The following is a 57,671-nucleotide window of genomic DNA, read 5'->3' as shown; positions in this document are numbered from 1 at the left end:
GACCGCGTGTGACCGCTACTTCAACTGTCGATCCTACAGGGGGACTTCTGCGTGACCCGGTTCAACCGCCAGCGGACCAAGACCGAAGCCAGGGCAGAGATCCAGAGCGAACTACCGGGCTTGACCGCAGGCGGCGCGACCTCCCCGCTCTCGGTGTACGGGCAGTGGGCGCCCCCGGCGGTGCGTGGCTACCCGCGGCCGGTCGTCGCCCGGCCCTGGATGGTCAACCACCAGGGCGGGGCCGGGTACGTCCGGGAGCCGAAGTCCGAGCTCTTCCTGCTCGCGGTCGCGAACATGGTCGGACAGTGCACCTTCTACGAGGGCGCCGCCTCCCGCGACGCGCGCTACGCCGAGCTGGTGCGCCAACTCGCGGTCAGCGACCCGCAATGGACCCTCGGCCTGCTGCGCTGGCTGCGCACCGAGGCGCGGATGCGGACCGCCTCACTGGTGGGCGCGGCCGAGTTCGCGCACGCCCGGCTGACGGCCCGCGCCGCCGGGTTCTCCCGGCAGGCCGTCGACGCCGTCCTCCAACGCCCGGACGAGCCAGGTGAGTTGCTGGCTTACTGGACCTCCCGCTACGGCCGCCGGCTGCCCCAGCCGGTGAAGCGCGGGGTCGCGGATGCCGTCCGGCGGCTCTACACCAGCCGCGCGCTGCTCAAGTACGACACCGCCTCCCGCCGCTACCGCTTCGGCGATGTCCTGGAGCTGACCCACCCGGCACCGGCCGAGGACCGGCCGTGGCAGGGCGAGCTGTTCCGCTACGCGCTGGACCGGCGGCACCGCCCAGACCATGCCGTTCCGCCGAGCGATGACCAACTCCTCACCGCTCACCATGAGTTGATGTCAGTCCCGATCTCCGAACGGTACTCGCTGGTCACCGCGCCCGACGGGGGCGAGCGACTGGCGGCGGCCGGGATGACCTGGGAGGCGCTGGCGGGCTGGCTGCAGGGGCCGCTGGACGCCGCGGCCTGGGAGGCGGTGATCCCCTCCATGGGGTCGATGGCCCTGGTCCGCAACCTGCGCAACTTCGACCTCAACGGGGTCGGCGACCGCGTGGCCGCCGAGGTGGCCGCGCGGCTGGCCGACCCGGCTGAGGTGGCCCGCTCCCGCCAGTTCCCGTTCCGCTACCTGGCCGCTCACCGCGCCGCGCCCTCGCCGCGCTGGCAGCAAGGCCTGGAGACGGCCCTCGGCCACTCGCTCGCCAACGTGCCCGCACTGTCCGGGCGGACCCTGGTCCTGGTGGACCGCTCGGGCTCGATGTTCGACACGCCAGGCGGGACGATCGAGCTCAACCGGGCCGACTCCGCCGCGATCTTCGGCACCGCGCTGGCGCTGCGCTCCGAGCAGGCCGACCTGGTCGAGTTCGGCACCGGCAGCAGCGCCGTGCAGCTCACCGCGGGCGAGTCCGTCCTGCGGACCGTGGACCGGTTCCACAACCTCGGCGGCACCAACACCGCCCAGGCGGTCGCCCGGCACTACCGCGAGCACGACCGGGTGGTCATCGTCACCGACGAGCAGGCGCAGTGGAGTTACGGCGGCGACCCGCTGCACGTCGTGCCGCAGCGGGTCCCGGTCTACACCTGGAACCTGGCCGGCTACGCCACCGGTCACGCCCCGACCGGGCCGCACCGCCACACCTTCGGCGGGCTGAGCGACGCCGCCTTCCGACTCATCCCACTCCTGGAGGAGTCCGGCCGGGCAGGCTGGCCCTGGGAGCAGTAACGACGTTTCCATCCCATCCCGTTCCCATCCCGTCACGGAGAACCATGTACCCGAGCATTCGCACGATCACCTTCGACTGCACCGGCGACCCGTACGATCTCGGGCTGTTCTGGAGCCGGTTGCTGGGCCGGTCGCTGAACGACGACGACAAGCCGGGCGACCCGGAGGCGGTGGTCCAGGATCCCGGTGGCGGCCCCACGCTTCTTTTCGTCCGGGTCCCGGAGGGCAAGTCGGCCAAGAACCGGATCCACCTCGACCTGGAGCCCCACGGCCGCAGCCGGGCCGAGGAGTTGGAGCGCGCGCTGGCCCTCGGGGCGCGTCTCGTCGAGGACCGCGGCCGCCCGGACGGCAGTGGCTGGGTGGTGCTGGCCGACCCGGAGGGCAACGAGTTCTGCATCGAGCGCGGTGAGCTGCGATGACGAGTCGATAGCCGGGACCGGGACCGGGCGCGGGCTCAGTCCGAGGGCAGCCCCGCGGCCGTGACCGAGCGCCAGTCCAGCTGGGTGGAGAGCACCATGGTGCTGGACGGCTGCCCGTAGGAGGCGAGTCGGTCGATCAGGGCCTCGAACGCCTCCATCGACTCGGCCTCCACCTTGAGGATGCTGCACGCGTCGCCGGTGACCCGGTGGATCTCGCGGATGCCGGGCCAGTTCATCACCTCGGCGTCCCGCAGCAGGCAGGTCGGGCCGTAGCAGGTCATCCGGATGAAGGCGGGCACCGACCAGCCGGCCCGCGCCGACTCCACATGCGCGTGGTAGCCGGTGATCACGCCCGACTCCTCCAGCCTGCGCACCCGCTCGGTGACGGCGGGCGGTGAGAGGTGGACCCGACGCGAGAGCTCGCTGTAGGAGAGCCGCGCGTCGCTCTGGAGCTCCCGCAGGATCGCCCAGTCCATGTCGTCCACGGCGGACCTTCCTTTCCACAAGTGATCATGGCGATTCCGTCGCGAACTCACCGCAGCGGCGCTGCATCGCCGTGGATTCACTATTCCACCAACCCGGCCTCCGGCGCCATCATGAACGGGCCTGCCAGAGAAGGGTCAGACCCATGGAAGAGAGCACGCAGACAGCGGTGCTGAGACCGGCGACCGCCCAGGAGCGCGCCGATCGCGCACTGGCCACCGGTGGGGCCCCGACCCTGGAGTTCCACGACCGGGTCCCGTACGACGCCTATGTCCGCACCGAGGAACTGCACCGTCTGCAGTACCCGGTGAGCGACGACTCCGGCGAGATGTCCTTCCTGGTGATCAGTCAGGTGATGGAACTCTACTTCGGGCTCACCCGGTTCGAGCTGCGCGAGGTGCAGCAGCGGCTGCGGGACGACGACGTGTGGGGTTCGCTGCTGCCGCTGCGCCGCGCGGCCCTCCACCTGGAGGGGCTCAACGCCAGCTGGCAGACCCTGCGGTGGATGACCCCGGCCGACTTCAACCGGTTCCGCAACCTGCTCGGCGAGGGCTCCGGGTTCCAGTCCGCGATGTACCGGCACCTGGAGTTCCTGCTCGACCTGAAGACCGCCTCACTGATCCGGCCGTTCAAGCAGCAGCCCGACGTCTACGCCGAGTTGGCCGAAACGCTGAACTCCCCCAGTGTCTGGGACGACGTCATCGCGCTGCTCGCCCGGCGCGGCCACGCCATCGCGCCGGAGCTGCTCTCCCGCGACTTCTCCGCCGATCGGGCGAGCGACGACACGGTCGAGGCGGCCTGGGTGGAGGTCTACCGCGACAGCGGTCCGGACAACCACCTGCGCCTGCTGGGTGAGGCGTTGGCCGAGGTGGCCGAGCAGTTCGGTCAGTGGCGCTACCGGCATCTCAACACGGTGCGCCGTACGATGGGCGCCAAGCCCGGCAGCGGCGGCTCCAGTGGCCTGGCCTGGCTGCAGAAGAGCATGGCGCGCGAGGTCTTCCCCGAGCTCTGGTCCGCCCGAACCCTGATGTGACGCCTACGGCACCCACGATGACGTCCGCCACCCCACGGTGAAGGGAGACAGCTGTGAGCACCCCCGAGCAGACCGCCCGCGCCCTCGACGCGGCCGACCCGGGCCACCGGGACCTGTTCCACCTACCGCCCGCCGACGGCGGACGCTACGCCGAGGCCGCCTACCTCGCCGGAAACTCCCTCGGCCTGCAACCCAAGGCCACCCGCGAGGAGTTGCTGCAGGATCTGGCCGACTGGCAACGCCTGGGCGTGGAGGGCCACTTGGAGGCCGGTCGGCCCTGGCTGCCGTACCACGAGCTGCTCACCGGGCCGGCCGCGCGCCTGGTCGGCGCCCTCCCGGCCGAGACCGTCGTGATGAACTCCCTGACGGTCAACCTGCACCTGCTGATGGTCTCCTTCTACCGCCCGAGCGGCGAGCGCCGCCGCCTGGTGATCGAGGACAGCGCGTTCCCCTCCGACAGCTACGCGGTGCGCAGCCAGGCGCGTCTGCACGGTCTCGACCCGGACCAGGACGTGCTGCGGCTGCGGCCCCGGGCCGGTGAGGACGTGCTGCGCACCGAGGACGTCGTGGAGTTCCTGGCCCGCGAGGGCCACACCGTCGCCCTGCTGCTGCTGGGCGGCGTCAACTACCTGACCGGCGAGCTGCTGGACATCCCCGCGATCACCGCAGCCGGGCAGGCGGCCGGCGCGCTGGTCGGCTGGGACCTGGCGCACGCCGTCGGCAATGTCCCGCTCCAACTGCACGACTGGGGCATGGACTTCGCCGCCTGGTGCTCCTACAAGTACCTCAACTCCGGTCCGGGTGCGGTCGCCGCCGCCTTCGTCCACGAGCGGCATCTCGCCGACCCCTCCGTGCAGCGCCTGGAGGGCTGGTGGAGCACCGAGCCGCAGACCCGGTTCCGGATGGACCCGGTGAGCCGGCCGCCCGCCAGCGCCGACGCCTGGCAGGTCTCCAACCCGCCGATCCTGGCGATGGGTCCGGTGCGCACCTCGCTGGAGCTGTTCGACAAGGTGGGCATGCCCGCGCTGCGCGAGCGCAGCCTGCGGCTGACCGGCTACCTGGAGGGGCTGCTCGACGAGCTCACCGCGACCCGTCCGCTGAGCGTGGTCACCCCGCGCGACCCGGAGCGCCGCGGCTGCCAGCTCTCGCTGCGGATCGGCCACGGCAGCGCGGCGGAGCTGGCCCGCCGACTGCGCCACGAGCACGGCGTGATCACCGACGCGCGCGAGCCGGACATCGTCCGGCTGGCTCCCACCCCGCTCTACTCGACGTTCCATGACTGCTGGCGCGCCGCCGACGCCCTGGCCCAGGCCGTGGCGGTGACCGGATGACGCACCAGCACACCCAAGCACCGCACACCGAAGCCACCGAAGCCGACGAGACCGTCGCCGTGGTCGGCGCGGGCCTGGTCGGCTGCCTGCTCGCCTGCTACCTGGCGCGCCGCGGCTACCGCGTGGACGTGTACGAGCGCCGCCCGGACCCGCGCACCAGCACCGCCGAGCGCGGCCGCTCCATCAACCTGGCGCTGTCCGAGCGCGGGCTGGACGCGCTGCGCCGGATCGACCTGGAGAAGCGGGTGATGGCCGACGCGCTGCCGATGCGCGGTCGGATGATCCACCCGGTGAGCGGCCCGCTGGACTACCAGCAGTACAGCCACGACGGCGAGCGCGCCATCAACTCGATCAGCCGCGGCGCGCTCAACAACGCGCTGCTCGACGCGGCCGAGGCGGCCCCCGGCGTGCGGGTGCTCTTCCGCCACCAGCTGACCGGCCTGGACCCGCGCACCGGCACGATGACGTACGCGGCGCCCGAGGGCGAGGTGCGGGTGAGCGCCGCGATCGTGCTGGGCGCGGACGGCGCCGGCTCCGTGGTGCGCGAGCACCTGGTCGCCCGCCGCGACACCACGGAGCGCGTGGACTTCCTGGACTACGGCTACAAGGAGTTGACCGTCCCGGCGGTGGACGGTGAGTTCGCCCTCGACCCCGGCGCGCTGCACATCTGGCCGCGCGGCAGCTCGATGATGATCGCCCTGCCCAACCCGGACCGGTCGTTCACCTGCACGATGTTCTGGCCGAACAACGGCTCGTCCAGCTTCGCGGCGCTGACCACCCCGGCCGCCGTCGAGGACCACTTCCGCGCCCAGTACCCGGACGTGCTGGCGCTCGCGCCGGACCTGCTGGACGACTACCGGCACAACCCGGTCGGCCGGCTCGGCACCGTCCGCTGCGCGCCCTGGCAGGCCCACGGGCGGGTCGCGCTGGTCGGCGACGCCGCGCACGCGATCGTGCCCTTCTACGGCCAGGGCGCCAACTGCGGGTTCGAGGACGTGGTCGAGCTGGACCGCTGCCTGACCGACACAGGCGGCGACTGGCCGAGCGCGCTGGCGCTGTTCGAGCAGCGGCGCAAGGCGAACGCCGACGCGATCGCCGAGATGGCGCTCGCCAACTTCGTGGAGATGCGCGACAAGGTCGGCTCGCGGACCTTCCGGTACGTCAAGAGCGTGGAACACGCGCTGGAACGGGCGCTGCCCGGCCGCTACGTCTCGCGCTACGAGCTGGTGTCGTTCAGCACCGTGCCGTACGCCCAGGTGCGCCGGCGCGTGCGGCGTCAGCAGCGTCTGCTCGGCGGCGCGGCCGCCGTGCTGGTGGGAGTGGTGGCCGGCGGCCTGTACCTGATCGGGAGGAACGCGTGAAGAGCGAACTGTGGCATCCGGGGCTGCTGGCCGGGCGGTCGCAGAGCCCGCCCCGACTGCTGCGCAACTACGTGGACGGCGAGTTCACCGGCTCCACGCCGACCTTCCAGAAGTCCAGCCCGGTGACTGGTGAGACGCTCTTCGAGGTCGTCGAGGCCGACGCCGCCACCGTGGACGCCGCGGTCGGCGCGGCCCGGGCGGCGCTGCGCGGACCGTGGGGTCGGATGAGCGACCAGGAGCGGGCGGCGGTGCTGCGCCGGGTCTCCGACGAGCTGGAGCGCCGCTTCGAGGACGTCGTGGCGGCCGAGATCGGCGACACCGGCAAGTCGATCAGCCAGGCCCGCACGCTGGACGTGCCGCGCGGGGCCGCCAACTTCCGTGCCTTCGCGGACATCGCGGTCACCACCCCGACGGAGTCCTTCACCACCGCGACCGCGGGCGGCGGTCGGGCGCTCAACTACGCGCTGCGCAAGCCCGTTGGCGTGGTGGCGGTGATCGTGCCGTGGAACCTCCCGCTGCTGCTGCTGACTTGGAAGGTCGCCCCGGCGCTGGCCTGCGGCAACACCGTGGTGGTCAAGCCCTCGGAGGAGACGCCGTCCTCGGCGACCCTGCTCGCCGAGGTGATGGCCGCGGCCGGGGTGCCGGACGGCGTGTTCAACCTGGTGCACGGTTTCGGACCCGACTCGGCCGGCGAGTTCCTCACCCGGCACCCCGGGGTCGACGCCATCACCTTCACCGGCGAGTCCTCTACCGGCAGCGCCATCGCCAAGGCCGCCGCGGACGGCGTCAAGGCCGTCTCCTTCGAACTGGGCGGCAAGAACGCCGGGTTGGTCTTCGCGGACGCCGATCTGGACGCGGCCGTCGAGGGTTCGGTGCGCTCCTCGTTCACCAACGGCGGTCAGGTCTGCCTGTGCACCGAGCGGCTCTATGTGCAGCGCCCGGTCTTCGAGGAGTTCACCGAGCGCCTCGCCCGGCGGGCGGCGGAACTGGCCTTCGGCTGGCCGGCCGACGAAGCGACCGCCAACACGCCGTTGATCTCCGAGCAGCACCGCAAGAAGGTGCTGGGCCACTACGACCTGGCCCGGGCGGAGGGCGCCACCGTCGTAACCGGCGGCGGCGTACCCGAGTTCGGCGACGCGCGGGACGGCGGCTGGTATGTGCAGCCCACCGTCCTGACGGGCCTGGGCCCCGACGCGCGCACCAACCGCGAGGAGATCTTCGGCCCGGTCTGCCATGTCGCGCCGTTCGACGACGAGGACGAGGCGTTCGCGCTCGCCAACGACAGCGCCTACGGCCTCGCGGCCGCGGTGTGGACCAGGGACGTCGGCCGCGCCCACCGCTCGGGCGCGGCGCTGGACGTGGGCCTGGTCTGGGTCAACACCTGGTTCCTGCGCGACCTGCGCACCCCGTTCGGCGGCATGAAGGCCTCCGGGGTGGGCCGCGAGGGCGGCACCCACTCGCTCGACTTCTACACCGAACTGACCAACGTCTGCTTGGAGTTGTGATGGCCAACGCGGTGCAGCAGGCGGCCCGGATGCTGTCCGGCGCCTACCGCAGCAAGCTCCCCTGCCCACCGCTGCGCGGCAGCACGCTGCCCGAGGACGACGTCGAGGCGGCGTACGCGGTGCAGCGGGCGCAGGTGGAGGAGTGGACGGCGCAGGGCCGGCGGCCGGTCGGAGCAAAGGTCGGCCTGACCTCACCGGCGGTGCAGCAGGCCTTTGGCGTCTTCCAGCCGGACTTCGGCGTCCTGTTCGCCGACATGGCCGTGCCCGACGGCGCCGAGGTCGACCTCGCCCGGCTGATCCAGCCCCGGGTGGAGGCGGAGGTCGCGTTCGTGCTCGGCGCGGATCTGCCGTACGAGCAGGCGACGGTCGCCGACGTGATCGGTGCGACGCGCTACCTGCTGCCGGCGATCGAGATCGTCGACTCGCGGGTGGCCGACTGGGACATCGGCATCGTCGACACGGTCGCCGACAACGGGTCCAGCGGGCTGTTCGTGCTGGGCACCTCGCCGCGCGCGCTCGCGGAGGTGGACCTGCGGCTGTGCGGGATGGTGCTGGAGCAGGCGGGTGAGCCGGTCTCGGTCGGCGCGGGCGCCGCCTGCCTGGGCAATCCGCTGCACGCGGTGGCCTGGCTGGCCGGGCGCCTGGCGCAGTCCGGGCAGCCGCTGCGGGCCGGCGACGTGGTGCTGTCAGGGGCGCTCGGCCCGATGGTGCCGGTCACCCCGGGTGCGGTGTACGAGGCACGGATCTCCGGCCTGGGCTCGGTCCGGGTCGGCTTCACGGAGCGGGAGGCGGCATGAAGACCGGTGTGGCCATGGAGAGCGGCGTGGCGGTCGATAGCGATGCGACGGTCGATACCGATGCGACGGTGAAGACCGGTGTGGCGGTGATCGGTTCGGGCAATATCGGCACCGATCTGATGATCAAGGTGCGGCAACTGTCGCCCTCGCTGCGGATGCTGGCGATGGCCGGCATCGACCCGGGCTCCGACGGCCTGGCGCGGGCGGCCCGGCTCGGGGTGGCCACCACCGCCGAGGGGGTCGAAGGGCTGGTGAAGATGCCGGAGTTCGCGGATGTGCGGCTGGTCTTCGACGCCACCTCGGCTGCCGCGCACCACCACAACGACGCGGTGCTGCACGAGCACGGCCGGCTGGTCGTCGACCTGACCCCGGCCGCGATCGGCCCGTACGTGGTGCCGCCGGTCAATCTCGACCAGCACCTCGCGGAGCGCAACGTCAACCTGGTCACCTGCGGCGGGCAGGCCACCGTGCCGATCGTCGCGGCCGTGGGTCAGGTGACGCCGGTGGCGTACGGCGAGATCGTCGCCTCGATCGCCTCGCGCTCGGCCGGGCCCGGCACCCGGGCCAATATCGACGAGTTCACCGAGACCACCTCCCGTGCGATCGAGGTCGTCGGCGGCGCCGCGCGCGGCAAGGCGATCATCGTGCTCAACCCGGCGGAGCCGCCACTGCTGATGCGCGACACCGTCTACTGCCTGTGCCCGGACGCCGGCGCGGACCGCGCCGCGATCGCCGCCTCGGTGGCGCGGATGGTGGCCGCCGTGCAGGAGTACGTGCCCGGCTACCTGCTCAAGCAGGAGGTGCAGTTCGACCGGGTGGACACCTATGTCCCTTCGCTGGGGCGGGAGTTCAGCGGTCTTCAGGTCTCGGTCTTCCTTCAGGTCTCCGGCGCCGGGCACTACCTGCCCAGCTACGCCGGAAACCTCGACATCATGACCTCCGCGGCGCTGCGCACCGCCGAGCGGATGGTCACCCTCGGCGCGGTACGGAAGGAGGCGTGATGGACCGGCTGTACATCCAGGACGTGACCCTGCGCGACGGCATGCACGCCATCGCCCACCGCTACACCACCGGCCAGGTCCGCGAGATCGCCGCGGCGCTCGACGCGGCGGGCGTGGACGCGATCGAGGTCGCGCACGGCGACGGCCTGGCGGGCTCCAGCGTCAACTACGGCCATGGCGCGGCCAGCGACCGGGACTGGATCGCGGCGGCGGCCGAGGTGCTCACCCGGGCCCGGCTGACCACCCTGCTGCTGCCCGGGATCGGCACCATCGCGGACCTGCGCGCCGCCCGCGACCTCGGCGTCACCAGCGTGCGGATCGCCACCCACTGCACCGAGGCCGACATCTCCGCCCAGCACATCGGCTGGGCCCGGGAGAACGGCATGGACGTCGCCGGGTTCCTGATGATGTCGCATATGAGCGAGCCGGCCGCGCTCGCGGCGCAGGCCAAGCTGATGGAGTCCTACGGCGCGCACTGCGTGTACGTCACCGACTCGGGCGGCCGGCTGACCATGCGCGACACGGCCGAACGGGTCGACGCCTACCGGCAGTTGCTGGAGCCGCAGACGCAGATCGGGATCCACGCGCACCACAACCTGTCACTGGGCGTCGCCAACAGCGTCACCGCCGTCGAGCACGGCGCCATCCGGGTGGACGCCTCACTGGCGGGCCAGGGCGCGGGCGCCGGCAACGCGCCGCTGGAGGTGTTCGCGGCGGTCGCCGAGCTGACGGGCTGGCAACACGGCTGCGACGTCTACGCGTTGATGGATGCGGCCGACGACCTGGTGCGGCCGCTGCAGGACCGCCCGGTGCAGGTCGATCGGGAGACGCTCTCGCTCGGCTACGCCGGGGTGTACTCCAGCTTCCTGCGGCACGCCGAGCGGGCCTCGGCCAAGCACGGGGTCGACGTCCGCTCGATCCTGGTCGAGCTCGGGCGGCGCCGGATGGTCGGCGGCCAGGAGGACATGATCGTCGACGTGGCGCTCGACCTGGCCCGCGAAGCCGCGGGCGCGGCAGCAGCAGCATCGTCACCGGCAGCGGCAGCGGCACCGGCACCGGCACCGGCACCGGAAGGAACCTGAGATGGGCTTGCGGCAGGACGAGGTGGACCGCCTGGCGGCGCTGCTCGACGACGCGGCGCGGCGCGCCGAAGCCGTCCCGCAGGTCGTCGCGGCGGCCGGCGCGGGCAGCGACGAGGCCTACGCCGTGCAGAGCGCACTGGTGGAGCGCCGGCTGGAGCGCGGCGAGCGTCTGGTGGGCCTGAAGATGGGCCTCACCAGCCGCGCCAAGATGGCCCAGATGGGCGTGGCGGAGGTGATCTGGGGCCGGCTCACGGACGCGATGCGGATCCCCGACGGGGGCTCGGTCGAGGTCGGGGGCTTCATCCACCCGAGGGTGGAGCCCGAGGTCGCCTTCCTGATCGGGCGCGACGTGCGGCCGGGCGACGACTTCGCGTCCGTGGTCGAAGCGGTGGCGCCCGCAGTGGAGTTGATCGACTCCCGATACGCCGACTTCCGATTCTCGCTGCCGGACGTGATCGCCGACAACACCTCGGCGGCCGGCTACGTGATCGGGCCGTGGCAGCCGCCACCGGCCGGGCTGGCCAACCTCGGGGTGCTGCTGGAGGTCGACGGACGGGTGGTGCAGACCGGCTCGACCGCCGCGATCCTGGGCGATCCGCGCCGGGCCTTCGACGAGGCGGTGCGGCTCGCCGGGCGCCAGGGCGTGCAGCTGCGCGAGGGCTGGGTGCTGCTCGCCGGAGCCGCCACCGCCGCCGTGCCGCTGCCGCCCGGCGCCCATGTGCGCGCCATGGTGGAGGGGTTGGGCACCGCCTCACTGCGCTCGTCGGGCCGGGGAGCCGGACATGGCTGAGGCGAGGGTGGTGGCGGGCAAGGCGACCCCGCGCGGGCGCTTCCCGCACGTCAAGGTGGCCGGCGGGCTGGTCTACGTCTCGGGGACGAGCAGCCGCCGCGCGGACAACACGATCGCGGGCGCCCGGGTCGACCCGCTGGGCACCACCGAGTTGGACATCCGGGTGCAGACCCGCGCGGTCATCGAGAACATCCGCGACCTGCTGCGCGAGGTCGGCGCCGACCTCCGCGACCTGGTCCAGGTCACCGGCTACCTGGTCAGCATGAACGACTTCGGCGGCTACAACGAGGTGTACGCCGAGTACTTCGACGAGACCGGCCCCACCCGCACCACCGTGGCCGTCCACCAACTCCCCCATCCCCACCTGCTGATCGAGATCCAGGCGGTCGCCGCGCTGCCGGCTGCGACCCGCACTCCCGCCCAGGAAGGCTGAGAACGATGAGCGAGATCACCGACCCAGTGGATTTTCCCGGCTGGATCGAGGAAAACCAGCACCTGCTCAAGCCCCCGGTGAACAACCGTCAGATGTTCCCCACCGGAGCCGACTTCATCGTCCAGGTGGTCGGCGGCCCCAACCAGCGCACCGACTTCCACGTCGACCCGTACGAGGAGTTCTTCTACCAGGTCAAGGGCGACATGCACGTCGACGTCATGACGACCGACGGCCCGCGCACGGTGCACATCCGCGAGGGCCAGATGTGGGTGCTGCCAGGCGAGTTGCCGCACTCGCCGCAGCGGCCCGACCCCGGGTCGATCGGTGTGGTCATCGAACGGGTGCGCACCGAAGGCACGTTGGAGCGCTTCCAGTGGTACTGCCTGGAGTGCAGCGCCCTGGTGCACTCGGTGGAACTCCAGGTACGCGACATCGTCGCCGACCTCCCGCCGGTCTTCCATGCCTTCTACGAGGACAACAAGGCGCGCACCTGCGGCAGTTGCGGCGCACTGCACCCGGGCAAGGGCCGATGAACGGTCCCGTCGTCGACGTCCACACCCATCTGGTGCCCAAGGGCTGGCCCGAGCTGTCCGCGGCCTGCGGCGGCACGGACTGGCCGTGGCTGCGGATCGAGTCCGAGCGGCAGGCCATGATCATGGTCGGCGAGAGCGAGTTCCGCCCGGTCGGCGCCCAGTGCTGGGACCCGGCCGTCCGTCTTGCCGATATGGACGAGGACGGCGTCGACCTCCAAGTCGTCTCCCCCACACCGGTGTTCTTCAGCTACGACCGGCCGGCCGAGCAAGCGGTCAGGGTCGCCCGGATCTTCAACGACCTGACTCTGGAGCTCACCGCAGCCGGCGGCGAGCGGCTGATCCCGTTCTGCCAGGTGCCGTTGCAGGACCCGGACGCCGCGTGCGCCGAGCTGGACCGCTGCCTGGCCGCCGGGCACGTCGGCGTGGAGATCGGCAACCACGTCGGTGACCGCGATCTGGACGACGCGGGCATCACCAGCTTCCTGCAGCACTGCGCCGAGGTGGGCGCGCCGGTCTTCGTCCACCCCTGGGACATGGCGGGCGGGCCCCGCCTTGACCGCTGGATGGCGCGCTGGCTCACCGGCATGCCCGCCGAGACCCACCTGTCGGTGCTGGCGATGATCCTCGGCGGCGTCTTCGACCGGGTGCCGCCCACCCTGCGGCTCTGCTTCGCGCACGGCGGGGGCAGCTTCCCGTTCTGGCTCGGACGCGCCGACAACGCCTGGCACCGGCGCGGCAACCTGGTGCGCGGCAGTTCCGAGCATCCGCCCAGCCACTACACCGACCGCTTCTTCGTCGACTCGGTGGTCTTCGAGCCGGCCGCGCTGCGCCTGCTGGTGGACACCCTCGGAGAGGACCAGGTGCTGCTCGGCAGCGACTACCCCTATCCGCTGGGCGAGCGCCCGGTGGGTCAAGTGGTCCACGAGGCAGCCTTCCTGACCGAGAAGCAGCGCGACAAGCTGCTCTCGCACAACGCCCTGCGCTACCTCGGGAAGGCCTGACGCAAGGCCTGACGCAGGCCTGACGCAGGCCTGAACGGAGAGGACGACGCACCATGGAGGACCGCTCGGTTCTGACCCGCCCCGCCCCCGCTCCCGACCTGACCCTGCGCTACGGGCCTGCGGCCGACCAGGTCGCGGACGCCTGGCCCGGGGACGGGCGCGCGGCGCACCGCCCGCTCGCCGTGCTGGTGCACGGTGGCTTCTGGCGTCCCGACTACGACCGTACGCACGCACGGCCGATGGCTGGCGCACTGCGCGACGCGGGCTGGACGGTGCTCTCGGTCGAGTACCGCCGCTGCCCCGGGCAGCCCGACCTGATGACGGCCGACGTCGCCGCCGCCCTGGCCGCACTGCCCGCCCTGCTGACTCCGCATAACGGGTCGGTGGTGCTGCTCGGCCACTCCGCGGGCGGCCACCTGGCGCTGTGGTCCGCAGCGGCGGCGCCGACTCCCGCGCTGGCGGGCGTCATCGCCCTCGCCCCGGTGGCGGACCTGGCGCTCGCCGACCAGCTGCGGCTGGACAACGGCGCGGTGGCCGACTTCCTGGGCGGCCCGGCCGAGGAGCGGCCCGACCTCGATCCGGTGCGGCTGGACACCCCGTCCGTGCCGGTGGTGATCGTGCACGGCAGCGAGGACGAGGTGGTACCCCCCAAGCTCGCCGACTCCTACCTCGCGGCGCACCCCGCCACCCGCCTGGAGCGAGTGGCGGGCGCGGGGCACTTCGCGCTGATCGACCCCCTCAGCGCCGCCTGGCCGGTCCTGCTCGCCACCCTGGCGACCTTCGGCGATTAACCCCGAGCGACGGCCTACCGTGGAAGGGATGCTGCGATCCCGTCGAGCCCGCAGCCGAGGCAGGCAGCCCATGACGAACCCCGCCGACGCACCGACCACCCAGGCAGCCGACCCCCGGCGTGCGCGCGGCGCCCGGTGGTCGGCGGCCGCCGTGGCCTTCGCCTTCTGGACCACGATGGCCGGCACGACCGCGCCGACGCCGCTGTACCCGATCTACGGGCAGGCCTTCGGGTTCTCGCCGTTCACCGTCACGGTGGTCTTCGCCGTCTACGCCATCGGCGTGGTGGTCGGTCTGCTGCTCCTCGGCCGGCTCTCCGACCAGATCGGCCGCCGTCCCGTCCTGATCGGCGCGACGCTGACGGCGATGTGCGCCGCCACCGTCCTGCTGCTCACCCAGAACCTCGCGGTGATGCTGGTCGGCCGCGTGCTGTCGGGATTCGCCGCCGCCCTGGTCACCGGAGCCGCCACCGCCGCACTCACCGAGCTCATCCCACCCGGCGGCCGGATCCGCCCGGCAGCCGCCGCGCTGACGGCCAACATGGGCGGCCTGGCCGGCGGCACCCTGCTGGCCGGCATCCTGGCCGACCTGGCGCCGGCGCCGCTGCGCACGCCGTGGGTCGTCCTGCTGATCCTCTCCGCCCTCAGCCTGATCGCGGTCGCCGCCACCTCCGAGAGCAGCGCCGAGCGCCCGGGATTCGTCTTCCGGGTCCAGGCCCTGCGCATCCCGGCCGAGATCCGTCCGGCCTTCCTGCGGGCGGCGATGGCCACCGGCGCCGGCTTCGCCGTGCTCGGCGTGCTGACCGCCGTCACCGGCCTCTTCCTGAGCGGCGAACTGCACCTGCACAGCCACTCGCTCACCGGCCTGGTGGTCGCCACCGCCTTCGCCTGCACCGCCCTGGGCCAGCCACTGAGCCGGGCCATCCCGCCCGGGCGCGCCCTGCCCACCGCCTGCCTGGGCCTGGTGGTCGGCGCCGCGCTGATCGCCACCGCAATGGCCACCACCACGCTGGCGCCGCTGATCCTCGGCGCGGCGGTCAACGGCCTGGCCAGCGGCATCGCGATGGCCGACGGCCTCACCACCATCACCACCGGCGCCGCCCCGCAGCAGCGCGGCGAGGCCGTCTCGACCTTCTTCGCGATCCTCTACACCATGCTCGCGCTGCCGGCGATCGGCGTCGGAGTGCTGATCCGCGCCACCAGCCTGCGCCCGGCGGGCGAGGTCTTCAGCGCCGTGGTCGCCGCACTCGCCCTAGCCGTCCTCCTCAGCCTGACCCACACCCGCCGCAGCTCGCACTAACCCCTGCGCTACGCGGGATTGCGACCCAGGTAGACGGTGTTGGTCGCGGTGCGCTCCTGGAGCGGGTTGTCGAAGGTGATCACCTCGGCGCGCACGTCGGTGAGCACCCGGCCGAGCGCCGCGGTGAACTCCTCCTCGGGCGGGTCGTTCGACCAGTACGCGAACACGCCGCCGGGTCGCAGCCGGTCGCCCAGCCGCCGCAGGCCCTCGGGCTGGTAGAACGCCGCGTGGCTGGGGTGCAGCCAGTGGCGTGGTGAGTGGTCGATATCGACGATGATCGCGTCGAAGCGCCGGTCGGGATGCAGTGGGTCCAGGCCCACCGGGGAGGCCAGTGTGGCGAAGAAGTCGCCGTGGACCAGTCGGCACCTGGGGTCCGCGGCGAGCCCGGAGGGGATCAGGTCGCGCTGGTGCCACTCGATCACCTCGCTGAGCGCGTCGACGACGATCAGCGAGCCCACCTCCGGGCTCCCCAGCACGGCCTGCGCGGTGCACCCGAGGCCGAGACCGCCCACCACCACGTCGAGCTTGCGGCCCGCGCCTGTTTCGGTCCCCGTGAGCTCGGCGATGGCCAGGCGTCCCAGCTCCAGCTCCGCGGCCGTGAACAGGCTGGACATCAGGAACTCGTCGTTCAGCTTGATCTCGTAGACGTCACGGCCCACACTCGGGTACCACCGCCGGCGGAGCGCGAGCTCACCCATCGGCGTCTGGCGCCAGTCGAGCTCCTCAAACCGTGCACTCACCTGTGGTAACCCGTCTCTCTGCTGTTCTCTGCTGTGATCGCCCGTGATCGCTCTGTGTAAGCGACAGTCTGGCATCCCCGCGTCCGCAGTGCGTACCGGCAGCACCCCGCACCGCGGCTTACCCCGCCCCCGGACCGAAGCGGCGCCGGTACGCCAAGGGGCTGAGCCCGGTCTCGCGACGGATCAGCGCGCGCAGGTTGGCGGCCGTGCCGAGGCCGCTGAGGCGGGCGACCACCTCGAAACGCGACTCGCCACGCTCGATCAACCGGCAGGCCAGGGCGACGCGTTGCCCCGTGAGCCAGGCCAGCGGCGTGGTGCCCAGCTGGGCGCGGAAGCGACGATGCAGCGTCGCCGGGCTGACCCTGGCCCGCGCCGCGAGGTCGGACACCGTGAGCGGTGCGTCCAACCGCTCCTCGGCCCAGGCCAGTACCGGCGCCAGTGACTCGTCCACCGGCTCGGGTGCCGGCCGCTCCACGAACTGCCGCTGCCCGCCGTCCCGATGGGCGGCGAAGACCAGCCGGCGGCTCACCGCGTTGGCGACCTCCGCGCCGTGGTCGCGGCGGACCAGGTAGAGCCCGAGGTCGAGTGCGGCCGCGCTCCCGGCGGCGGTGAGGATGTCGCCGTCGTCCACGAACAGCACGTCGGATTCGAGCCGCACGGCGGGGAACCGGGCCTGGAAGGCGTCGGCCCACTGCCAGTGCGCGGTGGCCCGGCGCCCGTCCAGCACGCCCGCCTCGGCCAGCGTGAAGGCGCCGCTGCAGAAGCCCACCAGGCGCGCGCCCCGCGCGTGGGCCCGCCGGACGGCGTCGAGCACGGCCGGGCGGCGAGGCACCTCGGTGTCGGGCCGATTGGGGACGATCAGGGTGTCCGCCGAGTCGGCCGCCTCCAGGCCGGCGACTCCGGTGAGGGTGAAGAACCCGTCCCGCATCAGGGTGCGCGGCTGCGGCGAGCAGAGCCTGAAGTCGTAGAGCTCGCGGCCGATCTCGGGTCTGCGCAGGCCGAAAACCTCGGTCGCGCAACCGAGTTCGAAGGGATTGGAGTTCTCGTCCACGATGACGACGACCCGATGGGGGCGCGCCGGCGACTGGGACAACTGCGAGGACTGCGAGGATTCTTGCGGCATATGCAATTCCTAGCACTCACACCGGCCCGGCGAATCGAGCCAGGATGGACGCCATGAGCAACGAACCCACCGCGCCGATCGACCTCACCGCCGCCCTGGCCTCCTTCGACGCCCTGTGGAGCCCCCGCATCGTCACGCGCGTCAACGACTACGACGTACGCGTCGCCAAATTGGCGGGCGAGCACCTGTGGCACGCACACGACGACACCGACGAGTTCTTCCTGGTGCTCGACGGCGAGCTGCACATCGCCCTGCGCGAACCTGCCGGGGAGCGCACGGTCGTGCTCCCCCGGGGTGCGGTCTTCACCGTCCCCCGCGGCACGGAGCACAAGCCGTCCGCGCCGGCCGGCGGCGCCTCGATCCTGCTCTTCGAGCCGACCGGGACGCCGACGGTCGGCGATCGCCACGACGAGATCCCGGACCACGTGGACGTGACGATCGGCCACGCGCTCGACGCCGCCGACCTGCCGTAAGCAGCCGGCCAGGGAGTGGCAATTAGCTGAGCTGTTCCCGGAGTTCAGCAGAGCTTGGTTGCGCTGTGACGCATTGCCGGGAGCATAGGGCGGGTGACGACACCTCAGGATTCCGTGCCCCGGGCCGACTCGCGCGATCGCTTCACGGAGGGCCTGGCCTGGTCCGCCGAGGGGACCCTGCGCCTGTTTGCGGTCGGCGCGACGCTGGCTGTGCTGGTCGGTACGGGAGTGGCGGCCTGGACCGGGTGGGGGTCCGGGGCGTGGTGGGACGGGTGGTGGACCGCCGGGGCCGGGGCCGCGCTGGGAGTGGCGGCGGCGGCGCTGCGGCTGCTGCTCGCCGCGCGCAGGGGCGACGAGCGCGGCGGGTACTGGGCGACCCTGGTGGTGTTCACGCTGCTCACGTGGTTCGCGGCCGGCTCCGCGTACCTCTTCGGCAGCTGGCTGGATGCCTACGACCTGGACGGCCACGCCACCGCCCGGGTCACGGCCACCGTCATCCACTGCCGCACCGACGTGGACAACGACACCCAGTGCACCTACCACTGGACCATGGACGACCGGACCTACTACTCCACCGGCTACGCGTCCACCGCCTGGCCCGACGGACACCTGACCCACGTGCGGATCGACCCCGCCCACCCCGGCCACCCGGCGGTGGTGGGCGGGCGGTACTGGGCGACGTGGATCGGGATCGTCATCTGCGGCCTGCTCACCCTCGGACTACTGGTGGCCTGGCTGATCACCGAGCTCAACCTGAGCTGACGCCCCATCACTTCGCGAACTTGTCATCCTGCCATGATCAGTTAGCCATATGGGCCCTCACCTTCGACCGACCGAAGGATTTTCACACCCCTCGCCGTCAGCACACCGCGCAGCAGCCCCGCCCCCGGAGTCCGTACACCTACCATGCGCCGTGAGCGCCCCGCGCAACGGGGCTTCCGACTTCAGAAACGGCTGGGCGAATGAGATCAAGGATCCGTGGTCGGCTTCGGGCCTGGGCCACCGTCGGCGTCACGCTCGCGGTCGCGGCAGGGACAGCAGCCGCCGCACCTGCGGGGAACCCGCAGAGCGACTTCGGGCCCGACATCACGGCGATCATGAACAAGCCCGCGTACGAGCACGCGCAGTGGAGTGTGCTGGAGATCGACCCCGCGAACGGGCGGGTCGTCCACTCCACGTACCCCAACCAGTTCTTCATGCCAGGTTCGACCATCAAGCTGATCACCATCTCCGGCGCCTGGCACGACCTCGGCCCGGACCACCGCTTCACCACGCCGGTGAACGCGGTCGGCCAGATCAACGGATCGACCCTCACCGGGAACCTGGCGCTCGTCGCCCAGGGCGACCTCACCATGGGCGGCCGGACCAAGCCGGACGGGTCGGTCGACTTCACCCCCATCGACCACACCTACGCCGACGACGTCCCGGGCGCCACCCTCACGCCCGAGGACCCGCTCGCCGGCCTGGACCAGATCGCCCAGCAGGTCCGCGACTCGGGCATCACCACGGTCGACGGCGATGTCGTCATCGACGCGCGGCTGTTCACGCCGCCGCCGATCACCCCCCAGCCAACGCCCCTCATCATCAACGACAACGTCATCGACCTGCTGAGCACGCCGACCTCCCCCGGGCAGCCCGCCCAGCTGAGCTGGCGTCCGCAGGTCGCGCCGTACCAGGTCACGTCCAACGTCCAGACGGTGGCGGCCGGCGGCACCACCGACATCCAGGTCTCCACCTCCCCCGACGGCACGGCGATCACCCTCTCCGGCACGATCGCCGCCGACGCCCAGCCCACCCTGAAGAACTCCCAGATCCAGGACCCCAACGCCTTCGGGCGCACCGCCCTGATCGAGGCCCTGGGCCGCGCCGGGGTCACCGTCACCGCCCCGCCGACCGGGCCCAACCCGGACAGCACGCTGCCCGCCTCGTACACCGGCGATCCGCAGGTGGCCGCCTTCGTCTCACCGCAGTACCGCGACTACGCCAAGCTGATCCTGAACGTCAGCCACAACCTCGGCGCCAACCTGGCCCTGTGCAACATCGCCGCGAACCACGGCAGCAAGGACTGCTTCGACGCCTTCCCGGTCATCCACGACTTCCTCAGCCAGACGGCGAACGTCGACCCGACCCAGTTCCAGATGGCGGACGGACGCGGTGACGTTCCCGTAGACCGCGTCACCCCCACCGGGCTCAACCAGCTGCTCGCCTACTGGCTGCGCACCCCCGACGCGGACGCGTTCCGCACCTCACTGCCGATCCTCGGGGTGTCCGGCACGGGCGCTCTCTACTGCACCACCGACTGCCCGGCCAAGGGCAAGGTCTTCGCCAAGCCCGGCACCATCATCGGCGGCGACCTGCTCAACCAGCAGATCGCCATCAACGCGCAGACGTACGCGGGCTACCTGCAGGCGGACGACGGCCACCTCTACACGTTCTTCATCGGCGTCAACGGCGCGGCAGCACCGAGCATCCAGGGATTCTTCGACACCAACGACGACGTCGACCAGATCGCCGTCATCCTCCAGCAGGAGGCATGCGCAGAACGCGCCGCCGGCCGCCCGCACCACAAGGCCGACACGTCCGCGAGCAGGGCTCGCTCCCGGACCATTCGTCCGTAACGCGACCAGCGGATGAGGCTCCCCGGCGGTTGAGTGAGTGAGCTGTCTCACGTCTCAACCAACCGTCCAGGGAGCCTCGTTGGTCACCTGTCCGGCCGCACCGGACCTGCCCCCACGGGCATGCGCGGGGAAAGGCGAGGGGAAGGCCCCGGACGGCATATGCCGATGGGCGATATATATCCGCATGACAGAACGCTCCGTACAGGAGCCGACACTACTCCTGCACGACAAGCTTAAGAAGCAGGAACGTGCGCACCTGGCCGGGGCGGCTCCCAACTGCCGGTGAGATCCTGTGCTGTCGCGTCTGCCCGGGTCCACCAGCGGCTCACGCGAAGTTTGCGTCCCGTTCGGGAGACAATTCGTACGGGGGCGGAGAGGCGGTGGCAATGGGCATGCACGACCAGCCGCATCGGCCCTCCCGCGCCTTGCCCGGACCACAGATCGAGCAGAGCATCCACCTCGGGCTCATGGGTGATCAGCTCGGGGAGCTGAGCAGCGCGCAGCAGCGGATGCAGCGCCTGCTGGATGCGGTTAGGATGGTCAGCCGGGATCTCGACCTTCCGGTTGTGCTGCGCCGCATCGTGAGCACTGCCATGGAGCTGGTCGATGCGCGCTACGGCGCGCTGGGGGTCCTGACCGAGCAGGGGGAGAGCCCGTCGGAGTTCATCGCGGTAGGCCTGACGGAGCAGCAGCGGGGTGATCTGTCCGCGGTGGAGTTCCCGCGCGGCGGCGGCCTGCTGGGGCACCTCATCCGCCACCCGGAGCCACTGCGGGTCGAGGACATCGCGCATCACCCGAAATCGGTCGGCTTCCCGCACAGCCGCCGGGGCGCGCTTGCAGGTGAGTTGTCGACGCCGGGCCGGTGTGACCGCCCACCCTTGCCGGGTCAACCGCCGCGTTCACCAGGTCTCACGGGGATGCTCTGCTACCTGGACAGCGGCCTTCGGCGCTCGCCATCTGCCGTGAGCATGTTCTCCCGCAGGCCCGGATCGGTGCGGAGCGCTCGACTGAACCAGTTGCCGTAACGGTCCCCGAGGAACGCGGCGGAGGCGCCGTGCAGCAGGATGCTCAGGCCCACGGTCACGGCGATGACATCGCTGAGCAGGGCCATTCCGGGCAGGTGTTCCTCGAATGCGATCAGGCCGAACACCAGGGAGGCGAGTCCCCGCGGACCGAACCAGCCCAGGTAGGCCACGGAGGCCGGCCGCAGTCCCGTGCCGATCAGCGCGAGCGCGACCGGCAGCATCCGGATGACGGTCAGGCTCAGCACCGCGTAAACGACCATGCGCCACGTCAGGTGCTGGAGGGTCGGTCCCAGGATGACCGCACCGAAGACCAGGAAGCTCAACGAAGCGAGCAGGAGACCGAGGCGCTCGGTGAACCTTGTGGTCTGCGCGGGATCCGGGCTCGGGGCACGGTCGTCTCGGTTGGCGGGCACCTGGCGCAGTCGGATGCCCAAGGCCAGCCCGGAGGCCCAGGCACCGATGAAGCCGCTGCCCTCGGCCGCGGCACACAGCGCGTACGCGATGGCCGGAACGGCGAGCGCCAGGAACTGCCGCCACTCGGAGCTGCTCCACTCCCGGGTGGCCGACCAGCGCAGCAGGCTCGCCCCGGTCCAGCCGACCGCGAGTCCGATCGCGCCGCTCAGCAGCAGCGCCCGCAGGAACGTCTCCGCAACGCTTGGATGGCCGTGGCCCTCACCGGCCGCCGCCAGTGCCAGTACGAAGAACGGCAGCGCCAGGCCGTCGTTCAGGCCTGATTCGACCGACAGGCCGCCGCGGATCAGCGCCGGGACCCGCTCGTTGGAGACAGCCTGCTGCCCCAGCGCGGCATCCGTCGGCGCCAGGATGATGCCAGCCAAGGCCATCTCCCACACACTCAGACCGGACAACAGCGGCCGGGCCACCAGCCACCCCAACGCCATCGTGGCCGGCAGACCCACCAAGAGCAGCCGCAACGGCAGGAACTCCTCGCGGCGCAGATCCCGGGCCCGGATCGCGGACGCGTCCGCGAACAGCAGGAGGACCAGTGCGCTTTCCAGCAGCGTTCGGGTGACCTCCGGATCCCTGGATTGGCTCGTCAGGTCCAGGCCGAGCGGACCGATCGCCAGACCGAACAGCATGAACACCAACGGCCCGGAGATCACAGTCGTCGACAGTCGCCGCGAAAGCGCCCCGTAGCCGGCAACGACGCCGCCGGCCACCACCAGGCCCCAGTGGCTCATCAGTACTCCTCACGCCAGTCGCGGGTCATCACCGGGCAATCGAATCCGGGCAACGCACCCAGTGCCCCCGTTCGTCCTTGTGTGACGCGCGGTGGCTACTGCTTCACGCCCGCACCGGCGGGCATGTGTCCAGCCGGTACGGCGGTGTCGCCGCGCCAGGTCGGCCAACCGAGCAGGTGGGGGCGTTCGGTGACCCATGCGCGATCGTCCGCACCGATCTCGGAGTCGATGAGGGCTTCTAGCAGGGCGCTGTAGCGGGCGACGAGCTCGCGATGTACCGGGTCGGCCGCGAGGTTGTGCATCTCGGCCGGGTCCGTCTGGCGGTCGTACAGGACGACGTCGTTGTTAGCGAAGAGCGCGTCCACCGTCCTCGGGCGGTTCGGGTTGACGGGCGAGAAGTAGCGGGCGAAGGTGTAGCGCTCGTCGGTGTAGCCGCGCAGGAAGCCGCGCTTGGTCCAGTCGGGGCGCAGTGCCCCGGACTCGATGCGCTTGTGGACGTCCGGGTCGCCGAACTCGCCCCAGAATGAGGCGTCCAAGGGCATGATCGACTCGACCGCCGTCAGGGCCCCTTCGCGGACCGTGCCACCTTCCAGGGCGGGCACCAGGGATCGCCCGTGCAGGGCCGGGAACTGGGCAGCGATCTTGCTGTCCTCGACCCCGGCGAAGGAGAGGATGCTGGGAGCGAGGTCGACGGCCGAGCCTACGGCGCTGCTGCGGACGCCGCCCTTGAAGTCGGGGTGGCTGATGATGAGGGGGACGTGGAAGTTCTCGTCGTAGGCGAGGTTGCCCTTCTGGCGCAGCCCGTGGGAGGCGGCCATCTCGCCGTGGTCGGAGGTGAACAGCACGACGGTTCGGTCGGCCTGTCCGGATGCCTCTAGGGCGTCGAGGACGGTCTCGACGCTGCGGTCGACGTCCCGCATGCAGTTGAGGTAGAAGTTCAGCCCGGCGTGCCAGTGACTGTCGTCGGCCACGGGTCCGAACACGGTGTCGAGCATGCGGGCGAATTCGAGGACGGCGGGGGCGGCGCCTGACAGGTCGTCATGGAGGCTGGCGGGGAGGTCGAAGTCCCATGTGCGCGAGTAGACCGGGATCCGGGCGGCGGCCTTGGTGATGACCGCGTGGGCGAGTCCTGGCGGTAGCTTCACGGGTGAAGAGCCGCCGTAGTCGAAGCTCATGATGTCGTGCGGGTTGACGAAGTTGACGGCCATGAACCAGGGCTGGTCCTCGGCGACGACGGGTCCCCGGTTGCGCAGCCACTTGACGGCCTGTCCGGCGATGACGGGGTCCAGCTTGAGTCCGGCCCAGGCACCGCCGTCGATGTCGCCCCAGTCGTTGAACTCGGCGAACCCGTACGGTTCCAGGGCGTTGGTCGTCGGTCCGGGGTTCTGCGGGGTGATGTAGGCGTTCGACAGGTGCCACTTGCCCTGGTATGTCGTGTAGTACCCGGACGAGCGGAGCATGGTCCCCAGAGTGCCCAGCTTCGGGTCGAGGGGACGGATGTAGGGCATGTTGTCGTTGTCGTAGATCTCCGTGATGGGCAGGTGCTGTCCCGTGTAGATCACCGACCGGGAGGAGCTGCACATGGCCGAGGCGGCGTAGTAGCGCCCGAAGGTCACTCCCCTGGCGGCGAGCCTCTCGCGCGCCGGTAGGGAGAAGCCCTCCGGCCGGGGGACGGTGAAGCGTTCCTCATCGGTGACGATCAACAGGATGTTGGGACTGCGCGACACACCACCACGTCCTTCGGTCTGGTGAATGCTCGGGGGCGCGCCAGGGCACCGGGGTACTGTGCGGGCGCTGTCTGCTCAGCGTGCTGTCAAGTGGATCGACCCTAGGCGCGTGTGTGCTCCGGGGGGTGCGTGACACGGTGGCCTGCACGCATCCGTGCCGGGACCTCAGGACTGACTGGAGGACACCGGGGCCTGCCGCCCGCTGTTCCGAAGCGGCGTCGAGGCCGCGATGCCGCCGGCGGCTTCCCGTGAGTCCGGGTGGCGGGGCGGACCCGGTTGGCGTATCGCTCGCGTGCCGGGCGCCTTCCGTCCGATGCCGTGGGCGAGCATGACGGCATGTCAGGCACTACGGAGAGCTCCTGGGCTGGAATGCCGCTCCCACCAGGCCCGTGCAGCGAGGCGCAGCGTTGACTGAGGAGTCGGGCCGGCAGGGGTGGACCGAGCGGTTGCGGGTGCTGACCAGGCGGTCGGCGCTGCCTGGGGTGGCGGTGCTGGCCGGGTAGGACCGCTCCATGCTGCGGACCGATCTCGTCGCGGGGGCGACGGTGGCGGCGGTCGCGATCACCCTGACTCCGTTGGCGGCGGGGGACTCGTCCCGGTACGCGGCGCTTGCCGGGCTGCTCGCGGTCATGGCGGGCGTGATCCTGGTCGTGCTGGCCGATGCCGCCTCGAAGCTGTTCCACGCTCGGTGCCGACAGCCGACCCAGGTCGGCAGACGCAGGACCACCCGCACGTCGCCCTGACCGTCGGTCACGGACCAGGCGTCCAAGGCGGTGGCGGCGAGCCGCTTGAGCAGCCCTTCCATGCGTCCAGTACCTGGACGGCGGTGGCGGGATCGTTGACGGCCGAGGAGAGTGCGCGCAGACCGGGGTCGGCGAGCAGTCGAAGCGCGAAGGCCGGGTCCTGGTGGAAGGTCCGTTCCTGCCCCGAGACGATCGCCCACCACCTCCTTCGCGGCCAGGTCACCCCCGTGGATCTCCGCGACGTCGGTGCCGCGCTGGATGGTGGCGCCGACCGGTACGCGCATCACCACTACGGCGTCGGCCCTGGTCGCGGCTGCGATCAGGGCGAGGATGCGAGCTGCTGGACGGTGGTGGTCAGGTCGGGCCAGCTCACGGTGGTGCGCAGCGATGGCAGGGGCGCCGTTTTCGCGGACTGCTGGTCGAGGCGTACCGGGGAGGGGCGCACCCGGGCGGAAGATGGCCAGGACGCTGAGTGCGAGTCCGGCCACCGTGGCGGCGTTCATGGCCCGGTCCATCGGGACCAGGTAGTAGATGGCCACGACGAGGGCGACCGTGGCCGTCGTGCGCAGGGTAGTTTGGACGACGAGGCGCGGTCGAAGTTGGGCCGGTAGATCGTCAAACCGGGTCGGCGCCATCGTCGTTCTCCTGCGCTGCTGTCACGGAGTGGTGCGTGCTCGGGGGTCCTGGAGACCGGTGGAGGCCCGTTTCTGGAGGAGGCCGGCGAAGGAGCAGCACCACCAGGGCGATTCCCCGTCCCGGGCAGCTTTTGCATGGTCTCCCGGAGTGCCTCCAGCGCCAGCGGCTTGTCGCTCTCGTAACTCCAGGTGCTGAACAGCTGTGCGTGGTCGTGCCCTTCGTGCTCCACGGCGGGCGACGCGAGGCCCGCGCGGGCGGGATCGAATCGGCCGACGCCCAGCAGGATCTGGTAGGGCACCTCGCAGTAGCCCGTCTCACACTGTGGACATCCACCACACGCCGACCTACGGTGCCGGCTACCAATCGAGTTCAGATCCCGAGGTTTGAATTGCGGGCCTTGGCACCGGCGCGTCCACGGTGCCAAGAGTCCGCCGTCCGTCCGGTGAGCCACTTTGTCAGGCAAGGGCCTTCGCCTTGGCGCGCTGGTACTCCTCCTCCGTGATGTCACCCCGGTTCTTCAGCTCAGCGAGCCGAGCCAGCTCGTCGGCGCTCCCCGTGGGACCGGCGGTCTCGCGCACGTAGGCCTGGAATGCCTCCTGACTGCGCCGGGCTCGTTCCACCTCCCGCTCGTGCATGCCCTTGCCGCGTGCGACCAGGTACACGAAGACACCGACGAACGGCAGGATCAAGACCAGGACCGACCAGCCGGCCTTTCCCCAACCGCCCAGCTCATGGTCCCGGAAGATGTCGCCGAAGACGCGGAAGAGCAGCATGATCCAGACGACCCACAGGAAGATCACGCAGATGGTCCAGAACACGTTCAGCAGCGGGTAGTCCGCAGCCAGGTTTACCGCATATCTCATGGTCGTGCTCCCATCCGTTGCACCCCGTCACCAGAACCGCCGACGGTCACTTGCACGCCGCGGAGATGCGAATGCCTCCCTCCCCGGTCTCCATGGTGCGGCTGAGACCTGCCTCGCGCCCCCCGGGACGGGTGAGGATCAGCGCAGCCTGCGGAAGTCTCGAACGGACGGCGACCGCCAGGCCACCAGCGACAGCGCACAGACAGAGGTGACGCAGGCACCAGGCAGAGGCCGTCAAGCGAGAAGAGCGCCTCAACGAACGACTGCGACAGCTTCGCCGAGTCGTACTCGACCCTCAACGAGACAAGCCTCCTGAACGCCTATTACGCGCGGCCTGCGGAGGGCTCGGCCGAGTAACGAGCAACCAGCGGAAGCTCTTGCTTCACAAGCCGATGGGCCATGAGGGGTGGCGTTGACGGGCGTGGTACCGCCCATGCCCTGCCCAGGCGAACTGTCTTGGTCGGAGAGGGACATGACGAGTATTGAGACTTCAATCCTGTTGCGCGAAGTGGCATTTCATGACATGTTCCAGCGGCCGGTACGGTCGGTTCCATGGAATGGAATTTTCAGACGGCCGAACAACTCGCGGCTGCCCTGCGCGCCGGTGAAGTGACCTCGGCGGAACTGACCGATGAAGCGATCGCCCGTATCGAACGGGACGACCAGGCGATCAACGCGATCTGTGTGCCGGACTTCGACCGTGCGCGGGCCGCCGCGCGCGACGCCGACCAGGCGCGCGCCCGCGGTGAGGACCGGCCGCTGCTCGGCATTCCGGTGACGGTCAAGGAGTCCTACAACATCGCCGGACTGCCCACGACTTGGGGCATGCCGCCGCACCGGGACTACGTGCCGGCCGAGGACGCGGTGCAGGTGTCGCGGCTCAAGGCCGCGGGCGCGGTGGTGCTCGGCAAGACCAACGTGCCGGTGGGACTGCAGGATGTGCAGAGCTTCAACGAGATCTACGGCACCACCAACAACCCGTGGGATCACGGTCGCACGGCAGGTGGATCCTCCGGCGGATCGGCGGCAGCCCTGGCGTCCGGCTTCGGTGCGCTGTCCATCGGCTCCGACATCGCCGGTTCGTTGCGCACCCCCGCGCATTTCTGCGGTGTCTACGCACACAAGCCGACACTCGGACTGGCGGCGATGCGCGGAATGGTCCCGCCGCCCGCGCCGGCACTGCCGGTCGACCATGACCTCGCCGTCGTCGGTCCGATGGCGCGCACCGCCCGCGACCTCACGCTGCTGCTCGACGTCATGGCCGGACCGGACCCGCTGACGCTCGGTGTGGCGCACGACCTGAGGCTGCCGTCCGCGCGTCACGAGCAGCTCTGCGACTTCCGGGTCCTGATCCTCGACGAGCATCCGCTCATTCCGACCGGGGCCGCCGTCCGGGCGGGCCTGAACCGGGTGGCCGACGCACTGGTCGACGGCGGCGCCCGCGCCGAACGGCACAGTCCGCTGCTGCCCGATCTGACCGAAGCCGCGCTGCTCTACACGCAGTTGCATTTCGCAGGCGCCGGTGCACGCTTCCCCGTCGAAGCGTACGAGCAGCTGCGGACCCGCGCCGCCGGACTGAGCGTGGACGACCAGAGTCTCGATGCGGCGCGGCTGCGCGGCATGGTGTTCAGCCACCGCGACTGGATCGGGGCGAACAACCGTCGCGAGCTGCATCGCCACGGCTGGCGGCAGCTCTTCGCCGAGTTCGACGCCGTGGTGTGCCCGATCACGCCCACTCCCGCGTTCCCGCACGACCACCACCCCGATCCGCTGGCACGGGTACTCGACATCGACGGCGTCGAGTACCCGTACTTCGACCAGCTCGTCTGGGCCGGTGTGGCCACCATGCCCGGCCTACCCGCCACCGCCGTACCGGCCGGCCGCTCCCCCGAGGGTCTGCCGGTGGGAGTGCAGCTCATCGGTCCGATGTTCGAGGACCGCACCCCGCTGCGGCTGGCCGAACTGCTCGAGCAGACGATCGGCGGCTTTCAGGCACCGGAGTAGGGCATACGACGGGAGTAGGGCATTACTACTCGTTCCAAGTCAGCCACGGGCCCGGGAGGGAGCGGTTCGGGCCAGCAGACGTCGCACGCCCTGCGCTTCGGCAAGGAAGGCCGTGATGGCGAGTACGAGCAGCACCGCCTCCACGGCGACGCTGACGATGCCCAGTGGCTCGGTCCAGTTCCCCCGGTCGTCGCTGTAGTCGGGCAGACCCGGGCCCCGGGACAGCACGAAGCCGATCAGGGGGCCGAACGCGACGCCAAGCGCCAGCAGCCAGCCGGCCACCCGTGCCGGCTGGCTGCGTCCGGCCGTCAACAGCAGCAGCAGCGCGGTCAGGACACCGGTCGCCTCCAGCAGGTAGTAGCCGACGCCGATGTAGTGCGGCGTCTTGTCGCCGGGGAAGCCGCCTTGATCCTGGACGTGGATCCAGGACACCGCCAGGCAGAGCACTGCCGCCAGGACCCGGGTGCGGGTTGAGCCGGTGATCGAGTCGCTGGTCGAGTCGGTGGTCGAACCGGTTGACGCCTTTTGGGCAGGGTCGGGCCAGAGCATGGGGGACCTCCGTGATCATGGAGAACGGCCGGGGTGCGTCGCCTCGAAGCGGTGCAGCGTGGAACGAGCCGACTGTGGGGGCACCCGCCGAACGCCGGCGTGATGTGATGGCCGCGAGAACTTGCCGCAGCCATGCCATTGTTGACGTGTCGTCAGCATGACGCCAGGCATGTCGGCTCATAGAATGCTCTGAATGCCCACTGTCAAGATCCGGGGACGGTCGCGCTGATCAGCGCGACCGCCCCCGGTCAGTCCCCCTGAGTGCCCGGTCTCAGCCCTCGGCCGCGAGCTGAACCAGGCTGCTCGGGTCGGTGTTCGCCCCGCAGAGCACCACGACGACCTTCTCGCCGCTGCCCGGCTGGTAGCCACGGCTCGACCCGTCAGCCCGAGCGGACGCGTGGTGCGGCGGGGTGGTGAGGGCTGCGAGCGCCGTGGCGGCGCCGTGCTCGACGGCGACGCGGCGGTGGTCCCACAGCGCCTGGCGGGCACGGACGATCTCGCCGTCCGGCACGAGCACCGAGTGCACGCCGTCCTGCTGGGCGGCGTGCAGGGCCATGGCGCTGGTGCGGCGGGCACCGAGGGAGTCGGCGGCGATGGAGTCCGCCGGGACGTCGACCAGGTGGCCGGCTTCGACGGCGGCGTTCAGTGCGCGGCAGTTCTCCGGCTCCACGGCGACGGTCCGCAGACCGTGGTGCTGGGCGGCGGTGGCCACCCCGGCGAACAGTCCGCCGCCACCGACCGCGACCACCACGGTGTCCAGGTCCGGGATCTGCCGGCGGATCTCGTCCAGCAGCGTGCCGGCCCCGGCGGCGATCATCGGGTGGTCGTAGGCGTGGCTGGCCAGGGCGCCGGTCGCGGCCGCGAAGTCCTCGCACGCGGCGAGGGCTTCGGCGTACTCCGCGCCCACCAGGCGCACATCCGCGCCGTAGCCGCGCAGCCTGGCGACCTTCACCGCCGGGGCCGTGGTCGGCAGGAACACCGTGGCCCGAACGCCCTGTTGCTGCGCCGCCCACGCGCAGGCGAGCCCGGCGTTGCCGCCGGAGGCGATCGTCACCCCGGCGTCCGGGAGGGTGCCGGCCTCGCGGTGGGCGGCGAGGAAGTTCTGCGCGCCGCGGGCCTTGAAGGAGCCGGTGTGCTGCATGTACTCCAGCGCGAGCCAAAGCTGACAGGGCTCTTCCGGTCGGCCGTCCAGCGGGTCGCGCCGGGCGGTGCGGATCGCGCCGGGATCGACCGGCGCGATGGCCACCGGCCGGATCCTCCCGGCGATGCGGTCGGCGGCTTGCTTGACGTCGCCGTAGGTGAGTCGGTGCAAGGGTGTCGCTCCTTGGTGCTGAGAGCCGGCCGGTGGCGGGGCTGTACCGTCTCGGTCAGTCGAGCTGGGGCTTGACCTGAGTGGCGATCAGTTCCAGGTGGTCCAGGTCGGCGAGGTCCAGGATCTGGAAGTAGATCCGGCGGCTGCCGACCTCGCGGTAGCGGGCGATCTTCTCCACCACCTCGGCCGGGGTGCCGGCCAGACCGTTGGCCTTGAGCTCGTCGACCTCGCGTCCGATCGCGGCGGCGCGGCGCGCGACCTCGGCGTCGTCACGACCGACGCAGGCCACCAGGGCATTGGAGTAGATCATGTCGTCGGCCGCCCGGCCGCGCTCCTCGACAGCGGCCCGCACCCGCTCGATCTGCTCCTTGCTCTGCTCCACGGAGGTGAACGGCAGGTTGAACTCGGTGGCGTAGCGCGCCGCCAGGGCAGGCGTGCGCTTGGGTCCCATGCCCCCGATCAGCAGCGGGACCCGCTGCTGCAGCGGCTTGGGCAGCGCCGGGGAGTCCCGCAGCTGGTAGTGGACGCCGTCGAAGGAGAACGTCTCACCGAGCTTGGTCTCCCACAGCCCGGTGACGATCGCCAGCTGCTCCTCGAAGCGGTCGATCCGCCGGTCCGGGAAGGGGATGCCGTAGGCGGCATGCTCCTGCTCGAACCAGCCCGCGCCGAGGCCGAGTTCGATCCGGCCGCCGCTCATCGCGTCGACCTGGGCGACCTGGATGGCGAGCACGCCGGGGAGTCGGAAGGTGCCGGCGGTCATCAGCGTGCCGAGCCGGATCCGCTGGGTCTCACGGGCGAGCCCGGCGAGCGTGATCCAGGCGTCTGTCGGGCCGGGCAGGCCGTCGCCGTCGCCCATCCTGAGGTAGTGGTCGGAGCGGAAGAAGCCGTCGTAGTCCAGCTGTTCGGCGGCTTGGGCGACGCGCAGCAGCGTGTCGTAGGAGGCGCCCTGCTGGGGTTCGGTGAAGATACGGAAGTCCATCCCCTGATCTTCTCAGGGAATGCCCGCCTTCACGTATGCCGCCCCCGGTCGACTGACTACAACTGGTTGAGCTTGATGCCGTAGTCGTCGAGCCAGGAGATCAGCTCGGCCCGGTGCGCCTGGACGAGTCGCCCACCGGTGAAGCGCGGGTCGTCGGTCACCTCGGCGACGATGTCCGCGGGCGGTTCGAAGGCGTACATCTCCTCGTCCGTGGTGAACTCGGCCTCGGCCAGGACCAGGCCGTGCAGGGGCGCGTCGAAGACGTCGATGCCCAGGGGCGGGGAGCTCAGGCGCGTCTTGGTCAGTACGGCGGCGGGCAGCGTGGCGAACACGTCGTACTCGGCCTGGGACAGGTAGGTGTTCGTGATCGTCCCCTGCACGGGGCCCGGCCGGTCGGCGGGCACCTTCTGGGTGAGCTTGAACTCGGGCTGGACCGGGGCAGGGTGGTCCACGCGGCGCAGGCGCAGACGGGTCCCCGTCAGGTAGCGGTCGGTGATCCGCCGAACCTCCCGTGCTTGCGACGTCTCCGGGGCAACTGCCAGCAGGAATCGTCGCTCCCGCTCCACCCGGGCGTACTTTCCAGCCTGGTCGTGGTCATTCTCCGCGGTGCGCACGGGGTGCCTTCCCGGTCGGCGCCCATGACGCCGGCCTACTCGGTGACTCGGTTTCTGCACCTGGCGAGTGTGCCGTCAGGGGCAAGAGACGGCAACAGGTTAACGGCGTGACCATCCGCTGATGCTGACTCAGTGGAGGCAGAGGCAGAACGGATGGCCGGCCGGGTCCGCGTAGATCCGCCAGTTGGCCTCCGGGCGGAGCTGGTCGGTCCGCTCCAGCACGGCCGCGCCGAGAGCGAGCGCCCGCTTCTCCTCTCCGTCGAGGTCGTCCACGTCGAAGTCGAGGTGGAGCTGCTGCGGGTGCTGCTGGCTGGGCCACTCGGGCGGACGGTAGCCCTCGACCCGCTGGCAGGCCAGCGGCGTTCCCTCGAACCCGTGCACCTCGACCCAGTCGGAGTCCCCCGTGTCCGCGACCACCCGGCCGCCGAGCAGATTCGCGTAGAACTCCGCGAGCTGTACCGCATCGGCGCAATCCAGCGCGACCATCTGCAACTTTCGAATCACTGACGACACTCCTCGTTTCCTCGGCCGCTTTTGCGACTCGCGACTCCCGCGCAACAGGAGGTGTCGTACCCACCGCCGGGACGGGCATGCGTGGCACATACGGCGATACTGCGGTCGGCGTGCTCGCGGCTACGACCGGCGTTGCTGTGCGACACGGAACGCGCCCGGGGTGTGGCGGCTTCGGTGCCCCCGCTTCGTGTGCGCCATGTCGCACACGAAGCGGGGCGTGCATCGGGTCGCGGGGGTCAGAGTGCGGCCCAGCCGGTCCAAGGGGAGCCGGCAGCGGTCTGCCACGAGGTGTAGTCGTTGCCGCTGCTGTCCTGCGCGAAGGCGTCCATCGCGCCGCTGGCGACGACCACCACGTTCGGGGTACCGATGAGGATGCCGCCACCAAAACCGGCGAAACCGGTCAGCACACCACCCGGTGAAGTCTGCCAAGACGTGTAGAGATTGCCATCGGTCCCGGTCGCGAACACGCTGATCTCACGCTGCAAGTTGACCACTGCAGCAGGCGTGCCCTGGAACGTGCCCCCCATGTCGCTCCAACCCGTCCAAGTCGAGTCGACGGCCGTCTGCCACGCAGTACGGAGGTGACCGCCGCTGTCGATCGCGAAGACCTGCATCCCACCACCAGAACCGATCACCACCGCAGGGGAACTGGCGAGATTACCGCCACCAAAACCGGCGAAACCGGTCAGCACACCACCCGGAGAACTCTGCCAAGACGTATAGAGATTGCCATCGGTCCCCGTCGCGAACACGCTGATCTCACCCTGGTTGACCACAGCAGCAGGCACGCCCTGGAACGCGCCCCCCATGTCGCTCCAACCCGTCCAAGTCGAGTCGACGGCCGTCTGCCACGCAGTACGGAGGTGACCGCCGCTGTCGATCGCGAAGACCTGCATCCCACCACCAGAACCGATCACCACCGCAGGGGAACTGGCGAGATTACCGCCACCAAAACCGGCGAAACCGGTCAGCACACCACCCGGAGAACTCTGCCAAGACGTATAGAGATTGCCATCGGTCCCCGTCGCGAACACGCTGATCTCACCCTGGTTGACCACAGCAGCAGGCACGCCCTGGAACGCGCCCCCCATGTCGCTCCAACCCGTCCAGCCGGAGCCGGCGGCCGTCTGCCACTTGGTCATCAGGTGGCCGTTGGCCGCTATCACGAAGGTCTGCTGTGCGCCGTTGGGCAGCTGCAGGGTGGAGGAGCCGGCATTGGCGATGGTGAAGCTGGCGCCCTGGTAGGTGTGGTTCTGGCCGTCTGTCTCGCTGGCGATCATCGAGACGGTGTAGCTGCCGTTCGCCAGTTGCGTGGTGTTGAGCGCGTAGGGGTAGTTGGTGCCTGGGCCTGCCGGCACTTCGCTGTAGTAGCCGTTGGGGCCGGAGATGACGTAGTTGAGCCCCCCGATGACGTCGCTCTGCGTCGGGGTGGAGGTCAGGTGCACGGTGGCGCCGACGGTCTGTCCGGGGTTGAAGCCCGACAGTGTGACGTTGAAGTTCGCAGGGATGGCGGGGAGCGGGTTGGTGTAGCGCAGCAGCTCGTAGGAGGACGCCGGGTAGCCGTCGATCGAGGGGTCGTGGATGTTGGCCGGGTACTCTGCGGTCGGGACGCTGGAGTTCTCCTCGGCGATGTAGGTGAAGTCGCCGTTCGCCTGGTTGGTCCAGCCGGCGAAGAGGCTGATGTGCTTCCCCGCGACGGCGAGCGCGTCGCCCGGCTGCAGCTGGGACCAGCTGCCGAGCTTCATGCTGTACGGCGCGGAGTCGAGGCCGGGCGAGGGAGTGGTCACCGCCGGACTGCTCGGCAACTGCCAGGCCATGTCGACCAGACCGCCGTCATCGGTGCGGTAGGGCCCACCGACCTCGGCATCGGCGAACGACTTCCCCTGGTTGTAGATGACCTGGTGACTCACCCAGTCCCGAGCGCGCTGGACCATCATGTCGCCGGTCAGTTGCGCACCGATGCCCGTCCCGACCGTCCCGGTCGACATGGCCGTCAAGGAACCGTTGCCGTAGTAATTGCCGGTGTCGGCGGACGCCGGCACGACAGTGCACAACCCCGCGACGACGGCAATCGCCGCAAGGGTGGCCACGCGCGCCAGAGAACGGGCTGGACGGGTCAGTGCGGACATCGAGACCTCCGAGATGGTGGGTACGTCGAAGAGGATCATGTCCGGCGAGCGCCGCCCGCGGAACGGCGCACGCCCGGCAGCAAGTTGCCAAGTTGCAAGGCAACAAGCTGCCGCCGCCATCCGCCAGGTCCGACGCAGACCACCGCGCCCGCGGCTACGCCCGGTGCTGTGCGGCGCGGAACTCGCCGGGGGTGTGGCCGGTCGCGCGGGTGAAGTACTTGCCGAAGTTGGTGGGTTCGGTGAAGCCGAGCATCCGGCCGATCGCCGCCACGGGCAGTCGGGTGTGCGCCAGCAGGCGTTTGGCCTCCAGGGCGACGCGGAGGTCGATGAGCTCCTTTGCCGTACGACCGGTGGCGGCCAGGCAGGCGCGGGTGAGCGTGCGGGATGAGTAGCCGATCCGGGCCGCGTAGTCGTGTGCGTTGCGGTTCACGGCGAAGGAGGCTTCCAGTTCGCGCTGGAAGGCACGGAAAGTCTCGCCGCCGGCGGTCGGGTCGTGGTCGCCGGGATGCGGCAGTCGGGCGATGCGCAGCAGGAGGGCGGCCAGCAGGTGGCGCAGCAGCTCCGTGGTCAGCGCCGTGTCGTGTGCCTCCCGGCCCGGGAGGCTGTCGTACTCCGTGGCGAGGTCGGACATGGTCCGGCTGACCGCCTGACGGTCGGACGGTGGCAGTGGCCAGGCGGCCGGACCGAAGCCGGAGTTGAGCACAGAAGCGAGGGCTGGCACGGGTGGCGGGGACGCGGGGGTGAACAGCAGCAGGATCGCGTCGAGGTCGGCAATGCGCCCGTCCGCACGTCCTCATTGGAGCGGACACCGCGCTGGTGGTCGTCGACTGGACGATGGAGATCACCGCGCCCGACGGCACGAGGATCAGTCCCACCGGTACCACGGCCAACGTCGCCCGCCAAGCAGCCGACGGGAGTTGGAAGTTCAGCATCCTCAATCCACTCGGCGTCGCCTGACAGACCTTCGGTCAGGGGCGGCGGGCGAGCAGCCGGTAGGCGTTGGCGAGGCCCGTGCGGCCGGCGAGCGGCGCGAGCAGGCGGTCGGCGAGGGCCGCGAGCAGCAGGACGGGCGCGCCGGCCAGGAAGCACGCGCCGCGCAGGGCCCGCCGCACCCGTCCCGGCGGCCTGCCGGCCCGCCAGGGCGCGTCCTCGCTCGGCGCGAGCGCGTCCAGCAGCAGCCAGCAGGCGGCCAGCAGGTCGACCGGGTCGTGGGCCTCGCCGTGCTGCTCCAGCAGGACGGTGAAGCCCAGTTCGCCCAGCCGCTGCCGCAGGTTGGCCGCGGGCATCAGGTGCAGGTGCTGGGGCTGCAGCCAGGGCAGCCACCAGCGCCCCAGCAGGCGGGCGAAGCGGCTGCGCGGGTCGGGCACCTCGATCAGCAGCAGCCCGCCGGGGCGCAGCGCCTGCCGGGCGGCGGTCAACTCCCGTGCCGGGTCGGTGCTGTGCTCCAGGTAGTGGAACATACTGACCACGTCGTAGCGCCCGGCCAGCTCGGGTGCCAGGTCGGGGAAGGCGCCGCGGAACCCGTTGGCCAACCGGCCGTTGCGCTGGGCAAGTTCAGCTCCCTCACTGAGGTCCAGGCCGTCGAAGGAGGTGCCGGGGAAGGTCTCGCGGGCGGTCTCGCAGAAGTGCCCGTGCCCGGTGCCGACGTCCAGCCAGCTGGCCGGCGCGGCGTCGAACGGGGTCACCGAGCGGGCCCGGCTGCGGTAGGCGGCGGTGCGGGTCGCAAAGACGCCGCCCAACCGCTGCTCCCCCAGGCCGTCGTAGAAGTCGCGGTAGTAGAACTCCAGCCCGGTGCCGTTCAGTTGGGGGTTCTGGAAGACGTGTGCGCAGTCCTGGCACTCGTCCAGCAGGAACTCGCCCGGCTTGTGCTGCAGCAGGTCGGTGGTGCGCAGCCGGAGGGCCAGCCGGCCGCTGCCGCACCAGGGGCAGTCGGTTCGTCGCTGGTGGAAGAACTTGGCGGTGCCGTCGGCCAGTTCGGCCTGGTAGCCGGGCCGCAGGGCGGCGACCGCGCTACTGCTGCTGGTCGTGGTCATCGGGGGCTCCTGGCGGTCAGCTCTTCGAGGTGGTCGGCGGCGCGGGCCGCGCCACCCGCCGCGCGGAAGGAGGCGCCGACGCGACGTGCCGCGCCCTGGTGGGCGGGGTCGTCCAGGACCGTGTCCAGCGCCTGGCCGAGCCGGTCCGCGCTGGTGCGTCCGAAGCGCACCCGGACGCCGGCGCCGGCGGCGACCACCTGGCCGGCCACCACCGGTTGGTCGTCCCGGATCGGGGCGACGACCAGCGGCACGCCGTGCCACAGGGCCTCGCAGACCGTGTTGTGGCCGGCGTGGCAGATGACGGCGGCAGCGCGGGCGAGCAGGTCCAGCTGCGGTACGCGGGGCTGCACCACGATGTCGGGGTCGGCTGGATCCCGGTCGCCCAGGACCCCGCCGGGGTCGACGACGACGGCCTGCAGCCGGGCCGAACGGGCCCGCAGCGACTGCTCGCAGGCGCTCAGGAAGGCGCTGCCCGCGTCGGTGTTGACGGTTCCGAGGGTGACCAGCACCGTGGCGCGGTCGGGATCAAGGCGGCTCCACGGAAAGGCCGGCCCGCCGGGACGGGGCGTCATCGCCGGGCCCACGAAGCGGAGCGGGCCGGGGGGCGCGGCAACCGAACCGGCCAGCTCGGGGGTGGTGAAGGCGAGGATCAGGTGCGGTGAGAAGCGCGGATCGGCGCTGCCGCGCGGGTCGCCGATCCGGGTGCGCAGGTCGGCGAGCAGCCCGGCGATCCAGGCGTCCACCAGCGGCATGCCGTCCAGCGCGCCGGTGAACTCCGCCGAGGTCGTCGCGGAGGTGGCCCAGGGCAGGCCGAGGCGTTCGGCGACCAGCGCGCCGGCCACCGCCTGCTGGTCCACCACCAGCACGTCCGGGCGGAAGCGGGCCACCGCCGCCGTCACGCCGGGGGCCATCGCCTCGGCGAGCGGGATCAGGAAGTCCTCCCAGAGGAACTTCAACGCCGCCGGCCCGCGCAGCTCCGGTGGGCGCTGCGCCGGGCCGTCGGGGCCGCCGGCGGAGACCGCACAGGGGTGCACTTCGGCTGCCGGGCCCGCGAGTTGGGCGATCAGCTCGGGCACGCCGGCCCAGCCGATCGAGTGCCCGCGAGCGGCCAGCTCGGCGGCGACGGCGACGGCCGGGTTCAGATGGCCGACCAGCGGCGGGACGACGAAGAGGAACCGGCTCACCGCAGACTCCCCTCGGCCTGCGGGACCAGCCGCGCGCCGTTCTCGCGCAGCCAGTCGAAGGCGAGTCGGCGGACCGTCTCCGGCTCCTCGATCAGCACGGAGTGCTCCTGGTCGGGGACGAAGGTGCTGCGGCAGTCGGGCAGCAGCCCCTCCAACCAGGCCGCCTGCGGGGCGAGGTCGGAGCGCGTCCCGTAGACGGCCAGCACCGGGCAGCGGATCGCGCGCAGCTCGTCCGGCGAGGGCAGGCGGCTGGCGGGGATGTCGCGCGCCAGCGTGGTGCCGACCAGCAGCGTGCCGGCCGAACGGGCCAGCCTGGCGGTGTGCGCGCCGCGGTGCTGGGCGACCCAGGCCAGCGACTCCTCCGCCACCAGGTGCCGCTCGGCCTCGCGCAGGATGCCGTCCAGCTTGACCGCCCAGGCCGGCGAGGCCGGCTCGGACTCGATGGCGAGGATGCTCGCGACCTGCTCGGGGCGCCTGGCCGCGAGGCTGAACGCCACCGTGCCGCCGAAGGAGTTGCCGAGCAGGTGCAGGGGTCCGGTCAGCTCCAGCCGGTCCAGCAGGGCCTCCAGGTCATCGGTGAAGTGCTCCAGGCGGTAGCCGGTGGCGGGCCGCCCGCTGCGGCCGTGGCCGCGGTGGTCGTACATCAGCACCTCCACCCCGGCGGCGGCCAGCGCGGGGGCCAGGGTGAAGTAGTAGCTGGCCAGGCTGTCGGTGAGCAGCCCGTGCAGCAGGACGGCGGTCGCGGCGGGCGGCCGGCCGTCGCGCGGGCCCAGGCGCTGCACGTGGCAGCGCCGGCCGTCGAGGTCGAGGAAGGCCATCTCAGCTCCGCTCGGCGCTCTGCAGGCGGCCCACCACGTGGTGCACCAGGCGGCCCACCGTCAGCCCGATGATCTCGTCGAGCTCCATGCCCGCGATGAACTCGGCGAAGTTGATCCGCCCGCCCCAGCGCTCCTGGAGCTGCCCGGCCAGCGTGACCAGGTCGATGCTCTCCAGTTCGAGGTCCTGGGTGAACCGGGACTCCATCGTCACCTCGGCGTCGTCGAGGCCGTACTCCTCCAGGACGGTGGCCAGCATGGCGGTGATCTCGGCGAGAACCTCCTGTTCGGTGGTGGTCACTTCGATGTCGTCCTCTCGTCGCTCAGGTGTCGGGTGTGGGTGTCGTCCGCCGCGGTCCAGGCGGCGACGTAGCTGCGCTGCGGCAGGCCGGGCGGGCTGGCAAGCTCGGTGCAGCAGATCCGGTGGCGGCGCGCGCCGACCGCGACCAGCAGGGCGGAGGGTTCGGCCGCGATCACGGCGAACTCGCGTGGCCTGCCGCCCAGTCCGGTGCCCTCGCTCTTGGCCGCCGCCTCCTTGGCGGTCCAGAAGCGGGTGAACCAGAGCGCCTCGGAGCCGCCGTGCTTCTGCCGGCATGACGCCAGCAATTCGAGCTCCGCCGGGCCGAGCGCGACCGCCAGGGTCTCGGCGGGCCGCTCGGTGACTTCCTCCAGGTCGATCCCCACGCCCTGCGCTGTCGGGTGCCGGACCAGGGCCACCGCTGCCTCGCCGCAGTGGGCGAGCGAGACGTCCAGCGCCGGGAGCGTCCGGCCGTGCACCCCCGGCCGCGCGGGGCCGGCCGCTCTCGTCGTTGAGCACCTCGATCTCGGCGGGGAACACCGGGCCCTCGCCGTCCTCCCAGAGCAGGCGCCGCACCGCGTCCTTCACCGCGATCCGCCCCAGCAGCCAGGCCCGGCGGGCGCGCGGCGGCTGCTGCTCGTAGCGGGCCCGCTCGGCGCCGGCGAGGTGGTTGCGCATGATCAGGTCGCGGGAGGCCAGGTCGGGCCAGCGCTCGTGCAGCAGCACCCAGCCGCCGGGTTGCGGCGCGGAGAGCGTGTTGCGCTCGGGGTGGCGCTCCACCGGGCGGGTCTGCGGGTGGCTGTCGAAGCGGCGGTCCTGCCAGCCGCGCACCTCGGCCCAGAGCGTGCCGTCGGGCAGCAGCAGTTGGACGTCGGCTTCGAGGGCGGCCTCGGTGAGGCTGGTGATCCGGATGTGGCAGCGCAGCGGCGTGCCGGGGTGCGGGGCCGGCCCGAAGAAGCTCAACTGCCGGATGCCGACCGGGAAGACGACGGTGCGCTCGGTGCGGGTGGCGAGAATCCAGTAGCCGAGCAGTTGGCCGACGTTGTCCAGCAGGGCGCCGGGCGCGGGGGGCGCGGTGATCACGCCGCGGACGTGCGCGGGCCCAAGGGCGGTCAGCTCGGTCAGGCCCTGGAAGGCCGGGCCGTGGAACAGCCAGCGCTGCTCGTAGAGGTCCTGGGCCGTCACCTCCGGTGCGCTCTCGCCCTCCCGCTGCACCGGCCAGGGTGCGGGCGGCCAGGCATGGCGGTCCGTCACTTCGACGGTGCCACGGGCGAATTCACCAAAGGTGGCGGCGAGCCGGTGCGGGCCTGCGCCCCGCAGGGTGATCTCGACGTCCATCGGTGTCGCGGCCGGCGTCCACTGCCCGAAGCGCAGGTCGTGCACGGCTGCGGCCACCCGGCCGGGCATCGCCTGCTCGGCGGCGTCCACCAGGTGCTGCAGGATCGTGGTGGCGGGCACCACGGGCCAACGGTCGGCCGGATCGGGCCAGTTGGCGCGCTGGCGGAAGAAGCAGTGGTCGAGCAGGTAGGGCATGGCGTCCAGTGAGACGTGCAGCTTGCTGCTGACGACCGCCGGGCGCGCGGGGGCGACCGGCGGAAGTGGGGCGGCCCGGCGCGGCGTCGACTGCCGTGCGGCGCCGATCAGTTCGGCCGCCGTCCGCTCGGTGTCGCCCAGCAGCGCCGCCAGTTCGGCCGCCACCGGGAACCGGTCGGCGAGCGAGGCCAGGCCCGCACCGGCGATCGACGCGGAGCCGACGGTGGCTCCCGGCCTGCCGGTCGCCAGCGCGGCCCGCAGCGGGCCGAGCGCGGCGGGGGCCAGCGAGACCAGCGCGCCCCCGAGGTCCAGTGGGACGGCCGGATGCGGGCGCGCCGCGCTGCGGGAGAGGGGTGCGGCGGGCAGCAGGGCGGCCGCGTCCGGCTCGACGCCGTCCACCCAGAGCGCGGCGGCCACCCGGCGCAGCTGCGCAAGACCGTCCTGGTGCGGGGAGTTCGCCGCCACCACCAGGTGCGCGCGCTCGCCGAGCGTGTCGCCCACCAGCGAGGCCAGCTGCCCGGTGCCAACCTGGACGAAGGCCCGGAAGCCCGCCGCGTACATCGCCTCGACCAGCGGGCGGAAGCGCACTGGCTCCAGCAGATGGCGGACGAACAACTCCCGTACGGCGTCAGGGCCCTGCGGGAACGGCGAGGCGGTCGTGCCGGACCAGACCGGCACGGTAGGCCGGTGCAGTTCGAAGCGGCCGGCGGCCTGCCGGATCGGCTCCAGATAGGGCGCCAGCATCGGGGTGTGGAAGCCGGACTGGAACGGCAGCAGCTGGCCGAGCACGCCGCGCTCGCGGAACCACTGGACGAGTTCGGCGACCGGCCCGCGCGGCCCGCAGACGATCGACTGCTGCGGCGCGTTGTCGTGCGACAGGACGACCTCGTGCATGCCGTCCACGCTCGCCAGCGCGTCGAGCACCCGCTCGGCGGGCGCGCCGAGCGCGGCGAAGGCCAGTCCGGGGACCCGCAGGGCGTCCGGATCGAAGGACTCCAGGAAGGCGTCCACCGACGCGCCGGAGTAGAGCCCGCCGGCGATCATCGCGGTCCACTCGCCGACGCTGTGCCCGGCCACGCCGTCCGGTCGGATGCCGATCCGGCGTAGCGCGGCGTCCAGCAGCCGTCCGACGGCGACCACGCCCACCCCGTGCCGTCCGATGTCGCCCACGGGTGCGCCGGCCTCGGCGGGCAGCGGGCGGGGCAGGCCGAAGTGGTCGGCCACGTCGTCCACCCGGGGTGCGAACTCGCCCTCCAGGCCCGGGAAGAGGAAGGCGATCCGGCCTCCCTCGGAGCCGGGTCCGAGCAGCGGTCGCGGGGTGAACCAGAGGTCGCCGCGCCCGCGCCAGGCCCGCCCCCGGGCCACCGCGCGGCGGGCCAGCGCCAGGCGCTTGGCCGTCGGGTCGGCGATCGCCAGTCGGCAGCGCGGGGCGGAACCTGCCGGCTCGGCGAGGGCGCCTGCGGCGGCCAGCAGCGTGGCGTCGTCGGCCGCCAGCAGCTCGGCCAGCCGCTCGGGCCCGTCGGCGGCCAGCCGCAGCACCCGCTCCGGCTCGGTGACCACGGCAGGCCGACGCGGCGGCGCGGCCGCCCGGACGGCGCGGTCGGGGGCCTGCTCAAGCACCACATGGGCGTTGATGCCGCCGAAGCCGAAGGCGTTCACGCCGGCCCGGCGCGGCGCTGCGCCGGGACCGGTCTCCCAGGGTTGGGCGGCGCCGATGGTCCGAAAGCGGGTGGCGGCCAGCGCCGGGTGCGGGTCGTCGCAGTGCAGCGTGGGGAGCAGCACGCCATGGTGCACCGCCAGCGCCGCCTTGACCAGCGCGGCGATGCCGGCGGCCGGCATGGTGTGGCCGATCATCGACTTCACCGAGCCCAGCACCGCGCGGTCGCCGTCGACCGACGCCGGGCCGAACACCTCGGCCAGCGTAGTGAGTTCGGCGACGTCCCCGGCCGGGGTGGCCGTCCCGTGGGCCTCCAGCAGGCCGACCGAGCCGGGCGCCGCCGGGTCGAGGCCGGCCGCCCGCCAGGCCGCCCGTACCGCCCGGCCCTGGCCGCCCGGGTCGGGGCTGGCCAGCGCCTGGGTGCGGCCGTCGCTCGCCACCCCGGTGCCACGGATCACCGCGTACACCCGGTCGCCGTCCCGCTCGGCGTCGGCGAGCCGCTTGAGCACCACCACGCCGGTGCCCTCGCCGATCAGCAGGCCGTCGGCCGAGCGGTGGAAGGGACGGCTGCGCTGGCTCGGCGACAGCGCCTTGAGCTGCGTGAAGACGCTCCACAGCGTGATGTCGTGGCAGTGGTGCACTCCGCCCGCGAGCACCACATCGCAGCGGCCGGTGGCCAGTTCGCCGACCGCCTGGTCGACGGCGACCAGCGAGGACGCGCAGGCGGCGTCCACCGTGTACGCGGGGCCGCGCAGGTCCAGCCGGTTGGCCACCCGGGAGGCGGCCAGGTTGGGCACCAGGCCGATCGCCGACTCGGGCTGGTCCGGTCCCAGCTGGTCGGTGAACGCTTCGCGCACCTTGGTGAGTTGACCCTCTGTCAGTTCGGGCAGCAGCTCGCCGAGGGTGCGCACCACCTGGTGCGCGCTGCGGACCCGCTGGTCCAGCCGCACCTGACCAGGCGTCAGATAGCCGCCCCGGCCCAGCACCACGCCGATCCGGTCGCGGTCCGGCAGCCGGTCCTGGCCGCCCGCGTCGTCGATCGCGGCGGCGGCCACCTGGAGCGCGATCAGCTGGTCGGGCTCGGTACCCGCGACCGAACTGGGCATCAGGCCGAACCGGGTCGGCTGCACCTGCGCCAACCCGTCCACGAAGCCGCCGCGCCGGCAGTAGAGCCGGTCCGGCGCGCCCGGTCCGGCGGCGGCGCCCGGGTCGTAGTACTGGCTGTCCCAGCGCCCCGCCGGGACGTCCGTGATCGCGTCGACGCCGTCCACCAGGTTGCGCCAGTAGGACGCCAGGTCCGGCGCGCCCGGCAGCAGCACCGCCATGCCCACCACCGCCACCGGGGTGGCCGTCCGCTCCATCGGGGCGCTCACCAGCCCGAGGCGGTGTAGACCACGGCCCGCACCGACTCGTCGCCCCAGGCGAGTTCGCGCAGCAGCGCCAGCGTGCCCGCGCCCGGTTCGATCAGCCGCACGCCCCGGCGGGTGTAGTCCCGGGCCAGCTCCTCGGAGACCATGCCGCCGTGCGCGCCGGACGGCGCCCACGGTCCCCAGTGCACGGTCAGCGCGCGGCGTCCGGTGCGGTCCGCCCAGCGGGCGCCGAGCTCCTCAAGGGCGTCGTTGGCGGCGGCGTAGTCGCTCTGGCCGCGGTTGCCGAGCGCGGCCGCGATGCTGCCGAAGAGCACCGTGAAGCGCGGCCCGGCCGGCAGCTCGGCCAGCGACTCCAGCAGGGCCCTGGCCCCCTCGGCCTTGGTGGCGAAGACCCGCCGAAAGGACTCCGGGTCCTTCTGCGCGAGCACCTTGTCCTCGATCACGCCCGCCGCGTAGACCACGCCGTCCAGTCGGCCGTACTCCGCGTAGGCCTCCTTGACCGCCTGGCGCAGCGCCGCCGGGTCGGCCGCGTCCACCGACCGGTAGCGGGCCGGCGAGCCGAGCCTCGCCAACTCGTCCAGCGTCGCCGCGACTTCGCGCCCGGCCAGCAGCCGGGAGACCGCGCCGTCGACCGAAGGCAGCGGCACGCCGTCGCGGGCCAGCGCGGAGCGCAGCGCCGAGCGGTCGCGGGCGGCGGCCGTCACCGCGCTCTCCGGGTCCTGCGGCCAGGCGGTGCGGCCCAGCAGCTCCAGGCGGCAGCGGCTCGCCGCGGCCAGCGTCGCCGCGAACCGCGCGGTGATCCCGCGCGCGCCGCCGACCAGCAGCACCACGGCGTCCTGGTCCAGGCCCAGTGCGGACGCCTCGGCGACACCGTCGCCGGCCGGGCCCGCGCCCGTGCTGCCCAGCGCGCCGAGGCCGCGCTCGACCAGTGTCAGGCCTTGGCGGCCGGCCGGGGTGCGCCGCACCACCGGCTCGTGGTCCTCGGCCAGCAGCTCACCGAGCAGCGCGTCAGCGGCCTGCTCCGGGTCCGCCGGGTCGACCTCGACCAGCCGGGCGCAGAGCTGCGGGTACTCGCGGGCCAGCGTGCGGAACAGCCCGCGCAGCCCGTCCGCCCTACCAGCCTCGGGGCTGGACAGGGCGCGGACGGCGAGCAGGTGGCGCGGGGAGCGGGCCAGCGCGGCTTGCAGCGCGGGCACGCACCCCGGCAGCACCGGCGCGCCGTGCTCGGCGAGCGGGTCGAGCAGCAGCACACCGTCCAACGGGCCGTCCGTGGGGAGCAGTTCGTACGTCGCGTCGAGCGCCAGCAGCTGCCCGCCCAGGGCGGCGAGCCGCCCGGACAGCGCCTGGGCGACGCCGTGGCCGTCCTCGCCCAGCAGCGCGTAGCGCCGGCCTGCCAGCTCCCCCGCCGCCCGGTCGGGCTCGGCGAGCGGCGCGGCGGTGAACTCCAGGCGCACCGGGTCGTGGCTCTGGACGGTCTGCGGCTCCTGCGGCGCAGGCTCCGCTGCTTCAAGCTGTACGGCAGGAGCGCTCAGGCGCTCGGTCAGCCAGGCGGTGATGGCGGCCGCCGTGCGGGCGCGCGAGAGCTCCTCCACCTGCTCGTCGGCGAGCGCGCCGAGCTCGGGGGCGGCGGCCAGCCGGCGGGCAAGCTGGCCGATGATCTCGGTGCGCTTGATGGAGTCGATGCTCAGGTCGGCTTCGAGGTCGAGGTCGGGCTCGATCATGTCGACGGGGTAGCCGGTGCGCTCGCCGATCACCTCGACCACCGCGCGCAGCAGGTCGTCCGCCGTCAGCGAGGGCGCCCCGGGCGCCGCCTCGGCCATCGGTTCCTCCACCGTGACGGCCTCGACCGGCGGCTGCGGCAGCGCGAACGGCGCCACGACGGGCACCGGCAGTGCGGCCGCCGGCTGGCCGGTGGCACCGAAGTAGGTCATCAGCACGTCCCGTTGGGCCGCGATCAACTCCCGGCTGCTGCGCAGGAACTCCGAGACCAGCGCATCGCTGTTCGGTTGCGGTGTCTGGGCCGTCATCAGAGCCTCCGGTACGGGTCGCACCGGTGCCAGCGCACCGGGCAGCAGTTCTCCGGCAGCGGTACGCACCAGCTGCCCGTCCACCGTCCAACCGGGCCGGCGCGCCGCCCGCGCCCGGCCCGCGTCCACCGCGTCGCGGCCGCGGAACAGCCGGTCGGTACGCACCGGCACGCCCGCGACGGCCAGTTCGGCCAGCGCGTCGAGGAATCCGGGCAGCGCCCGGCGGCGCCCCTCCAGCGGTACGGCCCGGTGCGGGCGGTCCGCGAGCACCGCCGACACCAGCCGGCTGAGCACCGAACCGGGCCCGGCCTCGACGAACACCCGCGCGCCCGCCTCGTACATCGCCTCGATCTGCTCCACGAATCGCACCGGCGCGCCGATCTGCGCCTCAAGACCGGCCCGCACCGCGGCTGGGTCCGGCGGGTAGGCGGCCGCCGTCCGGTTGGAGTAGACCGGGAACTCCGGGGCCCGCACCGTGCGTGCCGCCAGCGCCGCGGCGAAGCGCTCGCCCGCGCCGGCCACCAGCGGGCTGTGGAAGGCGCACGCGACCGGCAGCCGCTTCACCCCGTGCCCGGCCTCGCGCAGCAGCGCCGTCGCCTGTTCGACCTCCGCGGTCGGTCCTGACACCACGGTCTGCCGGGGCGCGTTGCGGTTGGCCGCGACCACGCGTCCCGCCAACCCCGCTGCGGCCAGCAGCTGTTCGACCTCCGAGGCGCCGGTGTCCACGGCCGCCATCGCCCCCGGGTCGCCGCCCTCGCCGACCGCGTCCAGGATCGCCCGCGCCCGCTCGGCGCCGAGCTGCGGCAGGTCCTCGGCGGCCAGCGCCCCCGCCGCGCACAGCGCGACCAGTTCGCCGTAGCTGTGGCCGCCGGCCAGCTCCGGACGCACCCCGGCCAGGGCCAGCAGCTCGTACGCCGCCAGGCCGGTCATGCCGAGGACGGGCTGGGCCACCCGGGTGTCGGTGACCGCCGCGCGCTGCGCCTGACGGTCCTCGGGGGTGAAGGCCAGCGGCGGGTAGAGCACCTCGGCCTGCGCCCGGCCCAGCCGCAGATGGCGCTGCAACCCGGGGAAGGCCGCGAACAGCTCGGCGAACATGCCAGGACGCTGGCTGCCCTGCCCGGGGAAGAGGAACGCGACCGCCCCCGCTGCCGCATCGCCGTCCTCCGCCGCCAGATGCAGCCCCGGGCTCTGCTCCCCCGCCACCGCCCGCTCCAGCAGCACGGTCAACTCCGCGAGGTCCGTGGCGACCAGGGCGAGCTGCACCGGGCCGTGGCCCGACTCCGCCCGCCGGGAGGCCGCCAGCGCCAGATCGCGCAGCCGCCACGGCGCACCCTCCGCTCGCGCCAGCCGCAGCAGCTCCGCCGCGCCGCGCAGGGCCCGCTCCCGGTCGGCGCCCCGGAAGGTGAACAGCTCGGCGGGCCACTGCTGCAGGCCGTGCACCGGCGCCGGCCCCTGGTAACCCCGCAGCACCGCGTGGAAGTTGGTGCCGCCGAAGCCGAACGCGCTGACTCCCGCGACCCGTTCGGCCGAGGGCTCGACCCAGGGGCGGGCCTCGGCGTGGAACGCGAACGGGCTGGCGCCGGGCTGCCAGGCCGCGTTCGGCTGCTCCAGGTGCAGGGTCGGCGGCTTGATGCCGGTGTGCAGCGCCAGCGAGGCCTTGATCAGTCCCGCCAGCCCCGCCGCGCACTTGGTGTGCCCGATCTGCGACTTCACCGACCCCAGCGCACAACTCCCGGGCGCCGCCCCGGACTCGGTGAACACCGCTTCCAGGGTGGCCAGTTCGGTACGGTCGCCGACCACCGTGCCGGTGCCGTGCGCCTCCAGCAGGCCGACCTGCGCCGGGGTGAGCCCGGCGCCGCGGTAGGCGCGCTCCAGCGCCAGCCGCTGCCCCTCGGGGCGCGGCGCGGTCAGGCCGAGCGACCGGCCGTCGCTGGCGCTGCCGATCCCCTGGACGACGGCGTAGACCCGGTCGCCGTCCCGTTCGGCGTCCGCCAGCCGCTTCAGCACCAGGCAGCCCACCCCCTCGCCCAGCGCGATGCCGTCCGCCGAGGCGTCGAACGGGCGCGAGCGGCCGGTGGGCGAGAGCGCGTGCACCGAGGCGAAGAGCAGGAAGTCGTTGATCCCGTTGTGCAGGTCCGCGCCGCCGCACAGCGCCAGGTCGCTGCTGCCGGTCGCCAACTCCTTGCAGGCCACGTCCAGCGCGGCGAGCGAGGAGGCGCAGGCCGCGTCCACCGTGAAGTTGGCGCCGCCCAGGTCCAGCCGGTTGGCGATCCGCCCCGCGATGACGTTGGCCAGCATGCCGGGGAAGGAGTCCTCCGTGAGCTTGGGCAGTTGCTCGGCGATCGCCGGCGGGACCGCGCCGAGGTAGCCGGGCAGCACCGCCCCGAGCACCCCCGCGTTCGACAGGTCGCTGCCCGCCTCCGCGCCGAAGACCACGCTGGTGCGCGAGCGGTCGAAGCTGCGGCCGCCCTGCGCTCCGCCTGCGTCGTAGCCGGCGTCCTGCAGCGCTCGGCGGGCCGCCTCAAGGGCCAGCAGCTGCACCGGCTCGATGCTGGCGAGCGCGGTCGGCGGGATGCCGTAGCTCAGCGCGTCGAACGGGATCGGCGGCAGAAAGCCGCCCCACTTGGACGGCGTCGTGCCCGCGGCGCCGTCGCTCGCGTGGTAGAGCTCCGGGTCCCAGCGCTCGGGCGGCACCTCGGTCACCGCGTCCACCCCGCCCACCACATTGGCCCAGAACGCCGGCAGGTCGGGGGCCTGCGGGAACATCCCCGCCATGCCGATCACGGCGATCTCCAGCGGCGCCGGTTCCGGCTGCGGCGCGGCCGCCGGGGCCAGGCCCAGGCGCTGCGCGAGCTCGGCGGCGCGGGCGGTCAGGAAGTCGGTCGCGCCGCCGCTGACCGCGGCGTGCAGCTCGGCCAGCGTGGTGGTCGCCGAGCGCAGCACGACGACCTGCCCGGCCATGAACATCCCCCGCTCCAGCTGCCCTTGCTCGTCCACCGCGGTGAGCTCGCCCGCCAGCCGGTCGACGCCCTTGCTGGCGATCCGCAGCCGGCCCACGTTCAGGCGCTCCAGCTGCTCCCAGGCCTCCCGGTCCGGCACGCCCTCCGCTCGCAGCCGCTCCCGGGTCTGCTCGAACTCGACGGTGAACGGGCTCGGCACGCACCGGGTGGCGTGCCCGGGCGCCGTCTGCAGCAGCCGCGTCCCGTCGGCCGCCAGCACCTGGCGCCGGAACTGCTCCTGCACCGCGCCATGGGCCACCGCCTCCTCGGTGAACAGGTACGCCGTGCCCATCAGCAGCCCGACGGCCATGCCCCGCGCCGCCGGCGGTGCGGCCAGCGCCGCCACCATCGCCGCCGAGCGCTCGTCGTGCACGCCGCCCGCGAACAGCACCTCGACGACCGCCGGCGCCCCAGGCTGCCACGGCTCCTTCGCCGCGTCCAGGAACTCCTCGAGCACCGCCAACTGCGCCTCCCACAAGGGGAAGCTGTGCCGGGGCCCGACATGCCCGCCGCACTCCGCGCCCTCGAAGACGAACCGCCGCGCGCCGTCCTCCAGGAACTGCCGCAGCAGTCCCGGTGAGGGCACATGCAGGAAGGTACGGATCCCCGCCTCCTCCAACACCCGTGCCTGGGACGGCCGTCCGCCCGCGATCACCGCGTGGCTGGGCCGCGCCGCCAGCACCTGCTCCAGCTGGGCGGCCCTGACCTCCTCCGCCGCGAATCCCAGGACGCCCACGCCCCACGGGAGTCCACCCATGGCGTCGGCGGTGCGGGCCAGCAGCTCGCGGGTCTGCTCGGGGCCGGCCAGGGCCAGCGCCACGAACGGCAGCGCACCCGCCGCCGCCACCGCGCCGGCGAAGCCGGGCTGGTCGCTGACCCTGGTCATCGGGCCCTGGGCCACCGGCAGTTCCGTGCCCAGCGCCTGGCTCATCAGCGTCCCGCGCCCCACCAGCCGCGCCGCCGCGCCCGGACCGGCCGGCGCGCGCAGCCCGTCCAGTACGTCCAGCACGGCCTCCCGCACACCGCGCACCGCATGGCCGACCGTTCCCCAGCGATCGGCGAACCTGGCTGCCAGAAAACCATCCTGACCCACCATCAACTTCAGTGACTCGCCGCCCCGGGCCCTGCGCTCCAGTACCCGGCACCCGTCGACCACCGTCGTCTCGCTGCCGTCCATACCGCGCAGCGCCGCTGCCGCCTCCTGCGGCGCCGCGGACTCGGCCAGCAGGGCGAGTTGGCTGTCCAGCACCACTCCGGCCGCGCCGCCCGCCAGCGCGGCCGCGGCGGTGCGCGGCCCGATCCCGCCGCAGGCCCAGACCGGCAGGTCGATGGCCGGCGCTCCCAGCAGCTGCTGGAGCAGGACGAAGGTGCTGAGTTCGCCGACCCGGCCGCCGCTCTCGGCGCCCCGCGCGATCAGGCCGTGTGCCCCGGCCTGGGCGGCCGTCAAAGCCTGCTCCAGGCAGGTTACTTCGACCAGTACGCGGTACTCGGCGGCCAGCTGCGCCACCTCCCAGCCCGGGACCTGGCCATCCAGCAGCAGCACCGCGGGTCTTACGCCGTCGGGTGCGGGCAGGTCCGCGGGCGAGAGCAGGCAGTCGGGCCCGACCCGGACCCCGTAGCCACCACCCAACCGCTCGCGCAGCACCGCGAGTTCCTCCCGCGAGCGGCGGTCGCCGACCCCGAGGTCCAGCACGCCCAAGGCGCCCGCCCGGCAGACGGCCTCCGCGAGCGCGGCGTCCGGCTGTTGCAGGGGCGTGATCCCGATGACCAGGTCCGTCAGCGGCGAAGTCAGCGATAAGACAGGCCTCATGAGCCCTCCGGGTGTGAGTCTGACGGCACGTCGGGGCACGGGTGGCAATGGACGCGGCTGGCCGCAAACTCCCCGTGGCATGCCGAAACGCCAGTCGTACGGGTGCGACTGCTCGGCTGCAGGTACGCTACCGACGGGTAGCGGCTGCCAGGTTAAGCCCACGTATCATGCGCATGTCAATATGCGCGGCCATGCCTTGCGTTCACTGAGCCTACCGAAGCATCCCGCCTGTGCGACCGTCCGCACTGATTGTTCATGACGGATTTCGTTGACCTACTGATGGGTAAACACTCAGGATTGATCAACTTCACTCTTATCCTGAGGACGGCGATGCACAGATTCGTCACCCGCACCCTCGCGATGGTCGCTGCGCTCTCCACCACCCTGTTGCTGTCCCAAGGCAGCACGGTGGCCGCACCCTTGCCGAAGCCGGCAGCCGGCGCGGCGGCCGTCTCCGGCGCCGGGCAGCAACTCGCGGCCTCCTGGACCGGTCCGCTCAGCACCCGCGGCCGCTACATCGTCGACGCCAACGGCAACCGATTCAAGCTCGCCTCCGGCAACTGGGAGGGAGCCCAGGGCACTTGGCTCGGCAGCGGGGCCGTCGACGACCCGGCCAACAACGCGCACGGCGAGCCCTCCTACAGCCTCCCACTGGGCCTGGACCGGGCGTCCATGGCGCAGATCCTGGCCGGCTTCCACAGCCTCGGGATCAACAGCATCCGACTGCCCTTCTCCAACGCGCTCATCCATGACACCACCCCGGTGCCGGACGCCGCCGTCACGGCCAACCCGCAGCTGCGCGGCGACACTCCGCTGCAGGTCTACGACGCCGTGGTCGCGGCGCTGACCGCGGAGGGCTTCGCGGTCATCCTCAACAACCACACCACCACCGCCCGTTGGTGCTGCGGCCTGGACGGCAACGAACGCTGGAACAGCGGCCAGAGCACCGCGCAGTGGGAGAGCGACTGGCTGTTCATGGTGAACCGCTACCGCTCCGACAAGCGCGTCGTCGGCGTCGATCTGCGCAACGAGGTGCGCCGCGACACCTGGGACGACCCCAACTGGGGCTGGGGCGACAGCCATGACGAGAACGCCGCGTTCGAGGAGGCCGGAAACCAGATCCTGCAGGCCGACCCGGACCTGCTGATCATCATGGAGGGCATCAACTGGCAGGGCATCCCGCTCAACGGACTCCCGCATGGTCGACCGATGCTGACGCCGGTTCAGAACCTCTCCAACACGCTGATCGAGTCCGACAAACTGGTCTACTCCGAGCACTTCTACGCCTACACCGGCCCCGCCAACAGCGGCGCCTCCAGCGGTCTGGGCGTCACCAGCGATCCGCGCTACGAGGACTTCACCCCGGCCCAACTCGCCCAGGCGGTCAGCCAGGAGGCTCTGTTCGTCACCCAGTCCGGCCAGCACTTCACCGCCCCGGTCTGGGTCAGCGAGTTCGGCGCGGCCGGACGCAGCGAGAGCGACCCCAAGGAGCAGGCCTGGTTCGACGCCTTCACCGACATCCTGGCCGCCAACGACACCGACTTCGCGATCTGGCCGCTGGTGGGCTGGACCCAGAACGGCGTGCCACTGGACAACTGGGCCCTGCTGGACTACGACTCCAGCGGCAACCAGCTGAGCATCAACGACCCGGGTGACTGGCGGGCCGCCGACTGGAACAAGCTGATCAACGCGCCCGGTCTGACCGGCCCGGTGCCGCTCTCCGCCCGCTGGAACATGCTGAACCTCGATCACGCCGACTACGACACCTCCGCGCAGATGCTCGCGCTCCCCGACTGGGACTCCGGTGGCCGCAAGGGCGCCTGCCCGGACAGCGAACGACTGGCGGGCCTGGGCCGCAGCGACAGCCGCGGCCTGTGCACCGACTCCGGCGAGCCCGCCAAAACCGGCGCGCCGTATCTGGCGGTCACCGACGAGCGCTATGTCACCGAGGGCGACTGGGCCTCCGGGTACAACAAACTCCAGTGCCCCGACGACTACTTCGCCGTCGGCTACAGCGTCCGCGGCAACGCGATGTCCACCCTGCTCTGCGCCCCCGCGAGCACCGCGCTGCCGACCGGCGGCCGTGACGTCTGGTTCGATCACGGCGACAACCGCCCGTCGTCCGGCGGCTCGTCCGCCAGCGACTGGGCGCCCGGCTACTACAAGGGCCAGTGCGCCGACAACGAGTACCTGGCCGGCGTCGCCTACACCTGGAGGTGGAACGACGGCGGCGTCCCCGACGCGCTGCTCTGCCGCCCGCTGAGCTGAGCCGAGCTGGGCCGCCAAGGCCCGTAGGCTGGCGCCATGAACACCTCCCGCCCCCAGCTCACCGCCGACGTCGACTCCGCCCCCGCCGCCGGCATCCAGCGGCCGACCGCCACCGTCGTCGTCACCGACGCCGACGAGCGGATCCTGCTGCTGCGCCGCGCCCCCGGCGGGGTGCTGCCCGGGATCTGGGAGATCCCGGGCGGCGGGGTCGACGACGGCGAGGGCGTCGAAGCGGCCGCACTGCGCGAACTCGCCGAGGAGGCGGGCCTCACCGACGTCGAACTCACCGACTACGTCGGCTACTTCGACTACACCAGCGCCCGCGGCAAGCGCACCCGGCAGTTCGTCTTCACGGCGACGGCGCCGGCCGGCCAGGCCGTCGTGGTGAGCGACGAGCACGACCGGTTCTGCTGGGCGGCGGCCGAGGACCTGCCGGCCGTCAGCAATGACGAGCGCGTTCTGCTGGCCCGTCTCGCCGCGGCCAGGGCGGGCCGGGACGGTTAGGGTCGACCGGGAGTGTCACTCCACGTGACGGGCCGTCACGCGGGTTAGGACTGTGCCATGTCCGCACTCCTGATCACCGGCCACCGAGCCGCAGCGACCGCCCTGGTCGCCACCCTGACGATCACCTGCCTGACCGGCTCGGCCCTACCGGCCGACGCCGGCGCCGCCGACTCCCAACTCCTCCAAGGCCAATTCACCAGCGCCGCAGCCGAGTTCGGCGTCCCGCAGAGCGTGCTGATGGCGCTGTCCTACCAGGAGACCCGCTGGGAGTCCCACCAGGGGCAGCCGAGCACCACCGGGAACTACGGCGTGCTCGGCCTGACCGGGGTCGACGTCGCCGCAACCAACGCAGCCAACGCCGCCACCACCGCTACCGTCAGCGAGCGGGACGGGCGCGGCGAGCCCGGCCCCGCGCGCCCGCCGCACCCCGCAGCAGCAGCCGCCCGGCACCTCACCGACTCCCCCGCCCTGCACACCCTCGACGCCGCCGCCGCACTGATCCACCGCCCACCCGCGCAGCTGAGAAGCGACACCGCACAGAACATCCGCGGCGGCGCAGCCCTACTGGCCCACTACCAGCAGGCCGTGGGCGCACCCGCCACCGCCGACCCGGGCCAGTGGTACGAGGCCATGGCCCGCTTCGGCCGGGGCGGCCTGAGCGACCAGGGCAACCAGGGTAACCAGGGCGAGGCGGCGGCCGGTCGCGTCTTCGCGGACCGGGTCTACGCCACCGTGCGCACCGGCGCCGCCCGCACCACCTCCGAGGGCCAGCGGGTCACCCTGCCCGCCACCGCCACCGCGACCCCGCAGCCGCCGGTGCCCCGGCCCACCACGGCCGGCCCCCAGGACGCAGCCGAGTGCCCGGCCGACCTCGGCTGCGACGTCACCCCCGCCGCGTACGCACTGACCGACCCGAACGACCCGACCTCGTACGGCAACTACAACCCCGCCAACCGCCCCGCGGACGGCCAGGCGATCCGCTCGGTCGTCATCCACGACACCGAGACCGACTACGCCGGCGCGATCGCCTCGTTCCAGGACCCGCACGAGCAGGCCACCGCGCACTACCTCGTGCGTTCCTCCGACGGCCATGTCACGCAGCTGGTGCCCACCCGGGACGTCGCCTGGCACGCGGGCAACAAGACGGTCAACATGCACAGCATCGGCATCGAGCACGAGGGCTATGCGCTCCCGACCGACCGGCCGACCTGGTACTCGGAGCAGCTGTACCAGTCCTCCGCCGAGCTGGTGCGCTACCTGGCCGCGAGGTTCGGCATCCCGCTGGACCGTCAGCACGTCATCGGCCACGACGACGTCCCCGCGCCGACCCAGGACTCCGTGGCCGACATGCACTGGGACCCGGGCACCTTCTGGGACTGGAGCCACTACCTGGAGCTGCTCGGCGCGCCGATCGCCCCCGGCACCGACGCCCCGCCGCAGGCCGGCGACACCGTGACCATCGCCCCGCCCTTCGACGCGACCAACGAGCCCCCGGTCACCGGCACGGCCGCCCGACCGGAGAACTTCGTCTACCTGCGCACCCGCCCGAGCGCCGACGCGCCGCTCGTCAACGGCGGCGGCACGCAGGCCGCCGACTGGAGCGACAAGGCGGTGACCGGAGCCGGCTACGTCGTCGCCGACCAGCAGGGCGACTGGACGGCGATCTGGTACGACGGCAAGCAGTGCTGGTTCTTCAACCCGGGCGGGCGCAGCGCCCGCACCGACGTGCGCCGGCCCGGGCGGACCGTGCTGACCCCCGCGCCCGGCCGCACCTCGATCCCGGTCTACGGCCGGGCCTACCCCGAGGCCGCCGCCTACGCGCCCTACCCCGCCATCAAGGCCCCCGCGGTGGTGGCCATGAACACAGGCGTCCCGGCGGGGCAGGCCTATCTCGCCGCCGAGAGCACACCGGCGGTGAGTCAGTTCTTCTACGACAGGAACATCAACGGCGACGCGCCCAACGATCGAACCCTGGTGGTCGGCCAGGACCGCTACTACCCCATCCGCTACAACCACCGGCTCGCCTACCTGAAGGCCACCGACGTCCAGCTCCTCCCGCCCCTCGGATCCTGAAGACCCGGCCCTGACGTTTCAGCGCATCGAGAAGCTGCGCACCTCCGCGTACTGCTCGCCGCCGGGGGTGAGGACGGCGGTCCAGTGGTCGCAGTCGGCCCGGTCGTACATCACCAGGTCATGGCCGGTGCTGTTGCGCAGGGCGAACGCGGGCGTGTCCTGCGGGGCGGGCTGCGGTGCGAGGGTGTTGCGGCACTCACCCGGCCGCAGCCCGCTCTCCACCCGCTCCGCCTCCGCCGGGCCGTCGGCGGCGCCGGTGGGGTACTGCCACGCGACGGTGCCGGCGATCGCGGCGTCGGTGTCCTGGTCGGTGGTCGCCGGCGCGGTGTCCCAGGGCTGGAGGTGGTCGGCGGGGCGGGTGGCGGAGTCCCGGTTGCGGTAGACCGCGCCGGGGGCCGGCGAGGCCGGGGCCAGCAGTTCGGGGACGGTGACCAGGGTGTAGCCGGCGGCGCGCAGGTTCCGGATCAGCTGAGGCACGGCGCCCAGCGTGCTCAACTGCCCCTCGGTGTCGTGCATCAGGACGATCGAGCCCGGGTGCACCATGGCCGCGGCCCGGCTGAGGACCTGCGCGGGGTCGTGGTGCTGCCAGTCCCGGGTGTCGACGTCCCACAGCACCAGCGGGTGGCCGAAGGAGCGCACCGCGGCGCTGTACGAGCCGTAGGGCGGCCGCACCAGCAGCGGGCGGCTCCCCGTGATCCCGGCGATCGCGTCCTCGCTCTGGGCGAGTTCGTCGTGCACCTGAGCGGGCGTCAGGGTGGTCAGGAACGGATGCGTGAGGGTGTGGTTGCCGATCGCGTGGCCCTCGGCGGCCTCGCGCCTCAACTGCTCGGGAAACGAACGGGCTTGCTCCCCCACGATGAAGAAGGTCGCCTTCACGTCGGCGTCGGCGAGGTCGTCCAGCAGGCCGGATGTCGCGGCGGAGGGACCGTCGTCGAAGGTCAGCGCGACGCACGCCAGCCGCGCGCAGTCCGGCCCGGCCGTCGGAGCAGCGGCTGCGACACCGGCTGCGGGATCGGCTGCGGCGACCATCGGCGCCCCGAAGGCCGGCACCGCTTGAGCCACCGGCGGCGGCGCCGGCAGCGGCGGGGCGGGACGCGCCACCGGAACCAGGAACGCCGTACACATGCCCAGGACCACCGACCACTGCCGTACGCCTTTTCGCATCCCGTCACCGTAAGCGTGACAAACACACCAAATCGGGCAGCGCGAACGAGCCCCCAAGAGCCCCCACCCGTTCAGACGAGAAGGAAATCAGAACGGCACCGACCGCACCAGCAGCAGGGCGATGTCGTCGGTGCGATGCTCGGCCTGCACGGCCTCGCCGATCAGCGCGTCGGCCAGCACGTCGAGCGGTTCACCGCCGTGGCGGGCCAGGATGGCGCCGAGCTCGGCCAGCGACCAGTCCAGGTCTACGCCGGGCGTCTCGACCAGGCCGTCGGTGTACAGCACCAGGGTGGTGCCGACCGCCAGGTCGACGCGGGTCAGCGGGTACTCGGCGGCCCGGTCGACGTTGAACACCAGGCCGCTGGACGGTTCCAGCAGGCTCACCCGCCCGTCGGGGCTGCGCACCAGCGGCACGGGGTGCCCGGCGTCCCCCAGCCAGGCCTCCCGCCGCAGCGGGTAGACGCGCAGGAAGGCGCAGCTGGCGAGCAGCGTGGTGTCCAGGTCGGCCAGCAGGCGGTTGGTGCGGGCCAGCACGACTCCGGGGTCGGCGTCGACCGTCGCGAAGGCGCGGACGGCCGTGCGGATCTGGCCCATCAGGGCGGCGGCGTGGACGTTGTGGCCCTGGACGTCCCCGATGACGATGGCCGCGGTGTCGCGGTCGACCCGGATGAGGTCGTAGAAGTCGCCGCCGACCTCCATCCCCTCCGTGCAGGGCAGGTAGCGGGCGGCGGTCTCCAGGCCCGGGACGGCGGGCAGGGCGCGGGGCAGCAGGCTGTCCTGGAGGCCGTGGGCGAGGCCGAGTTTGGTGTCGTACAGCCGGGCCCGGTCGAGGGCCTGGGCGATCAGGCCGGCGAGCGCGGTCAGCACGGCGCGCTCCCCCAACGCGAACCGGTGGGGCTGGTCGAAGGCCACCACGCAGGTGCCGATCAGGCGCCCCGAGGTGACCAACGGCAGATAGGCCCACGCAGCCATGCCGTCCTGGGTCTCGCGCCGGTCGGGGTAGAGCCGCTCCAACTCCTCGCGGGTCTCGAAGAAGGTCGGCACCGGGTTGGTCGACGCCTGCACGCCGGGTGTGGGCTCGGTCAGCGCCGTCCCGTCGAACTGGTCGAC

General features: G+C 72.2%; 46 protein-coding genes and 1 pseudogene (1 of these 47 cut by a window edge). 25 read left to right on the top strand and 22 right to left on the bottom strand.

Going from position 1 to position 57,671, the window contains the following annotated elements:
• Positions 1-219: 219 nt before the first annotated feature.
• On the top strand, positions 220-1,722 hold the full coding sequence (locus P3T34_RS36960) for a TROVE domain-containing protein (RefSeq protein WP_280672631.1): 1,503 nt from the start codon (positions 220-222) through the stop codon (positions 1,720-1,722).
• Positions 1,723-1,766: 44 nt separating this feature from the next.
• Entirely contained in the window at positions 1,767-2,141 is a 375-nt protein-coding gene (locus P3T34_RS36955) for a VOC family protein (RefSeq protein ID WP_280670764.1), read from the top strand.
• A 35-nt stretch (positions 2,142-2,176) separates the two neighbouring features.
• Here the strand turns inward: P3T34_RS36955 and P3T34_RS36950 are convergent, their stop codons facing one another.
• Positions 2,177-2,617 carry an Lrp/AsnC family transcriptional regulator gene (locus tag P3T34_RS36950; RefSeq protein ID WP_280672629.1) on the bottom strand — a complete coding sequence of 147 codons (441 nt, stop codon included), beginning with the start codon at positions 2,615-2,617 and terminating at the stop codon, positions 2,177-2,179.
• A gap of 152 nt (positions 2,618-2,769) precedes the next feature.
• On the opposite strand from P3T34_RS36950, the gene P3T34_RS36945 reads away from it, so the two are divergent.
• The 13 genes from P3T34_RS36945 (at position 2,770) to P3T34_RS36885 (ending at position 15,579) form a co-directional block, all read left to right on the top strand.
• On the top strand, positions 2,770-3,657 hold the full coding sequence (locus P3T34_RS36945) for a tryptophan 2,3-dioxygenase family protein (RefSeq protein WP_280670762.1): 888 nt from the start codon (positions 2,770-2,772) through the stop codon (positions 3,655-3,657).
• 53 nt (positions 3,658-3,710) lie between these two features.
• Positions 3,711-4,988 carry a kynureninase gene (gene kynU, locus P3T34_RS36940; protein ID WP_280670761.1) on the top strand — a complete coding sequence of 426 codons (1,278 nt, stop codon included), beginning with the start codon at positions 3,711-3,713 and terminating at the stop codon, positions 4,986-4,988.
• Entirely contained in the window at positions 4,985-6,349 is a 1,365-nt protein-coding gene (locus P3T34_RS36935) for an NAD(P)/FAD-dependent oxidoreductase (protein WP_280670760.1), read from the top strand. The genes kynU and P3T34_RS36935 overlap by 4 nt, the downstream gene beginning before the upstream one ends.
• Positions 6,346-7,854 carry a 2-hydroxymuconic semialdehyde dehydrogenase gene (locus P3T34_RS36930; RefSeq protein ID WP_280670759.1) on the top strand — a complete coding sequence of 503 codons (1,509 nt, stop codon included), beginning with the start codon at positions 6,346-6,348 and terminating at the stop codon, positions 7,852-7,854. Before P3T34_RS36935 ends, P3T34_RS36930 begins: the two co-directional genes overlap by 4 nt.
• Entirely contained in the window at positions 7,854-8,651 is a 798-nt protein-coding gene (locus P3T34_RS36925) for a fumarylacetoacetate hydrolase family protein (RefSeq protein ID WP_280670758.1), read from the top strand. Before P3T34_RS36930 ends, P3T34_RS36925 begins: the two co-directional genes overlap by 1 nt.
• A gap of 119 nt (positions 8,652-8,770) precedes the next feature.
• On the top strand, positions 8,771-9,652 hold the full coding sequence (locus P3T34_RS36920; protein WP_280672627.1) for an acetaldehyde dehydrogenase (acetylating): 882 nt from the start codon (positions 8,771-8,773) through the stop codon (positions 9,650-9,652).
• Positions 9,652-10,734, top strand: coding sequence for a 4-hydroxy-2-oxovalerate aldolase (dmpG, locus tag P3T34_RS36915; RefSeq protein ID WP_280670757.1), 1,083 nt, complete (start codon positions 9,652-9,654; stop codon positions 10,732-10,734). Before P3T34_RS36920 ends, dmpG begins: the two co-directional genes overlap by 1 nt.
• A 1-nt stretch (position 10,735) precedes the next feature.
• Positions 10,736-11,524, top strand: a complete 789-nt coding sequence (locus P3T34_RS36910; RefSeq protein WP_280670756.1) for a fumarylacetoacetate hydrolase family protein — start codon at positions 10,736-10,738, stop codon at positions 11,522-11,524.
• Positions 11,517-11,957, top strand: coding sequence for a RidA family protein (locus P3T34_RS36905; RefSeq protein ID WP_280670755.1), 441 nt, complete (start codon positions 11,517-11,519; stop codon positions 11,955-11,957). The genes P3T34_RS36910 and P3T34_RS36905 overlap by 8 nt, the downstream gene beginning before the upstream one ends.
• 5 nt (positions 11,958-11,962) lie before the next feature.
• Entirely contained in the window at positions 11,963-12,490 is a 528-nt protein-coding gene (locus P3T34_RS36900; RefSeq protein WP_280670754.1) for a 3-hydroxyanthranilate 3,4-dioxygenase, read from the top strand.
• The gene (locus tag P3T34_RS36895) at positions 12,487-13,491 is read left to right on the top strand and encodes an amidohydrolase family protein (RefSeq protein WP_280670753.1); all 1,005 of its coding nucleotides are present in this window, start codon (positions 12,487-12,489) and stop codon (positions 13,489-13,491) included. Before P3T34_RS36900 ends, P3T34_RS36895 begins: the two co-directional genes overlap by 4 nt.
• Before the next feature lie 53 nt (positions 13,492-13,544).
• Positions 13,545-14,282: an alpha/beta hydrolase gene (locus P3T34_RS36890; RefSeq protein WP_280670752.1), complete on the top strand. Its 738-nt coding sequence runs from the start codon at positions 13,545-13,547 to the stop codon at positions 14,280-14,282.
• Positions 14,283-14,352: 70 nt separating this feature from the next.
• Positions 14,353-15,579 (top strand): MFS transporter, encoded by a 1,227-nt coding sequence (locus P3T34_RS36885; protein WP_280670751.1) that lies wholly within the window; start codon positions 14,353-14,355, stop codon positions 15,577-15,579.
• 8 nt (positions 15,580-15,587) lie between these two features.
• Here P3T34_RS36885 and P3T34_RS36880 read toward each other — a convergent pair whose 3' ends face one another.
• Both P3T34_RS36880 and P3T34_RS36875 read right to left on the bottom strand, forming a co-directional pair.
• A complete protein-coding gene (locus P3T34_RS36880; RefSeq protein ID WP_280670750.1) occupies positions 15,588-16,319 on the bottom strand; it encodes a spermidine synthase in 732 nt (243 codons plus the stop codon).
• A 118-nt stretch (positions 16,320-16,437) separates the two neighbouring features.
• Positions 16,438-17,442 carry a helix-turn-helix domain-containing protein gene (locus tag P3T34_RS36875; protein WP_280670749.1) on the bottom strand — a complete coding sequence of 335 codons (1,005 nt, stop codon included), beginning with the start codon at positions 17,440-17,442 and terminating at the stop codon, positions 16,438-16,440.
• A gap of 53 nt (positions 17,443-17,495) precedes the next feature.
• Here P3T34_RS36875 and P3T34_RS36870 point away from each other — a divergent pair, with 53 nt between their 5' ends.
• From P3T34_RS36870 to P3T34_RS36855, 4 genes are all read left to right on the top strand, one after another.
• The gene (locus P3T34_RS36870) at positions 17,496-17,915 is read left to right on the top strand and encodes a cupin domain-containing protein (protein ID WP_280670748.1); all 420 of its coding nucleotides are present in this window, start codon (positions 17,496-17,498) and stop codon (positions 17,913-17,915) included.
• 93 nt (positions 17,916-18,008) lie between these two features.
• Entirely contained in the window at positions 18,009-18,677 is a 669-nt protein-coding gene (locus P3T34_RS36865; protein WP_280670747.1) for a DUF3592 domain-containing protein, read from the top strand.
• A 200-nt stretch (positions 18,678-18,877) separates the two neighbouring features.
• Positions 18,878-20,533, top strand: a complete 1,656-nt coding sequence (gene dacB / locus P3T34_RS36860; RefSeq protein ID WP_280670746.1) for a D-alanyl-D-alanine carboxypeptidase/D-alanyl-D-alanine-endopeptidase — start codon at positions 18,878-18,880, stop codon at positions 20,531-20,533.
• A 386-nt stretch (positions 20,534-20,919) separates the two neighbouring features.
• Positions 20,920-21,558 (top strand): GAF domain-containing protein, encoded by a 639-nt coding sequence (locus P3T34_RS36855; protein WP_280670745.1) that lies wholly within the window; start codon positions 20,920-20,922, stop codon positions 21,556-21,558.
• Here P3T34_RS36855 and P3T34_RS36850 read toward each other — a convergent pair.
• Both P3T34_RS36850 and P3T34_RS36845 read right to left on the bottom strand, forming a co-directional pair.
• Positions 21,459-22,736 carry a cation:proton antiporter gene (locus tag P3T34_RS36850; RefSeq protein ID WP_280670744.1) on the bottom strand — a complete coding sequence of 426 codons (1,278 nt, stop codon included), beginning with the start codon at positions 22,734-22,736 and terminating at the stop codon, positions 21,459-21,461. The genes P3T34_RS36855 and P3T34_RS36850 overlap by 100 nt on opposite strands.
• A gap of 116 nt (positions 22,737-22,852) precedes the next feature.
• Positions 22,853-24,484 (bottom strand): sulfatase-like hydrolase/transferase, encoded by a 1,632-nt coding sequence (locus P3T34_RS36845; RefSeq protein ID WP_280670743.1) that lies wholly within the window; start codon positions 24,482-24,484, stop codon positions 22,853-22,855.
• A gap of 512 nt (positions 24,485-24,996) precedes the next feature.
• Here P3T34_RS36845 and P3T34_RS36840 point away from each other — a divergent pair.
• Positions 24,997-25,227 carry a hypothetical protein gene (locus P3T34_RS36840; protein WP_280670742.1) on the top strand — a complete coding sequence of 77 codons (231 nt, stop codon included), beginning with the start codon at positions 24,997-24,999 and terminating at the stop codon, positions 25,225-25,227.
• Positions 25,228-25,234: 7 nt separating this feature from the next.
• Here the strand turns inward: P3T34_RS36840 and P3T34_RS36835 are convergent, their stop codons facing one another.
• Positions 25,235-25,450 (bottom strand): DUF2254 family protein, encoded by a 216-nt coding sequence (locus tag P3T34_RS36835; RefSeq protein WP_280670741.1) that lies wholly within the window; start codon positions 25,448-25,450, stop codon positions 25,235-25,237.
• 868 nt (positions 25,451-26,318) lie between these two features.
• The gene (locus P3T34_RS36830) at positions 26,319-26,726 is read right to left on the bottom strand and encodes an SHOCT domain-containing protein (RefSeq protein WP_280670740.1); all 408 of its coding nucleotides are present in this window, start codon (positions 26,724-26,726) and stop codon (positions 26,319-26,321) included.
• A gap of 552 nt (positions 26,727-27,278) precedes the next feature.
• On the opposite strand from P3T34_RS36830, the gene P3T34_RS36825 reads away from it, so the two are divergent.
• Positions 27,279-28,730 carry an amidase gene (locus tag P3T34_RS36825; protein ID WP_280670739.1) on the top strand — a complete coding sequence of 484 codons (1,452 nt, stop codon included), beginning with the start codon at positions 27,279-27,281 and terminating at the stop codon, positions 28,728-28,730.
• 39 nt (positions 28,731-28,769) lie between these two features.
• On the opposite strand, the gene P3T34_RS36820 is transcribed toward P3T34_RS36825, so the two are convergent.
• From P3T34_RS36820 to P3T34_RS36790, 7 genes are all read right to left on the bottom strand, one after another.
• Positions 28,770-29,279 carry a hypothetical protein gene (locus P3T34_RS36820; protein ID WP_280670738.1) on the bottom strand — a complete coding sequence of 170 codons (510 nt, stop codon included), beginning with the start codon at positions 29,277-29,279 and terminating at the stop codon, positions 28,770-28,772.
• A 271-nt stretch (positions 29,280-29,550) separates the two neighbouring features.
• The gene (locus tag P3T34_RS36815; RefSeq protein WP_280670737.1) at positions 29,551-30,591 is read right to left on the bottom strand and encodes a threonine/serine dehydratase; all 1,041 of its coding nucleotides are present in this window, start codon (positions 30,589-30,591) and stop codon (positions 29,551-29,553) included.
• Between the two features lie 55 nt (positions 30,592-30,646).
• Entirely contained in the window at positions 30,647-31,570 is a 924-nt protein-coding gene (locus P3T34_RS36810; protein ID WP_280670735.1) for an LLM class F420-dependent oxidoreductase, read from the bottom strand.
• Between the two features lie 56 nt (positions 31,571-31,626).
• Complete coding sequence (locus P3T34_RS36805; RefSeq protein WP_280670733.1) at positions 31,627-32,184, bottom strand: hypothetical protein; 558 nt, start codon at positions 32,182-32,184, stop codon at positions 31,627-31,629.
• 129 nt (positions 32,185-32,313) lie between these two features.
• The gene (locus tag P3T34_RS36800; protein ID WP_280670731.1) at positions 32,314-32,688 is read right to left on the bottom strand and encodes a VOC family protein; all 375 of its coding nucleotides are present in this window, start codon (positions 32,686-32,688) and stop codon (positions 32,314-32,316) included.
• Positions 32,689-32,933: 245 nt separating this feature from the next.
• Entirely contained in the window at positions 32,934-34,865 is a 1,932-nt protein-coding gene (locus P3T34_RS36795) for a hypothetical protein (protein WP_280670730.1), read from the bottom strand.
• 115 nt (positions 34,866-34,980) lie between these two features.
• The gene (locus tag P3T34_RS36790; RefSeq protein ID WP_280670729.1) at positions 34,981-35,547 is read right to left on the bottom strand and encodes a helix-turn-helix domain-containing protein; all 567 of its coding nucleotides are present in this window, start codon (positions 35,545-35,547) and stop codon (positions 34,981-34,983) included.
• Positions 35,548-35,642: 95 nt separating this feature from the next.
• Here P3T34_RS36790 and P3T34_RS36785 point away from each other — a divergent pair, with 95 nt between their 5' ends.
• Positions 35,643-35,783 (top strand): hypothetical protein, encoded by a 141-nt coding sequence (locus P3T34_RS36785; protein ID WP_280670728.1) that lies wholly within the window; start codon positions 35,643-35,645, stop codon positions 35,781-35,783.
• Between the two features lie 11 nt (positions 35,784-35,794).
• Here the strand turns inward: P3T34_RS36785 and P3T34_RS36780 are convergent, their stop codons facing one another.
• The 6 genes and pseudogenes from P3T34_RS36780 to P3T34_RS36755 all read right to left on the bottom strand — a co-directional run bounded on the left by P3T34_RS36780 (position 35,795) and on the right by P3T34_RS36755 (position 50,552).
• On the bottom strand, positions 35,795-36,859 hold the full coding sequence (locus P3T34_RS36780; RefSeq protein ID WP_280670727.1) for a class I SAM-dependent methyltransferase: 1,065 nt from the start codon (positions 36,857-36,859) through the stop codon (positions 35,795-35,797).
• Positions 36,856-38,043 (bottom strand): nucleotide disphospho-sugar-binding domain-containing protein, encoded by a 1,188-nt coding sequence (locus P3T34_RS36775; protein WP_280670726.1) that lies wholly within the window; start codon positions 38,041-38,043, stop codon positions 36,856-36,858. Before P3T34_RS36775 ends, P3T34_RS36780 begins: the two co-directional genes overlap by 4 nt.
• Positions 38,040-38,861, bottom strand: a complete 822-nt coding sequence (locus P3T34_RS36770; protein WP_280670724.1) for an alpha/beta hydrolase — start codon at positions 38,859-38,861, stop codon at positions 38,040-38,042. Before P3T34_RS36770 ends, P3T34_RS36775 begins: the two co-directional genes overlap by 4 nt.
• Before the next feature lies 1 nt (position 38,862).
• Positions 38,863-39,159: a phosphopantetheine-binding protein gene (locus tag P3T34_RS36765; RefSeq protein WP_280670723.1), complete on the bottom strand. Its 297-nt coding sequence runs from the start codon at positions 39,157-39,159 to the stop codon at positions 38,863-38,865.
• Positions 39,156-43,707: pseudogene (locus tag P3T34_RS36760) on the bottom strand (beta-ketoacyl synthase N-terminal-like domain-containing protein). The gene P3T34_RS36765 and the pseudogene P3T34_RS36760 overlap by 4 nt, the downstream one beginning before the upstream one ends.
• Positions 43,708-43,715: 8 nt before the next feature.
• Complete coding sequence (locus P3T34_RS36755) at positions 43,716-50,552, bottom strand: type I polyketide synthase (RefSeq protein ID WP_280670722.1); 6,837 nt, start codon at positions 50,550-50,552, stop codon at positions 43,716-43,718.
• Positions 50,553-50,882: 330 nt separating this feature from the next.
• Between P3T34_RS36755 and P3T34_RS36750 the strand changes: the two genes are divergently transcribed.
• From P3T34_RS36750 to P3T34_RS36740, 3 genes are read left to right on the top strand one after another with little or no spacing between them, the layout of a single operon-like run.
• Entirely contained in the window at positions 50,883-52,820 is a 1,938-nt protein-coding gene (locus P3T34_RS36750) for a cellulase family glycosylhydrolase (protein WP_280670721.1), read from the top strand.
• 36 nt (positions 52,821-52,856) lie between these two features.
• Positions 52,857-53,324: an NUDIX hydrolase gene (locus P3T34_RS36745; protein ID WP_280670720.1), complete on the top strand. Its 468-nt coding sequence runs from the start codon at positions 52,857-52,859 to the stop codon at positions 53,322-53,324.
• 57 nt (positions 53,325-53,381) lie between these two features.
• Positions 53,382-55,397, top strand: a complete 2,016-nt coding sequence (locus tag P3T34_RS36740) for a peptidoglycan recognition family protein (RefSeq protein ID WP_280670719.1) — start codon at positions 53,382-53,384, stop codon at positions 55,395-55,397.
• Positions 55,398-55,415: 18 nt separating this feature from the next.
• On the opposite strand, the gene P3T34_RS36735 is transcribed toward P3T34_RS36740, so the two are convergent.
• Together P3T34_RS36735 and P3T34_RS36730 are read right to left on the bottom strand one after the other, a co-directional pair.
• On the bottom strand, positions 55,416-56,561 hold the full coding sequence (locus tag P3T34_RS36735) for a polysaccharide deacetylase family protein (RefSeq protein WP_280670718.1): 1,146 nt from the start codon (positions 56,559-56,561) through the stop codon (positions 55,416-55,418).
• Positions 56,562-56,648: 87 nt separating this feature from the next.
• Positions 56,649-57,671, bottom strand: the 3' end of a protein-coding gene (locus P3T34_RS36730) for a GAF domain-containing SpoIIE family protein phosphatase (RefSeq protein WP_280670717.1). It continues 1,179 nt past the right edge of the window; 1,023 of the gene's 2,202 nt are visible here — the last part of the coding sequence; the start codon falls outside the window, past its right edge; it ends in the stop codon at positions 56,649-56,651.

Source organism: Kitasatospora sp. MAP12-44 (genome assembly GCF_029892095.1).
Taxonomy (GTDB): domain Bacteria; phylum Actinomycetota; class Actinomycetes; order Streptomycetales; family Streptomycetaceae; genus Kitasatospora.
The sequence above is the reverse complement of the archived record's forward strand: the minus strand, read 5'-3'. Positions and strand labels throughout refer to the sequence as shown.

Excerpts from the sequence above, each read along its gene's own strand:
- P3T34_RS36950 (WP_280672629.1), bottom strand. The coding sequence starts at position 2,617 with ATGGACTGGGCGATCCTGCGGGAGCTCCAGAGCGACGCGCGGCTCTCC.
- P3T34_RS36960 (WP_280672631.1), top strand. The coding sequence starts at position 220 with ATGGTCAACCACCAGGGCGGGGCCGGGTACGTCCGGGAGCCGAAGTCC.
- P3T34_RS36885 (WP_280670751.1), top strand. The coding sequence starts at position 14,353 with ATGACGAACCCCGCCGACGCACCGACCACCCAGGCAGCCGACCCCCGG.
- dmpG (WP_280670757.1), top strand. The coding sequence starts at position 9,652 with ATGGACCGGCTGTACATCCAGGACGTGACCCTGCGCGACGGCATGCAC.
- P3T34_RS36905 (WP_280670755.1), top strand. The coding sequence starts at position 11,517 with ATGGCTGAGGCGAGGGTGGTGGCGGGCAAGGCGACCCCGCGCGGGCGC.
- P3T34_RS36770 (WP_280670724.1), bottom strand. The coding sequence starts at position 38,861 with ATGGCCTTCCTCGACCTCGACGGCCGGCGCTGCCACGTGCAGCGCCTG.
- P3T34_RS36895 (WP_280670753.1), top strand. The coding sequence starts at position 12,487 with ATGAACGGTCCCGTCGTCGACGTCCACACCCATCTGGTGCCCAAGGGC.
- P3T34_RS36890 (WP_280670752.1), top strand. The coding sequence starts at position 13,545 with ATGGAGGACCGCTCGGTTCTGACCCGCCCCGCCCCCGCTCCCGACCTG.
- P3T34_RS36840 (WP_280670742.1), top strand. The coding sequence starts at position 24,997 with ATGCTGCGGACCGATCTCGTCGCGGGGGCGACGGTGGCGGCGGTCGCG.
- P3T34_RS36810 (WP_280670735.1), bottom strand. The coding sequence starts at position 31,570 with ATGGACTTCCGTATCTTCACCGAACCCCAGCAGGGCGCCTCCTACGAC.
- P3T34_RS36935 (WP_280670760.1), top strand. The coding sequence starts at position 4,985 with ATGACGCACCAGCACACCCAAGCACCGCACACCGAAGCCACCGAAGCC.
- P3T34_RS36735 (WP_280670718.1), bottom strand. The coding sequence starts at position 56,561 with ATGCGAAAAGGCGTACGGCAGTGGTCGGTGGTCCTGGGCATGTGTACG.
- P3T34_RS36830 (WP_280670740.1), bottom strand. The coding sequence starts at position 26,726 with ATGAGATATGCGGTAAACCTGGCTGCGGACTACCCGCTGCTGAACGTG.
- P3T34_RS36870 (WP_280670748.1), top strand. The coding sequence starts at position 17,496 with ATGAGCAACGAACCCACCGCGCCGATCGACCTCACCGCCGCCCTGGCC.
- P3T34_RS36745 (WP_280670720.1), top strand. The coding sequence starts at position 52,857 with ATGAACACCTCCCGCCCCCAGCTCACCGCCGACGTCGACTCCGCCCCC.
- P3T34_RS36825 (WP_280670739.1), top strand. The coding sequence starts at position 27,279 with ATGGAATGGAATTTTCAGACGGCCGAACAACTCGCGGCTGCCCTGCGC.
- P3T34_RS36945 (WP_280670762.1), top strand. The coding sequence starts at position 2,770 with ATGGAAGAGAGCACGCAGACAGCGGTGCTGAGACCGGCGACCGCCCAG.
- P3T34_RS36900 (WP_280670754.1), top strand. The coding sequence starts at position 11,963 with ATGAGCGAGATCACCGACCCAGTGGATTTTCCCGGCTGGATCGAGGAA.
- P3T34_RS36910 (WP_280670756.1), top strand. The coding sequence starts at position 10,736 with ATGGGCTTGCGGCAGGACGAGGTGGACCGCCTGGCGGCGCTGCTCGAC.
- P3T34_RS36755 (WP_280670722.1), bottom strand. The coding sequence starts at position 50,552 with ATGAGGCCTGTCTTATCGCTGACTTCGCCGCTGACGGACCTGGTCATC.
- P3T34_RS36795 (WP_280670730.1), bottom strand. The coding sequence starts at position 34,865 with ATGATCCTCTTCGACGTACCCACCATCTCGGAGGTCTCGATGTCCGCA.
- P3T34_RS36855 (WP_280670745.1), top strand. The coding sequence starts at position 20,920 with ATGGGCATGCACGACCAGCCGCATCGGCCCTCCCGCGCCTTGCCCGGA.
- P3T34_RS36820 (WP_280670738.1), bottom strand. The coding sequence starts at position 29,279 with ATGCTCTGGCCCGACCCTGCCCAAAAGGCGTCAACCGGTTCGACCACC.
- P3T34_RS36920 (WP_280672627.1), top strand. The coding sequence starts at position 8,771 with ATGATCAAGGTGCGGCAACTGTCGCCCTCGCTGCGGATGCTGGCGATG.
- P3T34_RS36780 (WP_280670727.1), bottom strand. The coding sequence starts at position 36,859 with ATGACCACGACCAGCAGCAGTAGCGCGGTCGCCGCCCTGCGGCCCGGC.
- P3T34_RS36925 (WP_280670758.1), top strand. The coding sequence starts at position 7,854 with ATGGCCAACGCGGTGCAGCAGGCGGCCCGGATGCTGTCCGGCGCCTAC.
- P3T34_RS36740 (WP_280670719.1), top strand. The coding sequence starts at position 53,382 with ATGTCCGCACTCCTGATCACCGGCCACCGAGCCGCAGCGACCGCCCTG.
- P3T34_RS36750 (WP_280670721.1), top strand. The coding sequence starts at position 50,883 with ATGCACAGATTCGTCACCCGCACCCTCGCGATGGTCGCTGCGCTCTCC.
- dacB (WP_280670746.1), top strand. The coding sequence starts at position 18,878 with ATGAGATCAAGGATCCGTGGTCGGCTTCGGGCCTGGGCCACCGTCGGC.
- P3T34_RS36875 (WP_280670749.1), bottom strand. The coding sequence starts at position 17,442 with ATGCCGCAAGAATCCTCGCAGTCCTCGCAGTTGTCCCAGTCGCCGGCG.
- P3T34_RS36955 (WP_280670764.1), top strand. The coding sequence starts at position 1,767 with ATGTACCCGAGCATTCGCACGATCACCTTCGACTGCACCGGCGACCCG.